Origin of the sequence: Pseudomonas entomophila, from assembly GCF_023277925.1 — a bacterium.
GTDB classification, from domain to species: Bacteria; Pseudomonadota; Gammaproteobacteria; order Pseudomonadales; family Pseudomonadaceae; genus Aquipseudomonas; species Aquipseudomonas entomophila_D.
Genome location: NZ_CP063832.1, coordinates 1,081,363 through 1,137,580 on the forward strand (window position 1 = coordinate 1,081,363; position 56,218 = coordinate 1,137,580).

Consider the following 56,218-nt stretch of genomic DNA (forward strand, 5'->3'; position numbering starts at 1 on the left):
TCGGGTGAGTGGGAGTTGCTGGCGCCGGTGCAGTTGCAGACCCTGTGCATTCGTCATCGCCCAGCCGGGCTGGACGGTGAGGCGCTGGATGCCCATACCCGTGGCTGGGCGGATCGCTTGAATGCCTCGGGTGACGCCTATGTGACGCCCGCTACCCTGGAAGGGCGCTGGATGGTGCGGGTCTCTGTCGGTGCGCTGCCGACCGAGCGCGAGCATGTGCAACGCCTGTGGCAGTGCCTGCAAGCCGTTGTGGCCTGACCCTGTAGGCGCCAGCAAGCTGGCGCCTACACCGATCCTTGCATCAGCAATTTGAGCGAGGCGTCGAACTGTTTCAGCGCATCGGCCTGCACGGCTTGCTCTTCATCCAGCTGGCGCGCCAGGTCGACCCTCTTGGCCTGCTTGCTCGCCACTCCTTCGGCGCGGCCGATGTAGGTCAGTTGCTCATCGAAGAACCGCGCCACCACGCTGGCCAGAATAGCTTCGCTGCCGGGGCTGGCGAGCTGGCTGCGGGCGTCGAGCAGCACGATCACATCCGGACGGTCGGCGAGCAGGGTGTCCAGGTCGTCGTAGAACGTGACTTCGGCGAAGGTCTGGGCGAGCGATTGCGCCAGCCATGCGTAGGCCTGGCTACCCCCCAGGGTGGCGACCGGTGTGCCTTTGGCCGTGCCCGGCACGGCCTGGTCACGGTGACGTTGCAGGTAGTCCAGGGTCGCGGCGGCGTTACGCCCCAGCAACACCGCCACATGCTGGCCGTGGTTCAGGGTGACGCTGGAGCGCTCGGTGGCCGAGTAGAAGTGCCCGTAGGGTGGTGTTTGTTGCTGGCTGGCAGGCGTCGCACAGCCAGCGATCGTGGCGAACAGGGCCAGCAGGGCGGCGAGCATGCCGGTTTTCATGGGAGTTCCCTCGTCGAAGTGCCAATGCCGTCATCTTCCTCGCGCAGGGCGGCGGGCGGAACTCGATGGCAGGCATGGTGGCTATCGACGGCATCGATGGTTCAGGGGGCACATGACGCGTTGACAGACCCACACTATCACCCCTCAATACTGCCTCTATTAGACCTCTGCCCAAGCTCGACTAGTCTTTCCCCTGGCCCCGCGAAAAGCCGTCGCGGGATGCGTGGCGGTGCTCACCGGCCACACCTGATGAGGGGTAGGCCTGGGCCTTGCGCCCGGCCGATCGAAAACCTGGCGCCGCGTTCACAACAATGCCCGCAAACCTGGACAGATCCGACCCAAAAGGTAGAAGCAGATGTCGAACGAATCGAAATGCCCGTTCCATCAAACCGCTGGTGGTGGCACCAGCAACCGTGACTGGTGGCCTGACCAGCTCAACCTGAAGATCCTCCACCAGCACTCGCGCAAGTCCGATCCGATGGACCCGGACTTCGACTACGCCAAGGCGTTCAAGAGCCTCGACTTCCAGGCCCTGAAAAAAGACCTGACCGCCTTGATGACCGATTCCCAGGACTGGTGGCCGGCCGACTTCGGCCACTACGGCCCGCTGTTCATCCGCATGGCCTGGCACAGCGCCGGCACCTATCGCATCGGTGATGGCCGGGGCGGCGCCGGCTCCGGCCAGCAACGCTTCGCCCCGCTCAACAGCTGGCCGGACAACGTCAGCCTGGACAAGGCTCGGCGCCTGCTGTGGCCGATCAAGCAGAAGTACGGCAACAAGATTTCCTGGGCCGACCTGATCGTGCTCACCGGTAACGTCGCCCTGGAGTCCATGGGCTTCAAGACTTTCGGCTTCTCCGGTGGCCGCGCCGATGTCTGGGAGCCGGACGAGGATGTGTACTGGGGTTCGGAGAAGGTCTGGCTGGGTGGCGACACCCGCTATGGCAAGGCCGAGGCACCCGGCAAGGGCGACCTGGTGGCCGAGCCGGCCAAGCGCCCGGAAGAACAGGGCCGCAATCTGGCCGGCGAGCGCAACCTGGAAAACCCCCTCGCCGCCGTGCAGATGGGCCTGATCTACGTCAACCCGGAAGGCCCGGAAGGCAACCCCGACCCGGTCGCCTCGGGCAAGGATATCCGCGACACCTTCGGCCGCATGGCCATGAACGATGAAGAAACCGTGGCCCTGATCGCCGGTGGCCACGCCTTCGGCAAGACCCACGGCGCCGGCCCCGCCGACAACGTCGGCCCCGAACCGGAAGCGGCGGGCCTGGAGCAGCAGGGCTTTGGCTGGCACAACAGGTTCGGCACCGGCAAGGGCGGCGACACCATCACCAGTGGCTTGGAAGTGACCTGGACCTCGACGCCGACGAAATGGAGCAACAAGTACCTGAACAACCTGTTCAACTTCGAGTGGGAACTGACCAAGAGCCCAGCCGGCGCGCATCAATGGCGACCCAAAGACGGCAAGGGCGCCAACACCGTGCCCGACGCCCACGACGCCTCGAAACGCCATGCACCCTCGATGCTCACCTCCGACCTGGCGCTGCGTTTCGACCCGATCTACGCACCTATCGCCCGGCGCTTCAAGGATAACCCCGACCAGCTCGCCGACGCGTTCGCCCGCGCCTGGTACAAGCTGATTCACCGCGACATGGGGCCGCTGGCGCGTTACCTGGGCCCGGAAATGCCCAATGAGGAACTGCTGTGGCAGGACCCGCTGCCCAAGGCCGGCCCTCAACCAAGCGAAGCCGACATCGCCGCGTTCAAGGCCAAGGTGCTGGCTTCGGGGCTGAGTGTCGCCGAGCTGGTTTCCACCGCCTGGGCCTCGGCCTCGACCTTCCGCGGCTCGGACAAGCGCGGTGGCGCCAACGGCGCTCGCTTGCGCCTTGCCCCGCAGAAGGAGTGGGCGGCGAACCAGGGCGTCGACAAGGTACTGGCGGCACTGGAGAAGATCCGGGGCGAGGGGGGGAACAAGATCTCCCTGGCCGACCTGATCGTGCTGGCTGGCAGTGCGGCGGTGGAGAAGGCCGCCAAGGATGCTGGGCACACGATCAGCGTGCCCTTCCACCCGGGACGCGTGGATGCCTCGCAGGAGCAGACCGATGTCGAGTCGTTCGCCGTGCTGGAGCCGCTGGCCGACGGCTTCCGTAACTTCAGCAAGGCGCGCTACAGCGTCAAGGCCGAGAAGCTGCTGCTGGACAAGGCCCAGTTGCTGACCCTCACCGCACCGGAACTGACCGTGCTGGTCGGTGGCCTGCGTGTGCTCGGCGCCAACCATGGCGGCAGCAAGGAAGGGGTGTTCACCGACAAGCCCGGCGTACTGACCAACGACTTCTTCCGCAACTTGCTGGACATGGGCGTGGAGTGGAAGCCGACCGCGGCGGACAACGAGCACTTCGAAGGTCGTGACCGCAAGACCGGCGCGGTGAAGTGGACCGGTAGCCGAGTCGACCTGGTGTTCGGCTCCCATGCGCAGTTGCGTGCCCTGAGCGAGGTATATGGCAGTAGCGATGCCGCGGCGAAGTTCGTCAAGGACTTCGTCGCGGCCTGGGTGAAGGTCATGGAGCTGGACCGCTTCGACCTCAAGTAGCCCACCTGCCGCAAAAGCCCGCCCCACAGGTTTGCCGCCTGTGGGGCGGGTGCGTTTTCAGGCCATGCTGGGCGCTTCAGGGCGCCGGTTGGCACGGTGCCCGCAGCAGCTCGGCCAGTTGCCTGCCGGCATGACGCACTTGTGCAAGGGTCAGGGAGGCGTAGCCGAGCACAATGGCCGACGGCGGTCGCGCATCGATGCAGAACCGCTGCAGTGGTTGCAGGTGCAAGCCGACTTCGGCCGCCCGCTGGCACAGGTGCTCCGCGTCGCTGCCAGCGGGCAGTCGCAGCAGGCAATGCAGGCCGGCATGGTCGCCGTGAAGAGTGAATTGCCCGGGGGCGTGCTGTTGCAGCACGGCGGCCAGGGCATCGCGGCGTTGCTGGTAGGTGTGCCGGGCGGTGCGCAGGTGGCGCAGCAGGCCGCCACTGTCGAGCAGCCGGGCCAGGGCCAGCTGTTCGACCACACCGACGGCGCGGCCGGTCAGCTCGACACGGGCCAGCAAGGCGGCGCGCCAGGCCTTGGGGACCAGCAGGTAACCCACCCGCAGGCCGGCGAACAGGGTCTTGTTGAAGCAACCGCAGAAGATCACCCGGTCACCTGGGTCCAGCGCCTTGAGGGCGGGCAATGGGGCGCTGTTGTAGTTGAACTCACTGTCGTAGTCGTCCTCGAAGATCCAGGCCTGCTCGCGCTGCGCCCAGTCCAGCAACGCCAGGCGCCGCGATACCGGCAGGGTGGCGCCGGTCGGTGCCTGGTGCGCAGGCGTGAGGTAGAGCAGGCGGGCGCCACTGCCGGGCAGGGCATCACTGCGCAGCCCGTCGTCATCCACCGGCAATGCCCGCACCTGGGCGCCGGCCTGGCGCAGCAGGGCGGCGGCAGCGGGGTAGCCGGGGTCTTCGATGGCGGCAATATCGCCTGGGCGCAGGAGCGTGGCGATGACCAGATCAAGGCTGTCGCGAATGCCATGGGTGATGATCAGGTCGTCGGCCGAGCAGGCGATGCCACGGTGCTGGGCCAGGTAGCCGGCCAACTGTTCACGCAACGCAGGCGCACCTTGCGCCGTGGCGTGGGCGAGTTGATCGGGTGAGGCGCGGTTCAAGGCCTGGGTCAGCAGTTGCGCCCATTGCCGAGGTGGAAACAGCGCGGGATCGGGCAGGCGGGCCACGAAAGGCACGCCGGCACGGACCCGGGTTTCCAGCGGGGACGGTACGCCACTGGCCGCGAGTGCCGGCGTGGCGTTGTCTATGCCGAGCAGATGCTCGGGCACCACGGCGCAGACACGGCTGCCGGAACCGCTGCGCCGTTCGATGTAACCCTCACTGCGCAGACGGTCGAACACCACTTCCAGCGTGCCGCGCGACAACCCCCAGCGTGCCGCCAGGGTGCGGCTGGAGGGCAGCGCCGCCCCCGCGAGCAGGCGTCGTTCGAGGATGGCGTCGCGCAACGCCTGGTAGGCGCCTTGCTGCTTGCCGAGGCCGGGTGTGGAAGGCAGCGGCAGGTCGAGGGGCAGGGCGGTCTTGCCGCGAGACATAGTGGTCTACTCTCTGGTGCGCCAAATGGCTCTGAATACTAGACCGCTTTCACTCTACCCTGCGAGCGTCTTGTACCTGTGGAGCTGTACCGATGTTCACCCTTCGTCCCCTGAGCCCGTGGGGCTGGTCGTGCCTGCTGCTGGCGCTGGTGTGCCTGCCCCGTGTCGCCCTGGACCTGTACCTGCCGGCCTGGCCGCAGATGGCCCGGGCATTGGAGGTGCCGCCCGCCCAGGTGCAGTTCAGCCTGACCGCCTACATGCTCGGCTACGCCTTGTGCATGCTGCTGGCCGGGCCTTTGTGCGACTTTTGGGGGCGGCGCCCCCTGCTGCTGGCGGGGCTCGGCCTGTATGGCGTGGCCACCCTGGGCTGCCTGCTGGCGGTGGACCTGCCGAGCCTGTGCGTGGCGCGTTTCTTCCAGGCCCTGGGCGGCTGTTGCGGGCCACTGGTGGCCAGGGTGATGGTGCGTGATCGGTTCGCCTCGGACGAACAGGCGCGCCTGCTGGGGCTGCTGTCCAGCGGCATGGCCATCGCGCCGCTGCTGGCACCGGTGTTCGGCAGCCTGCTGCTGGAGGTGCTGGGGTGGCGCGGGTTGTTTGGCGGGTTGTTGGTGATCGGCTTGCTGAGCCAGGTGCAGGCGATGCGCTACTTGCCGGAGACGCGCCCTGCAGACATGCCACCGCCACGGCTGCGCCAAGCCTGGCGCCAGGTGCTGGGCAGCCGGGTGTTCTGGCGCAGCTCGTTGGTGATCGGTTGCGCCTATTGCAGTTACTTTCCCTTCATCAGCGAATCCTCGTTGCTGCTGCAACACGGCCTGGGCTTGTCGCCGCAGGGCTATGCACTGGTGCTGGGCGGGACAGTGGCCGCTTATGCGGCGGGGTCACGCGGCTATGGCCCGTTGGTCCGACGCCTGGGCAACGAGCGGGTGATCGCCCTGGGCTGCGCCATCAACCTGGCCGGCAGCGCAGGGCTGCTGGCCCTGCAACTGGCGGGCGCGGGCTTGTGGGCACTGCCCGTGGCGCTGTTGCCGGTGATGCTATCGGTGGGGCTGATCATCCCGGCGTGCCAGTGGGCCGTGCTGCAGCCCTTCGCCACAATTGCCGGCACCGCCTCGGGCGGGTTCTTCTTCGTGCAGATGCTGCTGACGGTACTGAGCAGCGCGCTGACCGGCGCATGGTCCGACGGTAGCGCGTGGCCGATGGTGGGCATGACGGTGGCGGCGAGCGCCTTGTTGCCGGGGGTGTTGTGGCTGACCGCGGACAGGCGACAGGCACGGACGAAACAAGTGCTGTTGGCGGGGGAATGAGCCCAGATCTTCAAGGTGCTCGACGACACTGTTGCAGTGCTCTCGCCCAATATCCTGCCGCCAACACAGCCCTTTAGCCTAGAGACCTTGAAAGAGATGGGCCTTGGTGCCAGTCCCCATCATTCCCGGTCGCAACCGGTCGGTACCGGCCATGAGCGCGCCGGGCGCTGGTCCTTCACTGCCTCGGGCACATCGATCGGCGCTTCGCCGGGCCCCAGCAGCGCCTCGATCTCCTGCACGCTACGCAGGTAGGGGGTCAGGTCGGTGCCCAGCCCGGCCTGGTGGGGGATCCACCAGGCGATGACCTGCGGCTGCCCGGCGTCATCCTCGGTCAGCAGCACCTTCCAGAACACTTCCGGGGTGGCGATGCCGTGGCTTTGCGCAAAGTAGTCGTTCTTCAGCGCGTCGCCCTCGTGGCTGAACACCACGCCGCCGATCACCTTGAGCGGATGCCGGTCGCGATAGCATTCGGTAAGCAGTTCGGTCTGGTACCAGGTCTGGCTGTTGTGCGATGCCAGCTGCGGGACGATGTTGCTCATCAGGTTGGAGGCATCCATCGCCGTGCGGTCGTCATCGAAATGGTTGTTGGCCGCCAGGTGCCCACGGTGAAAACCCTTGGGCAGCGAGTAGGCCTTCGCCGAGTGCTGGCCCACGCAGCCCGCGGGCAGGTCGCGGTCGATGCGGAAGTTGTCCTTGCGCTCCAAGTGGCCCTCGTCCTTGTCGAGGGTGAAGGCGAAGCGATGGGGTTCGCCGCGTTGGCAGTCGTACCAGAGCTGGAAGCGGCCGCGTTCGAGCAGGGTGAGCTCGGCGGGTGGCGTGGGCAGCCTCTCGGGTGGGGTGGGGGACGGAAGCCGAGGGGCGCAGGAAGTCAGGGTGAGGACGAACAGCAGGAACAGCAAACGGCGCATGGCGCGTCATCCTTGGGCGAACAACGAAGGCGAGCTTGCTCCGCAAGGAAATACCTTGCGGAACAAACAGTTGGGCGCATTCTAACGACCTGCGCCCACTGCTTCACTCATCCAGGAGCGTGAGCCTGGCACCCGCTGGGCGGGTGATCGCGGCTGAAGCCGCTCCTACGGGGTTGCATGGGTTCAGAAGCGCACGTCCATCGCTACCTCGAAGGTGCGTGGCGCGCCCATGTAGTACTGGGTGCCGTAGGCCTGCTTGGCATACACCTCGTCGGTGAGGTTGCGTACCCGCCCGGTCAGGGTGGTGTGCTCATCCAGGCGGTAGCGGGCGAAGGCGCCGAACAGGGTGTAGGCCGGGGCCTTGAGGGTATTGGCGTTGTCGGCGTACACCGAGTCGACGTAGCGTGCGTCCACGCCGGCCGACCAGGCCGGGGTGAAGCTGTAGGTCAGCCACAGGTTGCCGACATTGGCCGGTACGTTGACCGGCGCGTTGCCCTTGCGCGATACCGACACGCCATTGACCGCTTCGTTGAACTCATCGTATTGCGCATCGACGTAGGCGTAGTTGGCTTCGGCGAGCAGCTTCGGGGTGACCTGCAGGCGCCCGGACAGCTCGATGCCGCGGGAGGTCTGCTGGCCTGCCTGGACAGTGAGGTTGGGGTTGCTGGAGTCGCGCACGGCGAAGTCCTTGCGCACGATCTGGTACACCGCCACGGTCGCTGCGCCGCGCCCATCGAGGAAGTCGAACTTGCTGCCGGCTTCCCACTGTTCGCCCTTGGACAGGTCGAACAACCCCACGTTGGAATAGGTGGCCGCAGCCAGCGAGCCGGCCGGCAGGTCTGCAGCGGTGCTGTATTGCACATAGACGCTGGCCGATGGGGTCAGCGCGTAGGTCAGGCCGACCCGCCCGGACAGCGGCTCCCAGCGCCGCTCGAAGTAGGCGGGCGATGTGGGGCTGATGGCACCGTAGTTGTTCACCTCCATGTCCAGATAGTCGTAGCGCAAGGCCGTGAGCAGGGCCAGGCGATCGGTCAGTTCCAAACGGTTCTCGGCAAACAGGGCACGGTTGATGACTTCGTGGTGACGCTGGCGGGTGAGGCCACGGTTCACGCCGGGAATGTTGTCGAAGCTGCCGGGGTCGAAATGGTCCGGGTCGACCATATCGCTCCAACTGCTGGAGGTGGGGTAGAGGTCCTGACGCATGCGTGACCAGTCCAGGCCCATGGCCCACTGGGTCGGCAGGCCGAACAGGCTGTTGTCGTGGCGCCACTCGACACGGTCACCGAGCACGCTCTGGGCGTGGCGTTGCAGGTAGGGGCTGGCGCGCACCACGTTGCCTGCACCGTTGTAGCGATAGTTCTCGACGTTGCGGTAATCACGCTCGGCTTTGTAGTGGTACAGGGTGTTGTGCACGCTGGTGCTGTCGCTGACCTGGTAATCGAGCATCGAGCGCAGCCAGCGCACGCGCTGTTCGTAACGGCCGTCGGCGACGTTGTAGTTCTCGAAACGGCGGCTGTTGTCGATCTTCATGGTGCTGCGCCCGGGGAGGATCGGCGAGCCCCAGTATGGGCTGTCTTCCTTGTCCTCCTGGTACTCCACGGCGAAGGTGTGGGTGAGATCGGGGGTGAGGTCGCTGAGCACGGAGAAGGCCAGGCTGTCGGTCTTGCGCTGGTTGCGGTCGATATAGCCGTTGCCCTGGCTGCGACTGAAGTCCAGGCGGGCGAAATGGCGGGCGTCGGCGGGGTTGCTGGCCAGGGCCTGGTTGATGCCGAAGGCGTACTCGGCGTCGTCGTAGCTGCCGTAGCGGATGCGCCCGTCGATGGTCTGCTGGTCGCGGCTGGCCAGCTTGGTGATGTAGTTGATCGAGCCGCCCACGGAGCCTGCGCCATGCAGGAACGACGACGGGCCGCCCAGCAGCTCGACACGGTCGATCACCCAGGCGTCGACCGGGCGGGTGGCGCTGCTGTAGCCCAGGTTGATGCCGTTGTAGAGCTGGGTTACCTGGTTCTGGGTGAAGCCCCGATAGGTGACGAAACCACCGTAGCCCGGGTTGGCCGAGGCGTTGACGCCGGTCATGGCGTTGATCACGTCCTGGGTATCCTTGGCGTCGCGCTGCTCGATCACCCGGCGGTCGGATACGCTCACCGAGGCGGGGGTTTCCCGGGCGGTCAAACCAAGGCGTGAGCCGGTGCGGATCGGCTCGTCCAGCTGCACGCCCGAGGGGGCTTCGCGCTCGCCGTCGACGGTGGTGGCAGACAGCTCGACAGGCGCGTTTTGCGCCCAGGCACAGGTGCAGGTGGCGCCCATCAGGAGCACCAGGGAGGTGTTGCGGATCATGTTGTGTTTTCCACGCAAGGGTCATGGCAGGGCCTGACCGCCCTGGCGAACAGGCACGCACGGGCGCGCCGGCCAAGGGTCAGGCGAACGGTTCGGTTGCGGGGAAAAGACGAGGGGAGGCGCGGGGATTGATGGCGTGACGCAGAAAACGTGGTGGTGGCTGCGCCCAGCTGCGCACGACGATCGGGGAGGGGGCGTGGCCCTGGACCTCGGTGAACGACCAACCATGGCTGGCCAGCGGCACCGCGAGGGCAAAGGATGAGCATACCGGGCAGTCGAGCTGCGCCATGTGCTGGTCGCCCCCGGCACCGTCCAGGTCGATGGCTGAACCGTGCTCGCTGTCCAGCGAGCAGAAGCCACCTTCGAGGCCGGACAGGCGCAAGCCACTCATCTGGCCATGGTGCATGCCGCACAGCAATAGGCTGAACAGGACGCTGGCATACAGCGCCCAGGCGGTCAGCGAACGTGTCCGACGGGTGGTTTTCATGGCGGCGAATCTACCATCCGGATGGATGGCGTGGTTCGCGCCGTGGTGTGGCGGATTGTCGCAGCGAGGCTTGGGCAAGGCCCAGGCCTCGGCCGCTCACGGTGTCATTGACTCGCCGCGGCGCCATCCTGCGACAGCAGCGCCTTCGCCAGTTCCTCGTCGCTGGTCTGCAACCCTGGGTTGTCATGGCGCGCCTGCGCCAGCGCCGACTCCAGGTAGGCGCCACGGATCGCGCCGCCACTGGCGACGAAGGCCGACAGCTCGTCGCGGGCCGGAATGATGCGTTTATCATCCTTGAAAGTGGAGTACAGCGAAGCGGAGATCCCCGCCGAAGTGGCGACGTCACCGGCATCGACGCGGGCCAGGGCGGTGCCGGCGGGCAGCAGGAGCAGCAGCGATGAAGCGAGCAGTAAGGGGCGCATGGCGAGTCCTCCGGAAGGTGAGGCCAATGGGAGTTACTGCATGATGTTAAGAGCGGTGGGGTGGGGCCGGAGTTCCGCAGGAAACCCAACCCACCGCATGACCCGGTAGGAGCCAGCCTCGCTGGCGAACACCGGCAAGGCCGGTGCCGTGCCCCAGCGCCGGTTTCGTGGATGTTGGCTAGGTCAACGCGTGATCTTCAACCCATCAAGCAGCGTCAGCAACTTCGTTCTACCCGCATCATCCAACCCGAACACCGGCCGCCGAGGCTCGCCGACCGGCAGCCCGGTCAAGGCCAGGCCAGCCTTGATGGTGGCCGGCAAGCCGCCCTTGAGGATGAAGTCCAGCAGTGGCAGCTGACGGTAGAACAACGTCCTGGCCTGCTCCAGTTCACCCGCCAGCACCGCCTGGTACAGCCGCTGGTTGAGATCGGGAATCAAGTTGGCCGCCGCCGTGCACCACCCCGTGGCACCCGCGACGAAGGCCTCCAGCGCCAGCGGGTTGCAGCCGTTGTAGAACGGCACCTGCCCTTCGCCAAGCACCTGCAGTTTGTGCATGCGCTGGATGTCGCCGGTGCTCTCCTTGACCATGGTCACGTTGTCCACCTCGCGCACGATGCGCAGGATCAGTTCCACGGGCATGTCGGTACCGCTGGTGGCGGGGTTGTTGTAGAGCATGATCGGCAGGTCGATGGCCGCGCCGATGGCCCGGTAATGCTGGAGGATTTCGGCTTCGCTGAGCTTCCAGTACGCCGACGGCAGCACCATCACCGCATCGGCGCCGTGCTGCTGGGCGAAGCGCGCGCGGCGGATAGCGCCAGCAGTAGTCAGGTCGGAGACGCTGACGATGCTGGGCACACGCTTGGCGATGCGTTCGAGGCTGTACTGGGCAACTTGCTGCCATTCGTTGTCGCTCAGGTAGGCACCTTCGCCGGTGCTGCCCAAGGGCGCGATGGCCTGCACGCCGCCTGCGACCAGGCGGTCGATGGACTGGCCCAGCGCGGGCAGGTCGAGCTGCTCGCCGTCCTGGCTGAACGGGGTGATGGTGTAGCCGATGATGCCGTGGAATCGAGTGGTCATGCTGGAAGTCTCCGCAAGCAAGGCAAGGTAGGGTCAGGCAAGGCAGTCGGCGTGCTGGCGCAGGCACTGCCGGGCGAAGTAGTTGAAGGCCGCGCCGTGGCGCTTGGGGCGGTCGATCCAGTCATGGGCGTCGCGGCCCAGCGCCGGGTCGATCGGCTTGACGGTTCCGGCGGCCATGGCCAGCAATTGCAGGCGCGCGGCGCGCTCGATCAGTTGGGCATAGACACAGGCCTGCTCGATGCTGGTGCCGGTGGACAGCTGGCCGTGGTGCGACAGCAGGATGGCGCGCTTGTCGCCCAGGGCGTTGCTGATGATCTCGCCTTCCTCGTTGCCCACCGGCACACCAGGCCAGGCTTCGAGGAACGCGCAGTCTTCGTACAGCGGGCACAGGTCCATGTGCGAGACCACCAGCGGCACTTCCAGCATCGACAACGCGGCGACGTGGGTGGGGTGGGTGTGGATGATGCAGTTCACATCCGGACGGGCGCGGTACACCCAGCTGTGGAAGCGATTGGCCGGGTTGGGCATGCCTTCGCCTTCGAGCACCTCGAGGTCTTCGTTGACCAACAGCAGGTTGCTGGCGCTGATCTCGTCGAAACCCAGGCCCAGCTGTTGGGTGTAGAACGTACCCGGTTGCGGGCCACGGGCGCTGATCTGCCCGGCCAGGCCCGAGTCGTGGCCATGGTCGAAGAGAATTCGGCAGGTCAGGGCCAGCTTTTCGCGCACGGTCCACGTATTATCCGCGAGCGAGCCTTGCATCTGTTGCAGTGCTTTTTGCACCAGCTGGTCTTTGCTGTGTGTCAGGGTATTGGCCATGGGGGTCTATCCTCTGTGGCGTGACGGTGGATGTCATGGCTGGCTCGCCCCTTTGCTTTCGACGGTGGAGGGGCGATCAACTTATGACACAAATAATCCTATATGACACAAAGTGTCATAGGCAAGTGCGTTTGTTTGGGAAACCCGCGTCACATGTCCATTCGACTGAAACTGTTGCGAAAGAAACTGGGGATCACCCTCGAGGTGCTGGCCGAGAAGTCCGGCATGACCAAGAGCTACCTGTCCAAGGTCGAACGTGGCCTGAACACCCCTTCGATAGCCGCCGCGCTAAAGCTGGCGCGGGCGCTGAACGTCAATGTCGAGGAGTTGTTCGACGGCGAGCAAACGGGCCCGGCGCGCTACAGCCTGGTGCGCCGCGGTGAGCGCCAGGCCCTGGTGGGCAGCGGTGAAGGGCCGGGGTATGCGGTGCTGACCTCGCAGGTGGGGCAGCGCAGCCTGTTGCCGTTCCTGATCCAGCCGCCGAGCGCTTTCAGCGACCCAACGTTCAAGGCGCACGCGGGCGAGGAGTTCTTGTTCGTCCACGAGGGGCAGGTGGAGGTGGACTTCATGAGCGAGCGGGTGCTGCTGGAGGCGGGGGATGCTTTGCACTTCAACGCCCAGACGCCGCACCGGTTGCGTTCGGTCGGTGAGCGCCAGGCTCAGCTGCTGGTGGTGGTGCAGGGCGGCGAAGGCTGAGGGCGGGGGCGGTTCGCCGGCCTGCCAGCGAACCTTCGGTCGGTCAGCCCTTGGCCGCCATCGCCGTCACTTCCACACGCATGCCGTCAAAGGCCAGCGAGGCGACGCCGACCGCCGCACGCACTGGCCACGGCTTGCTGAAGAAGCGCTGGTACACCTCGTTGAAAGCCGCGCGGTCGGCCATGTCGGTCAGGTAGATGGTCAGGTGCAGCACCCGGTCCATCGAGCTGCCGGCGCGCTCCAGGGCGACCTTCAGCGCCTGCAAGGTGCATTCGCATTGCGTGGTGATGTCGCCCAGCTCCAGGCTGCCGTCGGCGTGTACAGGGATCTGGGTGCTGACCAGCACGCCGTTGTACTCGGCGACGTCGGAAGAAATGGAGTCGGCGTCCGGGTCCGGGGTGAAGATGATGTCTGCGTTTGCCATGGGGTGTTTGCCTTGCGACGGAAGGAAAACGGCAAGCCTACGCGAGCTGCTGGGGCGGGTCGAGTCGGGGTGCCGGTCGCATGGATTTGAAAAGTCCGGCCGGGCTCGGCAGAATCGCGGGCCGCTCCGGCCATCGATGCCGGATTCCGGTTCTGATATGAGGCTGCCGTTGAACGAACACACCTTGTCCATGCGCCTGGAGCGCGTGGCCGCGCATGTGCCCCCAGGGGCGCGACTGGCCGATATCGGCTCCGACCATGGCTACCTGCCGGTGGCGTTGATGCGCCGTGGCGCGATTGCCGCAGCGGTGGCCGGCGAAGTGGCGCCGACCCCGTTTCTCTCGGCGCAACGCACCGTGCGCGAGAATGGGCTCGACGACCGCATCACCGTGCGCCAGGCCAACGGCCTGGCCGCCATCGAGCCGGGTGACGGCATCACCGCCGTCAGCATCTGCGGCATGGGTGGCGAGACCATTCGCGACATGCTCGAAGCCGGCAAGCAGCACCTGCATGGCCAGGAGCGGCTGGTGCTGCAGCCCAACGGTGGTGAGCAGCTGCTGCGCCAGTGGCTGGCGGACAACGGCTATCGCATCCTTGGCGAGGAAGTGCTGCGGGAGAATCGCTTCGACTACGAGATCATCGTCGCCCAACGCGGTGATGCGCCGCCCTACAGCGCCGAGCAGCTGTACTTCGGGCCGTTGTTGATGGAGGAGCGCAGCCCGGCGTTCCTGTTCAAGTGGCAGCGCATGCTGCGCCAGAAGCAGCAGACCCTGGCCAATTTCGCCCATGCCCGCCAGGCGGTGCCGCAGGAAAAACTCGACGACATCAGCCGCCAGGCCCGCTGGATCAGCGCGCTGCTGGCCTGACACTTTGAGCGGCTTTAGCCGCGATGAGGGCATCGCGCTGTCTGGCACCCGCTGCGCGGGTGATCGCGGCTAAAGCCCCCCTACCTAGGCCAAGCCAGCTGGGCAGGGGGCCCGTTCATTCAGTTCAGCGCGGGTTGACCACACCCGCCGGCACCTTCAGCACCAGCAACCCACCCAGCACGATGGCCACCGCCAGCACCTGCAGGGCGAGCCCAGGGCTCTGCGTGGCATCGCGCATCCAGCCGATCAGGTAAGGCGCCAGGAACGAGGCGACACTGCCGAACGAGCTGATCATCGCGATGCCCGCCGCCTGGGTAGTGCCAGACAGGAACGCCGGGGGCAACTGCCAGAACATCGGCAGCGCGGCACTGGCGCCCATGCCCGCCAGCACCAGCCCTCCCATCACCAGCAAGGCATTGCCCGGTGCCAGGCCCGCCAGGGCGATACCGGCGGCTGCCATCAGCAGTGGCATGCACAGGTGCCAGCGCCGCTCGCGGCGTCGGTCCGACGAGCGTCCGCAGGCGAGCATGAACAGGCAACCCGCTAGGTAAGGCACGGCGCTAAGCAGGCCGACCTGGCCATCGCTGCCGATCCCGGCCCCATGGATCAGGCTCGGCATCCAGAACGCCAAGGTGTTCACCGCCAGCATCACGTCGAAGTAGACCGCTACCAGCAACGTCCGGCAAGTGCGCGGACGGGACGGCGCAGGTTTTTATCGTGTTCATGGTCCAGGACGTTCTTGTTGTTGTCCTGAACGATCATGCGGCGGCGGGCGAGGGGGGCAAATGCACTTTCAGCAAGATGGCTGGTATTTTTCCCTCGCCGTCCGGGCGTGCCTTACAGTTGCGAGCAGTTGCCCATCTGGCGGTAGTCGATTTCGCGGGTCTGGCCTTGGTGGTCGACGTAGACCATGTGCGCGGTACTCACCTGGCAATCCTCGGCATTGCTGGCCGGCGTGATGGAGATGACCTTGGCGATGTCCAGCGGCATGCCGTATTCGTATGGGGTGGCTTTGGCCTGGCTGTCGGAAGCGGCGGCGAAGGCGCCGAATGAGGCGAGGGTGGCGGTCAGGGCGACCAGTGCGATCGAGCGTTTCATGACAGGTTCCTCTGTTTCGGGATGTGCCTATGATTCATTCATTTACGTTTCACAATAAATGGCCTATCCCGTGATAGATTCCTGCCTTTCATGTATGAATGAGAGCGACGCCCCATGGATATGCTGCACGCGATGCGCACCTTCGCCCGGGTAGTGGAGTGCGGCAGTTTTGCCGCGGCGGCCAATGCGCTGGATATATCGGCGGCGCAAGTGTCACGGATCGTCGCGGAGCTCGAGAACCAGTTGCAGACCCGCCTGCTGCACCGCACCACCCGCAGGCTGCGCATGAGCGAGGCGGGGGAGCGCTTTCTCGAGCGTTCGCGGCAGATCATGCTGCTGACCGAGGAAGCCATGGACGAGGCACGCGGTGCCCACCTCACGCCGCGTGGTCATTTGCGCTTCCATTGCACCCATGGTCTGGGCCTGTTGATGATGCCGCTGGTGGCCCGCTACAACGCCGCCAACCCCGAAGTGGTGATGGAGTTGACGCTCTCCCAGCGCAACCCCGACCCGTTGGCCGAAGGCCACGACGTGGTGATCACTATCGGCCAGGGGTTACCGGACTCGCAACTGATCGCCATCCCCTTGGGCAGCATCCACAGCATTCTCTGTGCCTCGCCCGACTACCTGGCGCGCCACGGTGTGCCCAAGCGTCCAGAGGACCTGCACAAACACGTTTGCCTGCGCACGGTCGACCCCTTGTTCGAGGAGGACTGGTCGTTCGAGCAGGCACAGGACAACTGTGTGATCGTGCCGCAGGACACCTTCCTCACCAATGTCGCGGATGCGATGCTCAAGGCCACCGAGCTGGGCATGGGGGTGGGGCTGCTGCCGTACTATTCGGCCAGCCAGGCGATGGAAGAGGGACGCCTGTGCCGTTTGCTGGCGCCTCACCGGCTGCGCCAGCGCGAAATCTATGCGATCTACCCGTCGCGGCACTACCTGGACGCCAAGGTGCGTACCTGGCTGGACTTTCTCAAGGAGCAGTTGCCGGTGTTGTTCCAGGCGCACCAGCAAGTGGCGGATGAGCCACGCTATTGGCGGTAGGGCAGCCTGTAGGCGCAGGCTTTACCAGATGCCGGTCAGCGGATATTCCACCGCCAACCTGATCTGGTCCGCATCCAGCTCCGCCTGGGCCACATTCCCGCGGTGCACGTTGTGCCTCAGTGAAATCGCCAGGCCCTTGGCTGTGCCACCCTGCACCACGTAGCGTGCCTCCAGGTCCCGCTCCCAATGCTTGCCACCCTCGCCATAGCCCAGGTACGCATATCCACCGGTACGGTCGACATGGCTGCCATCGATGTCGAACCCGCGCACATACAGCGCCGTCAGGCTCAGCCCGGGCACGCCATAGGCGCTCAGGTTCAGGTCGTAGCGCGCCTGCCATGACTTCTCGTTGGGGGCATTGAAGTCGGACAGCTGTACCGCGTTGCCAAGGAAGATCGCCCCGCGGGTGACGTAGTCGAATGGCGTGTTGCCATCCACCTGCTGCCAGCCCAGGCTGAAGGTTTGCGGGCCTTGAACATAGCGGGACACCAAGCTCCAGGTGGTGTTGTCAATGCTTCCTGATAACGCCTTGCCGGTGTTGGTGGTGCGATACAGGTTCAGGTCGAGGCTGACGCTGCGCTGGTCATCGATGGCATGGCTGAGCGTGCTGCCCAGGTAATGCTGGCGCCAGGTGTCCTCGTAGCGCGAGGTGAAGAGGCTGGCGCTGACGGTGTTGATCGGACTCCACACCGCCCCGGCCAGGTCGAACGCACTGCCCTGGCGGCCATTGGAGTAATTGACCACGAAGCCCTGGTCGTGGCTCGAGGCATTGCGGTCGGTACTTTCGTTGAAGTGCCCGGCGACCAGCTTGAGCCGGTCGACCTCGTTGCTGGTGAGCAACCAGCCGGTGGCGGTCTCCGGCAACAGGCGGCTGTCGGAGGAACTGAACACCGGCGTTTTCACGCGCTGTTCGCCATACGCCAGCACTGTGTTCGACATCCTCAACTTGACCGCGCCGCCTCCACGGCTATACGTGCTTTTGGGGTGGCCCTGATTGTCGACCCCTAGCAGGCGCGCCTTGCCCGCGCGGCCACCGCCGCTGTCGAGCTGCACGCCCTGGTGGGCATGGGCGTCGAACCCGACACCGACCAGGCCCTGGGTGAAGCCGGAGCTGAACGAGCCCATCAAGCCGTAGGCCCATTCCTCGGCCTTGCGGTTGCGTTCGGCACGTGGCTTGTAGGCGTTGCGCGCGCCGCTGTTACGGCCACCGTGGCGGTAGTCGCGTTGGTCGAAGACGCTGCGGTTGAGCAGGCTCCAGGTGCTGTCTTCGAGCAGGCCCTTGGTTTGCGACTGGGTGGAGTCGGCCAGGGCCAGGGGGCTGAGCCCGAGCATGGGCAGGGCGATGGCGAAGCGGCGTAGCGGCATGGTCAAGCCTCCAGGGTCAAAGGTACTTGAGCCAGGCGATATCGCGACGGCGTGCCTTGAGACGAGCGAACCCCCGCACCGGCAGATAAAGCGCCACCGCCAGCAGCACGGCACCCAGCCACACCGCGCCAATGCCGTCGAAGCCGAAGTAGGCCCCCTGGTTCAGGCCAAACAGGGCGACACCGGCCAGGTACAGCAGCTTCAGCACGTACAGGTGCAGCAGGTAGAAAAACATCGGGGCGGCGCCGAACACGGCCAGCACGCCGATCCAGCGCGCGCTGCCGGCGCGCTCGAAGCCGCGCAGCAACAGCAGGCCGACACCCAGGGTCAGGGCCAGGAACAGCAGCGACGGCGGGTACTTGGTGATGTTGAAAAAACTCATCAGGGTCTGGGTGGCGTCCGGGAAATCGCGCCAAGGTGTTTCGCCGTAGCCATTGAGCAGGCGCAGCGCGACGAAGCCGAGCAGGGCTCCGGCGGCGGCCACCAGCAAATGCCGCTGACGGTCGGCGGCGTTGCTGGCCCGGGCAAACCAAGGCCCCAGGCCGTAGCCCAGGGCGATCACCCCGATCCACGGCAGCACTGGGTAGGACGTGCGCAGGCGCAAGTGTTCGCCGACTTCCAGCCAACCCCGGTCATGCAGGATCGCCCACGGTACATGCAGCGGTGATGCGACATCGAAGTGCAGGCCATCGAGCAGGTTGTGCCCGCCGATGATCGCCACGCCAACCAGTACCAGCGCTGGCCGTGGCAGCCACACCAGCAGCGACAGTGCGATCATGCTCAGGCCGATGGCCCAGATCACCTGCAGGTAGATCACGCTCGGTGGCAGCTGGAAGGTCCAGGCGAAGTTGACCAGGGTGAACTCCAGCACCACCAGGAACAACCCACGCTTGAACAGGAAGGTGGCGACATCGCCACGCCCCTGGTGCTTTTCGCCGTAGAGCCAGGCGGACAAGCCGGTGAGCAGCACGAACACTGGCGCGCACAGGTGCGCCAGCGTACGGCTGGCGAACAAACCGGGCTCGGTGGCGTCGATGCTCATCGGGTCGCTGACCTGGCGGTGCAGGTAGAAGGTTTCCCGCACGTGGTCCAGCAGCATAAACAGGATCACCAGACCGCGCAGGGCATCGATGCTCTGCAGGCGCTGGGAGAGGAGGGTGGGTGGGGCGCTAGTCATCGAGGAGGGTTCGCTGAAGGATGAGAATGAATGCCAAATGAAATGTTATTTTATATCTTTTTTGGCATCTGGATAGAGGTAGGAGCCGGCTTTGCCGGCGAAAGGGCCGTCTCCGGCGACCACTATTCCAACTTCTGGCGCAATGCCTCGATAAACGCCCCTTCCGCCCGGCTCATGCGCTGGTTCCGTTCCACATCAGGTGAATTGCTTGGTGATCACCACGGGCTGATGCACAGCACGTTGGTTGGTATCAGGGGTGGCAATAGCGTGATTGAAGGACAGCACCGTTATTTCGTCCTGGTGCACGAGCTGGCATTTGTTGCCAATGGATGGCTGGGTATTGCACCCCGCCGAAATCAACCCCTGTCGATTGCCTTTGATACTCATGTAGCCATTGAACGCCATGGTCTGCTCTCCCTGTAGACAAGGGATGCAGCCTAGGAAAACGAGAACAGGTTGTATGCCAGACGCTTCCCAAATATCCGCCGGGCGCGGAACGCTCTGTTTATTGCACCTAAGTGCTACTGGCGGTTAGCCATCGCACCAGCGTGCTAGGTGTACTTGATGTATGGGGTTTTCCTTGATTGTCAGAGCAAGGGGGCGCTATGCGCCCCACAGCGACGAGCGCTACTTGGCCCACCACTGGGCACCGCCCTTCGGCCAACTGATGCCATCGTACTTCAGACGCACGAAGGGGTCGTTTGCCCAATTCATGCCAATGTCATAGAAGGCATCGCCACCCGAGACGTGTTCCAGATCGGCTTCGCTCAGCACCTGAGGGGTGCTGTTGGCAGTGGTCTTTTCCGTTTGCGCAGTGTTGAACCGGAACATGGAGTTTCTCCTTGATTGTCAGCGCGCCATGCTCCTGCACAGCGCAGTGACAATCTAGGCGGGCACCTGCCCTGGCCTCAATAGCACGGGTGGGCTAGGTCAGAACGGCTAGTGTCACAGCGCCCCGCGGCGCACGTGCTTGACCAACACCTTCTCCAGCAACTCCCACATCGCAGGGTCGGTGCTGAACGCCACATTGAAGCGCATCCACCCGGTGGCCTTGGCATCGACCATGAACAGCTGCCCGGGCCCGAGCATGATGCCTTTCTCCAGCGCGTCATCCAGCAACGCCGCGCTGTCTGGAATCGCTGGGTGGCGGGTCCAGATATACATCCCCTCGTCCGACTCGATGAACAGCTCGAAGCCCAGCCGGTGCAGGTGCCGGCCCACCTCCTGGTGCGCCTCGGCCAGGCGCTGGCGCAGGCGCTTGAGGTGCTTGCGCCAGCGGCCATCGATGATCGCGGCGTACACCACCCGCTCCATCACCTGCGAGGTGGTCAGGCCCGAGCGCATCTTCAGGTGCAGCAGTTGCTGCGTAAGTTCAGGGTTGGCCAGCAGGTAGCCGACCCGCACGTTGGGCGAGATGCTTTTCGAATAGCTGCCGACGTAGACCACCTGCTGCAAGTGGTCCAGGCTCGCCAGGCATGGCAGCGGGTCGGCGATCATATCGGCGTAGAGGTTGTTCTCCACCAGGCGCAAACCGTGCTGGCTGGCCAGTTGCAGCAAGCGGTGCAACTGCGCCAGCGGGGTGCGCGAGCAGGTCGGGCTGTGCAGGTGCGGCTGGGTGAAGAACGCGGTGGGGCGGTGGTGCGCCAGCAGGCGTTCGAGGTGGTCCAGATCGTAGCCGGCCGGGGTGCGTGGCACGCCGATCAGGGTGGCGCCCTGGGTGCGCAGGATGCTCATCAGGTTGGGGTAGCCGGGGTCGTCCACCAGCACCACATCGCCCGGTCGCACCAGGGTGCGCACGGCCAGGTCCAGGGCCTGGCTGGCGCCGTGAGTGAGCATCAGCTGCGCCGGGTTGGCGACGATCGACAGTTCCTGCTGCAGGTTCTGCGCGGTCAGCGCGCGCAACTCCGGCAGGCCCATGGGGTCGCCGTAGCCGGAAAGTTCCAGCGGGCTGCCGGCCACCTGGCGCAGGCCGCGACGCAGGCCTTCCTCGTACATCCAGTCGTTGGGCAGCCAGCCGCAACCCGGCTTGAACGGCAATTGGCGGATCTCGAAGATCTGTTGCAGGTACCACTCGGAATTGAAGGTGGGACGGGTGGTGTCGGCCTCGACGTTGTGCTTGTCCAGCAGCTCGTTCGCCGCACGATTGACGAAGAAGCCTGCATTGCCCTTGCTTACCAGCAACCCCTGGGCCACCAGCCGGTCGTAGGCCTCGACCACGGTGAAGGTGCTCACCGAGTAAGTGGAGGCGAAGGCCCGGATCGAGGGTACCTTCGCGCCAGGCTTGAGGGTCTGGTCGTCGATCAGCGCGCGCAACCCATCGATGATCTGGTTGACCAGCGGGGTGGAGGAGTCCGGATGGAGCTGGAGCATTCGGGTGCCTTCAGGTGTGCGGGACGCCAGGCGCCGGCAGGGGTATCGCGGGTGTATTGGATCGGCGGCCTGTACAGTGCAGTGCGTTTTTCATGCCGCTGTGCATGGCTCAATGTGTTCGACATTTTTACATTACGTGTCAGATATAGCCAACACAGCACGTATCAGCGCCATGAATAATCACAACATCGCTGCTTTGCCGTCGGGGTCCGCCCCACACCTTCTTCCCGCGTGGCCGGACACCCAGCGTCCGTCCCCCGCATGGTTCAGTTCGTCCAGAGGGTTGCCTCTGGCCGCGTAAGCAGGCCGCCACGGATGGCCTGCGTGTGCACCGCACACCTCCCTGCCCGCACTGATGTACAGGTGAGACCGATAGCCATCGGGGTTTCACAGTTTTTCCTTGGATAAAAAGAAGCACGGGGTATTTAACTGATGGAAGCTACATCCACATCCACCACCGCGAAGGACGGGCACGAGAGCAAGCTCAGTGCCTCGCTGAAGTCGCGCCACCTGACGATGATGTCCATCGCCGGGGTGATCGGCGGCGCCTTGTTCGTCGGTTCCGGCAGCGTGATCCACAGCGCCGGCCCGGCCGCCGTCCTGGCGTATCTGGCCGGCGGCATCCTGGTGGTGCTGATCATGCGCATGCTGGGCGAGATGGCGACGTCCTCGCCGGATACCGGTTCGTTCTCCACCTACGCCGACCGCGCCATCGGCCGCTGGGCCGGCTTCACCATTGGCTGGCTGTACTGGTGGTACTGGGTGATCCTGATGGCCTGGGAGGCCTATGTCGCCGGCAAGATCCTGCATGGCTTCTTCCCTGATGTCAGCGTCAATGTGTTCGTGCTGGCCACCACGCTGCTGCTGATCACGGTGAACTTCTTCAACGTCAAGCACTATGGCGAGTTCGAATTCTGGTTCGCGCTGATCAAGGTGGTGGCGATCGTCTGCTTCCTGGTGGTGTGCACCGCCGCGGTGATGAACGTCTGGCAGTTCGGTGAAGTGCGCGGCATCAGCCACCTGACCGCCGAAGGCTTCATGCCCAACGGCATCACCACGGTGATCGGCGCGCTGCTGGGGGTGATGTTCGCCTTCCTGGGCGCCGAGATCGTCACCATCGCCGCCTCCGAGGCCAAGGACCCGGCCACCCAGATCGTCAAGGCCACCAACTCGGTGGTGTGGCGTGTGTGCCTGTTCTACGTGGGCTCGATCTTCCTGATCGTCTGCCTGGTACCGTGGAACGACCCGCAACTGGGCGTCTCCGGTTATGGCGCTTACCGCCGCACTCTTGAGCTGCTGGGGGTGCCGTATGCTGAGCTGCTGATGAATTTCGTGGTACTGACCTCGGTGAGCAGTTGCCTGATTTCCGGCCACTACACCGCTTCGCGCATGCTGTTCTCCCTAGCCCAGCGTGGCGACGCGCCACGTCTGTTCAAGTTCACCCGCACCGGCACCGGTGTACCGGTGAACGCGATCATTGGTTCATGCCTGGTGGCGGTGTTCTGCGCGCTGATCAACTTCAGCGACACCCTGCGCCCGAAGGATGTGCTGGAAACCCTGATGAACACCACTGGCATGATCGCCCTGCTGGTGTACCTGGTGATCGCCTTCTCGCAGCTGCGCATGCGCCGCAAGCTGATCGCCGAGGGCAAGGAAGTGCGCCTGAAGATGTGGTTGTTCCCGTGGCTGACCTACCTGGTGATCGTGTTCATCGTGGCCGCCCTGGTGACCATGGCGTTCATGCCTGACTACCAGATTCTGGTGATTTCCACGGGTATTGCCGCAGCCATCGTGGTGGCCATGGGCGTGGTGCACCAGATCCGTAGCGCCAAGCGTCACTAAGTATCAGGCGTTGCTTGCAACGGCCGGCGCTCTTCGGGGACCGGCCGTTTTCGTTCGTTGCCGGGCGACTTGGCTTATGCTGCACGCATCTGCCATCGAAGGAGCCCGACCATGGCCTGGTCCGCCACCCAATACTCACGCTTCGAAGATGAGCGCACCCGCGCCGTGCGTGACCTGCTCGCCGCGGTGCCGCCACGCCCGGTGCGCCATGCCACCGACCTGGGCTGCGGCCCGGGCAACTCCACCGAAGTGCTGCTGCAGCGCCACCCGGACGCCCAGGTGACCGCGCTGGACAGCGACCCGGACATGATCGACAAAGCCCGGCAACGCCCGCGCCTGGGTGTGCCGAGGGTGCGCTGTGAGGTTGCCGATATCGCCAATTGGGTCGCCCAGGAGCCGCAGGACCTGATCCTCGCCAACGCTTCGCTGCAGTGGGTGCCGGAGCATGGCAGCCTCTACCCGCACCTGGTGCGGCAGTTGAGCGAAGGGGCCAGCCTGGCCGTGCAGACGCCCGACAACCTCGACGAACCCGCCCACCGCCAGTTGCGCGAGATTGCCAGCCGTGGACCATGGGCCGACAAGTTCGCCGACTTCAGCCTGCCGCCCCGGCATGGCGCGGCTTTCTATTACGATCTGCTCAGCCCGTTGTGCGCGCGGGTGGACGTGTGGCGCACCACCTATCACCACCCATTGATGGGCGGCGCCGAGGCAGTCGTCGAGTGGTTCAAGGGTTCGGCGCTGCGGCCGTACCTGGCGAGGTTGGATGAGCAGGAGCAGGCGGACTTCCTGCAGCTGTATCTGCAGGCCATGCAGCATGACTATCCGCCGGCCACCGATGGCAAGGTGCTGTTGCCGTTCCCGCGGTTATTCGTGGTGGCGACGCGCTAGGCGCCAGAGCACATAACCGTAGATGCCAAGGTTGAGTAGCAGGACGAGGGTGCCGAGCCATAGTTGGATCTGCGGGGTCAGGCCGACTGGGTAGATGACTGGCCAGATGTAGTGTTCGACGAATCCCCCGGGGTAACCGCTGTCGCCGGCAGCGGCACGCAGGCGGTTCTCCCAGGCGGTGAGCGGGCACTCCAGGTGCAGGCCTTCCACCGCCAGGCCCCAGGCGAGGGCGGGCAGGTGGATGAGCAGGGCACGGCGGTGCTTGAGCGCCAGCAGACCGCCGAACAGGACCAGCAGGATGAAAGACAGGTGGAACAGGACCAGGGTGTCGGCGGCTAGGCGGTAGAGCATGGGTGGGGCCTTGGGGTAATCGGGTATGTGTGGGGTGGATTGTGTTTAAGATCCTGCGATCCTGCGATCCTGCGATCCTGAGTCGTTAGTTGTTGGTTGGTTTTTGTGTTTGTGGGCATATCCATTTGCTTTGTAGACGCTGATTCACCTTTCCGCCCTTACGGCGGCCTACTTTGGTCTTGGCCAAAGTAGGCAAAGCCGCTCGCTCCATCATACGGCCCCTACGCTGCGCTCCGGGGTCCCTTCGCTCCGGCGCCTTCCGGGCCCGCGCGGCCTACGACTTGCTGCGCAAGTCTACATCTCGCGCCTTCGGCTAACGCCGAAGGGTGCTGCGCACCTGGCCCTCCAGACGCCTGCGCTCAGCCTCCTGAAGTCGCGAAGTTACGGGCGGCGCCTGGGCAGGCGCAGCTGTCGCTAGTTGACTGTTCTTGGCCTTGAGTGCGTATTCGCCGGCAAAGCCGGCTCCTACAGGACGGTGCACATTCCATTGTAGGAGCCGGCTTTGCCGGCGAACCAAGGGTACAAACAATACATCCATCACAGCATTACAACGCCATTATTGTTTCTGCTCTTTGCTCTTTGCTCTTTGCTCTTTGCTCTTTGCTCTTTGCTCTTTGCTCTTTGCTCTTTGCTCTTTGCTCTTTGCTCTTTGCTCTTTGCTTCTGCGAGCGCGTAGCGCCTCGCCCGGCTTTTGATCTTGATGCGCGATAGTCCAGACGCCGCCTATTGCGACTTCAGGAGGCCGAGTGGAGTTCTTGCGTAGTGGGGCGACGGCCATGGATGGCCGTCGAGCGCTGCGGCCCAGGATGGGCCGTTCAGCGCGGTACCCACGGGAGCAAGAACGGAGCGAGGGGACCCCGGAGCGAAGCGCAGGGGCCGGATGATGGAGCAAGCGGCTTTGCCTACTTTGGCCAAGACCAAAGTAGGCCGCCGTAAGGGCGGAAAGGTGAATCAGCGTCACTATCGCCAATGGATATGCTCACAAACCTCCAAACCCATACTCTGAAATCCGAATCCGAATCCGAATCCGAATCCGAATCCGAATCCGAATCCGAATCCGAATCCGAATCCGAATCCGAAGCCGAAGCCGAAGCCAAAATCAAAGCCCCTCCCGCACCATCTCCAGAAACGTAGCCACCACCCGCCGCGTCCGTTGCTCGCTCAGGCACACCAGCGTCTCAGTCAGATGCCGCTGGCAATCGACAATCGGCAAGGCACAGACCCGGGCATCGGCCCCGAACTCCGCCGCCGACACTACCCCCACGCCAATCCCCACCACCACGGCCTCGCGCGCCGCTTCCCGGCCTTCCACCTGGATCGCCGGGCGAATGCGCAACCCGGCCCGCTGCATTTCCTCTTCCAGCGTCTGCCGCGTCACCGACCCCGGCTCGCGCAGCACCAGCGGCGTGTCGTCCAGATCCGCCAGGCTGATCTCGCCACGGCTGGCCCACGGATGCTGATGCGAAACGAACGCCACCATCGGGTCCCGCCGCATCGGCACGCAGTACAGGCGCTCGTCATCGACATCACGCCCCAACAGGGCAAGGTCGGCCTGGTAGCTGAACAGCCGGGCCAGCGACGCGTCGGTGTTGCCGGTCTCGATCTTCACCTGGATGCCCGGGTAACGCTGGCAGAAGCGCGCAATCTGCGGCAGCACGTGCACCGGGGCATCCACTGCCAGCACCAGGCTGCCGGTGTGCAGGGCGCGGGAGTCCTGCAGCAGTTCAACGGCCTCCGCCTCGCAGGCGAACAGGCGCTGGGTCACCCCCAGCAGGCGCTCGCCCAGGTCGGTCAGTTGCACCGAGCGCTTGTTGCGATGGAACAGCAGCACCCCAAAGCGCTCCTCCAGTTTGCGCACCTGGTCGGACACCGCCGGCTGGGTGAGGAACAGCCGTTCGGCCGCACGGGTGAAGCTGCCCTGTTCGGCGACGGCGTGAAAAGCCTTGAGTTGAGCGTGGGAGACCGACATCGAGCACTCCTGTTAAAAGCTGGACTTATAAGTGAAATACGATAAATCGATTTTATTTATCAGTCTGCACCTGTTTCCATATCTTTCAACCCCGGACAGACCGCCACAAGCGGCCTTCAAGGGCCATGGCCTCGCCCAGGTCGCGCCAGACCGCCGAGCCATCTGACCAGGTGACGTCCCTCCGTCACGCAGTGCGCAACACAACAACAAGACAGGCGTTTCTTCACATTCTGCCGGCACACTCAAGCAAGAGGTCAGATCCACATGAATCATTCACTTGGCGCCATCAAGCGGTGGCGCATGCAGATCTTCGCGATCACCTGGCTGGCTTACGCCGCCTTCTACTTCACCCGCAAGGCCTTCTCGGTGGCCAAGCTCGGCATCGCTGAAGACCCGACGTTCATGCTCGACAAGGCCGCCATGGCCAACCTCGATGCGATCTACCTGGCTGCCTATGCCGTGGGCCAGTTCACTTGGGGCATGCTCGCCGATCGCTTCGGGCCACGGGTGGTGGTGCTGGGTGGCTTGTTGATCTCGGCCATCGCCGCCGTGGTGATGGGCAGCTACGCGACCTTCCCAATCTTCGCCACCTGCATGCTGATACAAGGCCTGGCGCAGTCCACCGGTTGGGCGGGGTTGTGCAAGAACATCGGCAGTTTTTTCCCCGCCTTGCAGCGCGGGCGGGTACTTGGGCTGTGGAGCTCGTGCTACGCCTTCGGTGGCTTGGTCGCCTCGCCGTTCGCCGGCTGGTGGGCCTACACCCTGGTCGGCACCTGGCACGCGGCGTTCTTCTCCAGCGCCGCGGTGGTGGCCGGCGTGGCCGTGCTGTTCTTTATCTTCCAGCGCAACAAGCCTGAAGATGTCGGCTTGCCGGCGGTGGAGCCGGAGCCCCAGAGCATGGCCCCGGGCACGCACCTGTGCAGCGTCTGGGCGCCCTTGCGCGAGATCCTGCGCAACCGCACGGTGCTCACCCTGGGGCTTGCCTACTTCATGTTGAAGCCCGCGCGCTACGCCATCCTGCTCTGGGGGCCGGTGATCGTCTTCGAGCAGATGCCGTCGGTGGGCAAGGTGGGCGCGGCGATCATCCCCACCGCCTTCGAGCTGGCCGGGCTGCTCGGGCCGATCATCATCGGCCTGGCATCGGACAAGTTGTTCGGTGCCAGGCGCATGCCAGCCTGTGTGATCAGCCTGGTGCTGCTGACCGTGACCCTGGCGGGCTTCATGGCGGCGATGCACAGCGGCAGCGTGGCGCTGGTGGTGGCCTTGCTGTTCGTGATGGGCCTGACCCTGTACGGCCCGGACTCGATGATCAGCGGTGCCGCGGCCATCGACTTCGGCACTGCCAAGGCCGGCGCTACGGCGGCAGGTTTCGTCAACGGTTGCGGCTCGGTGGGCGCGGTGCTTGGCGGCTTGCTGCCGGGGTACTTCGACAGCGTCACGGTGTTCATGATCTTCGCCGGCACCGCGCTGTTCTCCGCCCTGGTGCTGCTGCCGCACTGGAACAGCCGCCCGGCGACCGCCCCACAAGCCAGCGATGTGGCACCCAACACCGGCATGGCGATCAAGCCACTGCGTACCTAGAGGAAAGCGAGTAGATGAGACCCTTCTGGCTGCAACAGGCCCTGGATCAGGAAGACGAAGCGTTGTGCCCGCCGCTGCAAGGCGATGCCCGCTGCGACGTGTGCATCGTCGGGGGGGGCTACACCGGGCTGTGGACGGCCCTGATGCTCAAGGAACAGGCGCCGCAGCTCGATGTGCTGCTGGTCGAGGCGGACATCTGCGGCGCCGGGGCCAGTGGCCGCAACGGTGGCTGCGCGCTGTCCTGGTCGGCCAAGTACTTCACCTTGGAGCGCCTGTTCGGGGTGGCGGAGGCGATACGCCTGGTGCGTGAGTCGGAACGCAGCATCGAAGCCATCGGCGCGTTTTGCCGCGCCAATGGCATCCACTGCGACTACCGCATGGACGGTACCTTGTACACCGCCACCAATCAGGCCCAGGTTGGCGGCACCGATGCGGTGATCGCCGCGTTGGAGCAGAAGGGGATCAATTCCTTCCAGCGCTTGCCGTTGGAGCAGGTGCAACGGTTGGCCGGCTCCGGCCGCCACCTCGAAGGCTGGTACTCACCGGCCGCGGCCACGGTGCAACCCGGGCGGCTGGTGCGTGGTCTGCGCCGGGTCGCCCTGCAGCGTGGCGTGCGCATTCATGAGGGCACCGCGATGACCGGGCTGGAACATGGCGCCCCGGTACAGGTTCGCACCCGGGCTGGGACCATTCGTGCCGACCGCGTGGTGCTTGGCCTCAATGCCTGGATGGCACGGGCCTTCCCGCAGTTCGAGCGCAGCGTGGCGATTGTCTCCAGCGACATGGTGGTCACCGAGCCATGCCCGGAGCTGCTGCGTCAGATCGGCCTTGACAGCGGGGTCAGCGTGCTCGACTCGCGGATCTTCGTGCATTACTACCACAACACCTCCGATGGCCGGCTGATGCTTGGCAAAGGGGGCAACACCTTCGCCTATGGCGGGCGCATGTTGCCGGTGTTCGACCAGCCATCACCGTATCGGCCATTGCTGCACGAAAGCCTGGCGGATTTCTTCCCGGCGTTGGCCGACGTGCCCTTGGCAGCCAGCTGGAACGGCCCTTCGGATCGCTCGGTGACCGGCCTGCCGTTCTTCGGTCGGCTCGACGGGCAGGGCAACGTGTTCTATGGCTTTGGTTACTCCGGTAGCGGTGTCGGGCCGTGCCACATGGGGGGGCAGATCCTGGCGTCGCTGACGCTGGGCCAGGACAATGACTGGACCCGCTCGCCGCTGGTCAAGGGGCCGCTGGGGCAGTTCCCGCCGGAACCGATCCGCTACCTGGGGTCATTGATGGTGCGCAACGCCATCCGGCGCAAGGAGCGGGCCGAGGACCACGGCGTGCGACCGCGCCGGCTGGATGTGCGGCTGGCGCGGTTCGCGGCGGCGGCGGGCAAGGCGGACAAGGGCTGAGCGGCGCTTCAGCGCAGCTCGATCTGCGCGCACAGCCCGCCCCCCAGGCGATTGCTCAGGGTCAGGTTGCCGCCCATGGACTGGATCAATTGGTGGGCAATCGCCAGCCCCAGCCCGGTGCCGCCGGTGCTGCGGTTACGCGAGGCCTCGACGCGGTAGAACGGCTTGAGCACTTCGTCCAGCTCGTCCGCCGGGATGCCCGGGCCGTCATCGAGCACGCGGATCAGCATCACCCCCTGTTCGTGGTTCACTTCCAGGTGTGCGGCGCCGGCGAATTTCAGGGCGTTGTCCACCAGGTTCACCAGTACGCGACGCAGGGCGTGGGGGCGGGTTTGCAGGGTGGCCTGGGCGCTGCCGTGGAGGTCCACCTTGGCGCCGCTGTCCTGGTAGTCGAAGACCAGGCTGTTGAGGAAGGCGTCGAGGTTGACCCGGCAGGGCGCCTCGGTACTGCTGTCCATGCTGCGGGCGTAGGCCACGCCCTCGCGCACCAGGTGCTCCATGGCATCCAGGTCGTGCCACAGTTTTTCCTTCTCCAACCCTTCGTCCATCTGTTCCACCCGCAGCTTCATGCGCGTGATCGGGGTCTGCAGGTCGTGGGAAATGGCGGCCAGCAGTTGCATGCGCTCCTTGAGATAGGCGGCGATACGCGCCTGCAGGGCATTGAAGGCGACCGCGGCGTAACGCACCTCGTTCGGGCCGCTCTCGTCGAGCAGTGGCCCGGGGCTGTTCGGGTCGAGGTTGTCGACGGCCTGCACCAGGCGGGTCAGTGGCCCGATGGCCAGGCGTACCGCCAGCCAGGTGCACGACAGCAGTACCAGCAACTGGATCAACAGGACACCCGGTAGCCAGGTGGCCACCGGCACTGACGTCGGGGTGACATCAATGGTCAGAGGGGCGCCATCGGCCAGGCGCAGGTGGGTCTGGAAATGCGCATTGGGGCCGAGAATCTCCCGGAACGTCAGGTGGTATCGGCCGCCGATGGCCTTGACGATCGACTCCGCGGCCAGGGGCGGGTCGGCAGTCGGCATCGCGGTGCCTCGCAAGCCATCATCCAGGCGGTAGCGGTAGGTACGTCGTTCCAGCCGCGCAAGCCAGGCTGGTCGTTCAGCCGCTGGCAGGCGGTCGAGGATGGCCACCGAGGTGGCGACGTCCATTTCCAGGTTGCTGAGCATCATCGAGCGGCTGCTGATATAGCGCTCGTAGGCTTGCAAGCTGAACGACAGGCCGTAGGCCAGCACCAGGCCTGTGAAGAAGATCAGCGCCAGGCGCGAGGCCAGGCTGCGCGGCCACTTCATGTCGACGCCCCCAGCAGTTGCACCGCCAGCGAGAACACATAGCCTTCGCTGCGCACGGTCTTGATGCAGGTGGGCTCGCGGGCGTCATCGCCCAGGCGCTGGCGCAGGCGGCTGACCAGCAGGTCGATGGAGCGGTCGAAGATGTCCGCTTCGCGGCCCTGGGTGAGGTTGAGCAACTGTTCGCGGCTGAGCACCCGCTGCGGGTGGTCGAGGAACACCCGCAGCAGGCGATATTCGGCGCCCGACAACGCCACCAGGGTACCCTCGCTGTCCAGCAGGTGCCGCGCGGTGGTGTCCAGGCGCCAGGGGCCGAAGGCGATCAGCTGGCTGCTTTCACTGATGGTGAGGTTGGGCGGCAGCATGCGGGTGCGGCGCAGCACCGCGTTGATTCGCGCCAGCAGCTCGCGGGCGGAGAAGGGCTTGGTGAGGTAGTCGTCGGCGCCCATTTCCAGGCCGATGATGCGGTCGGTCTCGTCGTTGCGCGCTGTGAGCATCAGCACCGGCGTGTTGCGGTGCTTGCTGGCGCGCAGTTCGCGACACAGCAGCAGGCCATCGTCGCCCGGCATCATGATGTCAAGGACGACCAGGTCGACCGTGTTGTTCTCCAGGAAGGCGCGCATCTGCCGCCCGTCGGCAACGATGCTGGTGCGCAGGCCGTTCTTCTTCAGGTAGTTGCTGACCAGTTCGCGGATCTCGCGGTCGTCGTCGACGATCAGGATGTGATCGACGTGTTCCATTGGGCGGTGTCCTTGTGCAGGGGGCGTGAGCGCAGTCTACCGAGGCGATGCCGGCTTGCCTGCCTCGGTTTGTATTGCAGTGTATCCGCTGTAGCTGTTGTTACAGCATGAGGCATGGCGGCCGGTGGGCCGACACAAGCGGGATACCTGGCGGGCATCCAATGGCGCTACGGGGAAGCACACGCCTTCCCATTTCAAGCCGCACGAGGAGATACACCATGAACGCCAAGGCCTTTGCCCGTGTCAGCCTTTTCGCCCTGCTCAGCCTGGGGGCTATCGCCGCGCAAGCCGCCACCCAGCAAGCCCCGAAGGCCATGCCGTACCACTACGGGGAGCGCTTGGATGTGAAGAAAGTGTTGTCGATCCAGACTGACCCCAACGTCAGTTGCGGGGTGGCCAACTCGCGCATGAACTACCTCGACTCCCAGGGCCGTCAGCATGACCTGCAGTACCTGACCTACGCCACCGATGGCTGCCACGAACACTGATCGGGAGCCTGGCCGATGACTTCGATACCTGGCGGCGCCAGGCGCCGCCCAGGGCGCGTGTCGCTGGTCGCCGTGGCGGCCACCTGCGCCTTGGCTGGCCTGGCCCTGGCGGCCCGGTCGCCTGCGCCTGACCTGGGGGCCATGCCCGCGTTGACCGGTGCGCAGCAGTGGCTCAATTCACCACCGCTGGATGCCGCTTCGCTCAAGGGCAGGGTAGTGCTGGTCGACTTCTGGACCTATGACTGCATCAACTGCCGGCGCAGCCTGCCGCATGTCAACGACTGGGCTCGGCGCTACGCCGACCAGGGGTTGGTGGTGATCGGGGTGCACACACCGGAGTACGACTACGAGCACGATGTCGGCAACCTGCGCACGCAGGTCCGGCAGTTGGGGATCGACTACCCCGTGGCGGTGGACAATGACTACCGCATCTGGAACGCCTGGGGCAACCAGTTCTGGCCCGCGCACTATTTCGTCGACCGCCGGGGCCAGGTCCGTCATGTGCATTTTGGCGAGGGGGACTATGCCGGCCAGGAACAGGTGATCCAGCAATTGCTGAGCGAGCGGGAGTGACCCTGCCCTGGGGAAAGTGGTCGATCAGCGAACGGAATGTACCAGTTGGAACATAAAGCTTTGTTCATCCCAGGGGTTCTCTTCTAGAATCCGCGCATGCCCAGGCGCCATGCCGGGCCATCGCCCGAGAGCCCCATGAGTTCCAGTACGCCGCTGTCCGGAGTCAACCAGCCGCTGCGCGGCATCGCCCTGGTGGTGGTGGCCACCTTCCTGTTTGCCAGCCATGATGGGCTTTCGAAGTTTCTCGGTGGCGTGTACCCGATCATCATGGTCGTGTGGGCGCGCTATGTGGTGCACACGTTGCTGATGGCCGGAATCTTCCTGCCCAAGGCCGGCCTTGCCGTGTTGCGCACCCGCCGGCCGCTGCTGCAAACCCTGCGCGCACTCAGCCTGCTCAGCACCAGCCTGTTGTTTACCGCTGGCCTGCAGTATTTGCCGCTGGCGGAGGCGACCTCGGTCAACTTCCTCGCGCCGGTGCTGGTCACCGCGTTGTCGGTGCCCTTGCTCAAGGAGCGGGTCACGCTGGGGCAATGGCTGGCGGTGGTGATGGGGTTCATCGGTGTGTTGGTGGTGGTTCACCCGGGGGGCGCCCTGTTCACGCCGGCCATCCTGTTCCCGTTCGGTTCGGCGCTGGGGTTCTGCTTCTATCAATTGCTCACGCGCAAGTTGGCGGCCCATGACAGCCCGACCACCAGCAACTTCTACGCGGGGTTGTGCAATACCGTGATCATGACGGCGCTGGTGCCGTTCTTCTGGCAGGTGCCGGCGTGGCCGCATGTGTTGTTGATGTTGGCGCTGGGCGGCTGCGGGATGACGGCGCACCTGCTGTTGACCCAGGCGTTCCGCCATGCGGCGCCGGCGTTGCTGGCGCCGTTCAGTTACTGCCAGATCGTTTTTGCCGGGTTGCTGGGGGCGGTGGTGTTCGGTCAGGTGCCGGATGGGATGAGCCTGGTGGGGATTTCGGTCATTTGCCTGAGCGGGTTGGCGGCGGCCTGGATGCAGCGGCGTGGTTAGGGTTTCGGGGGGCTGCCGATATTGTATCGCCGGCAAGCCGGCCCTTGCAGGGTGAGCACAGCGGTACCCTCCCAGGCATGACTGGCCCGAAACAACGCAGGAACCGGCTTTGCTGGCGAAGCGCCGCGCGGGCGGCGCTCGATCTACAGAGCACTGCAAGGCTACAGCCCAGCACCTGCCTGCCATTAGGCGACCATGAAACCCTTGTCATGCTGTCTGTCATATTTGGCAACTTCTCAATGGTGTATTTTCGGACGCGTCCGACATACAGCACGGTTTTACGTTTTTTACAGTGCGAACTTTTTACAGGGAGTTCGCAGCATGGCGTATCACGGCTACATGACGATCACGGGCGCGCTTCAGGGCCTGATTTCGGCGGGGTGTTCCACCCAGGACTCCATCGGCAACAAATGCCAGGCGGGCCATCGGGACCAGATCATGGTCCTGGCCTTCGATCACAGCCTTTCCAACCTCGACAACGTCAGCCGGGCGCTGCACCGGCCGGTCTATCTCACCAAGTTCGTCGACAAGTCCACCCCGTTGCTGGCGCAGGCGCTCGATTCGCGGGAGCGGGTGGAGTGTGATCTCACCTTTTTCCGCACCAGTGCTGCGGGCCTGCAGGAAAGGTACTACTCGGTAAGGCTCGGCGGCGGGCTGATCGTCCAACAGAACGTGGCCATGCCCCATGCCGTCCTGCTCAATGAGCAGGAACCGCAGGAGCACCTGGCGATCCGTTATCGGGAGATTTCCTGGGTGCACCATGCGGCGGGGACCACCGGCTATGCGACCTGGGGTGAGGAATGACGGCGCGCAGCGAGCACGAGGTCCCGTGGGATGACGACTTCTGGGAAGTGAGCCATGCGGCGGCCCGGCTGACCCAATATGCCTGCGAGGTGGCCGCGCGGTGTTTGGATGACGGGATGCTGCGGCTGCAGTTCACGCAGGAGATGGCGTATGTCGGGAAGGGCATTGTGGAGGAGGTTCGGACCGGCAGGAAAACTGCGGAGGAGGGACTGAAGAAAATCAGGGAAGAACACCGCTCCCTCTATTTTGATGTTGTTGAATATCTAAGAATTGTCGCTGGGCTAGGGTCGGGGCTTTTACAGATCGCTGGTGGTGTTGCCGTTTGTAAGTACTCCGCAGGCCTCATGTGCGGCACGGCGGGCCTTGCGCTTGTTCAACATGGATTGAATAACGTTTATGAGAATGGGCGTAATATTATTCAAGGGGGAAATGATGTCGTAGGGCCGCTTCGCAGAGGCTATCAAGAGATCGCCAAGTCGCTTGGCGGTAAAGCATCGCATGGAAATATTGCATACGGACTTGGTGATCTGCTGCTATCGGGTTATTCGCTTGGTCGATTTGTCGTGTTACCTACCGCCAGACGTCTATTTAGATATATCGATTCAGATAAGACTCGGGCTCATGTAGCGATGGGGGCAGGGCCATTGACGTTTGAACTAGGGGTCAATGTGCTGACGGGTGACCTGATTTGGGTCGAGTGGAATAAGGAATGATTGTTCCGTTTTTCGGGCTTTGTGTGGCGATAGGAATCGTGGTGGCCTACGTTATGAAGTTAAAGCTCTCTGGCCGACGGCTGAGTTCGTGGATGTTCTGGGGGTGCGTTGGATATAATGTATTCTTTGTTAGCTATTATCTGAGAATTGTTCAGTCCTCCTATTTTCTTTTCATAGGTTATCGACCTGACTGGTTGGAAGGTAATGCTGTGGTTGGTTGGTTATGTGTTTTGGGTATGGTTTTGCATAGTTATGCTGTGCCTGTGCAAAGACAGAGCTCTAGACGCTAAGGGTGAGGTCCAGTCAAGGGGTGGGGTATCTGATCAAGTGAAGGCAGTGCTTTTTTGTCTGCTCGGCGCTTACGCAGCAGTGCCACTGGCCGACGAAGGGCGCTGGCCAGCATCTCGCAAAAAGAGTACAAATGTGCTCCATGGACAATCTGACCCCCAAACGCCGCGCCATCCTCGCTTTCATCCGTGAGCGCATCACCGACCAGGCCCAGCCCCCCTCGCTGGCCGACATCGCCGAGCGCTTCGGTTTCGCCTCGCGCAGCGTGGCGCGCAAGCACATCACCGCCCTGTGCCAGGCCGGCTACATCGATGTCACGCCCAACCAGGCGCGGGGCATTCGCCTGGCCGAACCGCTGCGCCGGCCCGAAATACTCGAACTGCCGGTGCTGGGCCAGGTGGCCGCCGGTGCCCCCATCGGCCCCGACCTCGACATTCACGAGCAACTGCTGCTCGACCCCAGCCTGTTCCGGCGTACTCCCGACTATCTACTCAAGGTGCGTGGCGACTCGATGGTCGACGACGGCATCTTCGACGGCGACCTGGTCGGCATCCGCCAACAGGGCGATGCCCGTGACGGGCAGATCGTCGTCGCCCGGCTCGACGGCGAGGTCACCATCAAGCGCCTGCAGCGCACCTGCGAGGGCTACCGCCTGTTGCCGCGTAACCCGCACTACCAGCCCATCGACGTGGGCCCGGAACGCGACTTCTTCATCGAAGGCGTGTTCTGCGGCCTGCTGAGGCGCGACTGATGGGCGCGGTGGTCGAGCTCGACCGCCTGCTCGACCAGCGCAAGGTCTGGCGTGGTCGGCAAGCGCAGGCCCGCCCGCTTGGCCTGCAACCCACCGGGCACCCCGTGCTGGACGCTCGGCTGCCCGAAGGCGGCTGGCCCTCGGCGGCGCTGAGCGAACTGTTGCTGGCCAGCCCGGGGTGTGGCGAGCTGCAACTGCTCTGGCCGACGCTGGCACGCCTGACCGGCGTCGGCGAGCGGGTGGTGCTGGTGGCGCCACCGTTCATCCCCTTCGCGCCGGCCTGGCAGGCGGCGGGGGTGGACCTGCGCTGGCTGGCCCAGGTCGACGCCACGGCGGTCGACGCCTTGTGGGCGGCCGAGCAGTGCCTGCGCTCGGGCAGTTGCGCGGCCGTGCTGTGCTGGCCGGCGCGCGCCGACGACCGCGCGCTGCGGCGCCTGCAGGTGGCGGCGGAAACCGGCGAGGCCCTGGCTTTTGCCTGCCGCACGCAACAGGCCGCGCTCAACCCGTCGCCCGCCGCCCTGCGCATCGCCATCGACACCCGCCCGGCGCAGTGGCGGGTGCTCAAGTGCCGTGGCGGCCTGCCGCCCGCCGCACCCATCGCCTGCCCAGGGCGGGGCTGATGCATCATGCTCTGGGCCTGCATCCTGCTGCCGCAGCTGGCGCTGGACACTGTCCTGCGCGAGCGTGACGACCCCGACACACCGCTGGTCTTGATCGACGGGCCGGCCCAGCGCCGCGTGCTGCGTGCGGTCAACCCGGCCGCCAGCCAGCTGGGCCTGCGTGCCGGGCAGACCCTGACCGCCGCCCGCGCCCTGGCCGATGGTTTCACTTGCGTCGAGGTCGAACCGGCACGTATCGAGCAGCTGCAGCAGTTGCTGGCCGCCTGGGCCTATCGCTTCAGCGCCCAGGTCAGCCTGCATTACCCTCGCGCACTGTTGCTGGAAGTAGGCTCGAGCTTGCAGTTGTTCGGGCCCTGGCCGCTGTTCGAGGCGCAGTTGCGCCAGGAGCTGGCCGCCTTGGGGCTGCGTCAGCGCATCGTGCTGGCCAGCAATCCAGTGGCCGCGCGCATGCTCGCCAACGTTCATGACGGTCTAGCCGTGGCCAGCCCTGATGAAACCCGCGCCGCTGTGTCGAACCTGCCCATCGATCGTGCCGGCCTGCCGTCCGAGGCCAGCACCGCCCTGGCGCGCATGGGCCTGCGGCGGCTGGGGGAGGTGCTCGCGCTGCCGCGCGAAGCGCTGGCCAGGCGCTTCAGCGGCCAAGTGCAGGTGCACCTGGACCAGTTGCTCGGCCTGCGCACACTGGGGCTGGGCTTCTACCAGCCGCCCGACCGTTTCGAGGCGCGGCTGGAGCTGAACTTCGATGTCGAATCACACCAGGCGCTGCTGTTCCCCCTGCGCCGCCTGGTCACCGACCTGGCCGCCTTCCTGGCCGGGCGGGATTGCGGCGTGCAGCGTTTCGAGCTGCACCTGGAGCACGCCGAAGGCCCGGACACGCGGCTCATGGTCGGCCTGCTGGCCGCCGAGCGCGACGCGGCGATGCTCTTCGAACTGGTCCGGGGGCGGCTGGAGCCGCTGCGCATCCCGGCCCCTGTGCGCAACCTGCGCCTGGTCGCCGCGGACCTGCCGGCTTTCGTGCCCCAGCATCGGGCCTTGTTCGACCAACGTGCCCAACAGGCCCAGCCCTGGGAGCAGTTGCGCGAACGGTTACGGGCGCGGCTGGGCGACGAAGCGGTCAAGGGCCTGCGCGCCGAGGCCGATCATCGCCCCGAATGCGCCTGGCGAGGAACCTGGCAGGAGGGCGCGGGCCGACTGGTCGTCGCCCCGGGCAGCCGCCCTGGTTGGTTACTACCGGAGCCACGGGCCTTGCCCGATATGGGTTTGCGCCTGTTAAGCCAGGCCGAGCGCATCGAGTCTGGCTGGTGGGATGGCGGCGACGTGCGCCGTGACTACTATCGCATCGAGACCCGCGACGGCCTGCGCGGCTGGGCCTACCGCGACCTGGCCCAGCCCGGGCCACTGTGGTTGCAGGGCTGGTTCGCATGAACACGCCAGGCTATGCCGAGCTGCACTGCCTATCGAATTTCAGTTTCCAGCGCGGCGCCTCCAGCGCCGATGAACTGTTCCGACGGGCCCGTGAGCAGGGCTACCAAGCCCTGGCGATCACCGACGAGTGCACCCTGGCCGGCATCGTCCGGGCCTGGCAGGCCGCCAAGACGCATGGGGTGCGGCTGATCATCGGCAGTGAGGTGCAGCTGCATCAGGGCCCCAAGCTGGTGCTGCTGGTGCAGGACCTGCGCGGCTACCAGAACCTGTGCGCCCTGATCACCCGCGCCCGGCGCCGGGCACGCAAGGGCAGTTACCAGTTGCTCGGCGAGGATCTCGCCGCCCATCACCAGGGCCTGCTGGCGTTGTGGGTCGCCGCCCCTGGTGACGCAGGGGAAACCGGGGCATGGTTGCGCACGCTGTTTGGCGAGCGCCTGTGGTTGGCCGCGCACCTGCACCGTGGTGCCGACGACCCGGCCCGGCTGGCGGGGCTGCAGGCGCAGGGCCTGCGTTTCGACGTGCCGCTGGTGGCCTGCGGCGACGTGCACATGCATGCCCGTGGCCGCCGCGCCCTGCAGGATTGCATGACCGCCATCCGTGCCCATTGCACCGTGGCCGAGGCGGGTGGCTTGCTGTTCGCCAACGGTGAGCGCCACCTGCGCCCGCTCGCCCAGTTACGGGAGTTGTACCCCGCGCCATTGCTGGATGAGACGCTGAATGTCGCTCGACTGTGCACCTTCGATCTCTCACAACTGAAGTACCAGTACCCCCGCGAGCTGGTGCCAGAAGGGCACAGCCCCGCCAGCTGGCTGAGGACGCTGTGCGAGCAAGGCCTGCCCGGGCGCTGGCCCGACGGCCCGAGCGACAAGGTGCGCGCGGTGCTGGACAAGGAGCTGACGCTGATCGAGGAACTGGGCTACGAAAGCTACTTCCTCACCGTCCACGACATCGTCGCGTTCGCCCGCCGCCAGCGCATCCTGTGCCAGGGGCGGGGGTCGGCGGCCAACTCGGTGGTGTGCTTCGTACTGGGCATCACCGAGCTCGACCCCATGGTGCACCGCCTGCTGTTCGAACGCTTCCTGTCCCGCGAACGCAACGAACCGCCGGACATCGACGTGGACTTCGAGCACGAGCGCCGCGAAGAAGTGATCCAGTACGTGTTCAGCCGCTATGGCCGGCACCGGGCCGCGCTCACCGCCGTGGTCAGCAGCTACCACGCCGCCGGCGCGGTGCGCGACGTGGCACGGGCGCTGGGGCTGCCAGCCGACCAGGTGGACGCCCTGGCCAAGTGCTGTGGGCGCTGGAGCGACCGTATCCCCGACCATGAACGCCTGGCCGAGGCCGGCTTCGATGGGCAGAGCCCATCGTTGCGGCGCATCCTGGTGCTGGCCGGCGAGCTGATCGGTTTCCCCCGGCACCTGTCGCAGCACCCCGGTGGCTTCGTCATCAGCGAGCAGCCCCTCGACCAGTTGGTACCGGTGGAGAACGCAACGATGGAGGCGCGCACGGTGATCCAGTGGGACAAGGACGACCTGGACATGGTCGGCCTGCTCAAGGTCGACGTGCTTGCCCTTGGTATGCTCAGTGCCCTGCGTCGCTGTTTCGACCTGCTGTACCGGCATCGGGGGCTTGAGCTCACGCTCGCCACGATCCCATCGGCCGATCCGGCCACCTACGCGATGATTGGCCGCGCCGAGACCATGGGGGTGTTCCAGATCGAGTCGCGGGCGCAGATGGCCATGCTGCCCAGGTTGCGCCCGGAGAACTTCTACGACCTGGTGATCGAGGTGGCGATCGTACGCCCGGGGCCGATCCAGGGCGACATGGTCCACCCGTATTTACGTCGTCGCCTCAAGCAGGAACCGGTAACCTACCCGTCGGAAAAGCTCCGCGAGGTGTTCCAGCGCACCTTGGGTGTGCCGCTGTTCCAGGAGCAGGTGATGGAACTGGCCATGGTAGCCGCCGACTACACCCCCGGTGAGGCCGACCAACTGCGCCGCAGCATGGCCGCCTGGAAACGCCATGGTGGTCTTGAACCGCATCGGCAACGGCTGGTTTCGGGCATGCTGCGCAACGGTTATGAGCTGGCGTTTGCCGAGCGCATCTTCGAGCAGATCAAAGGCTTCGGCAGCTACGGTTTTCCCGAGTCCCACGCCGCCAGCTTCGCCCTGCTGTGCTATGCCAGCAGTTGGCTGAAATGCCATCAGCCGGCGATCTTCACCTGCGCGCTGGTCAACAGCTGGCCCATGGGCTTCTACAGCCCCGACCAGCTGTTGCAGGAAGCGCGTCGGCAGGGCATCGAGGTGCGCCCGGTGGATGTGTTGCACAGTGCCTGGGACTGCACCCTGGAGCCGGTGGGCGAGGGCGACCTGGCCATCCGCCTGGGGTTGCGCCAGGTACGGGGCTTCAGCGAGACGGATGGCCAGCGCCTGGAGCAGGCGCGGGCGCAGCGGCCCTGGCGCGATGTCGAGGACCTGTGCCTGCGCGCCGGGCTCGACAGCCGCGCCCGTGGCCGCCTGGCCGATGCCGGGGCGCTGCGGGCGCTGGCCGGCAACCGTCACCAGGCGCGCTGGCAGGTGGCGGCGGTGCAAGCGCAGCTGCCGTTGTTCGCCCAGGCCGAGCCGGCCCCGGAGCCGGCGGTGACGTTGCCGGCACCTAGCGCGGCGCAGGACCTGCATGCCGACTACGACACCCTGGGCACCACCCTCGGCCCCCACCCGTTGACCCTGCTGCGTTCGCGCCTGCGGGCACTGGGCTGTCGCAGCTCAGGGGAACTGGCGGTTGTCGAGGACGGCGACAACATCGCCGTGGCCGGGCTGGTGGTCGGGCGCCAGCGGCCGCAGACGGCCAGTGGCGTGACCTTCGTCACCCTCGAGGATGAGCACGGCATGGTGAACGTGGTGGTCTGGCGCGACCTGGCCGAGCGCCAGCGGCGGGCGTTGGTGGGGGCACGCTTGCTCAAGGTCAGCGGGCGGCTGGAGCAGGAAAGTGGCGTGCGCCACCTGATTGCCCGACGGCTGGAGGATATCAGCCCGTTGCTGCAGGGGCTGGAGGTGCGCAGCCGCGATTTTCACTGAGCCCGACGGGGCGAGGCGACAGGCTTCCCCCAGTTTTCCCCAACTCTGGGCTATAACCTGTAGATGGTGCCCAGCCGCGGAGCCCGCCATGGACCTCGCCCCTCGTCCCGACACACTGATTCCCGCCACCGAGGCCAGCGCGGCGCGGCGGCCGTTCGACCTGTTGCGCTGGTACGCCTGGGTCAGCCTGGCGTTCATCGTTTCAGTGGCCGTTGGGCTGGGGCTGATCTCCAGCCGCTACATCATCGACGAGAGCGTCGAGCGTGACGCGCTGCTCACTGCCCAGTTCATCACCTCCATCGCCGATGCCGAAGTGCGCCACGTGTCGATCCCCAATGTGCGCACCATGGGCGAGCTGCTCGACCCACGCCTCGACCCGACATTGCCGGACGTCGACCCCGAGGCCCGGCGCAAAGCCAGGGGTGAGTTCCTCGACCATATCGCCCACCTGCCGGACATGCTCCTGGCCAATATCTACTCGCCTGACCGCACGGTGATCTGGTCGAGCAATCCAGCGCTGATCGGCAAGCTGATAAACGCCGACGACGACCTCGACCAGGCCTTCGAATACAAGATGCGCGTGTCGGCCAGCTATCACGACTTCGACCAGGTGCGTAGCGAGCAGAAGTTCATCACGCCGCCGGAGAAGCTGTTCATCGAGAACTACATCCCGCTGTTCGATGCCGACGGCGAGCAGGTCACGGCCATGGTGGAAATCTACAAGGAGCCCCACGATCTGATCGTGCGTATCGAGCATGGCCTGATACTGATCTGGCTGGCCATCAGCGTGGGGGCTGGCATGGTCTACATCGGGCTGTACGGCATCATGCGCCGGGCCGCGCGGATCATGGCGGTGCAACAGAAGCGGCTGATCGGTAATGAAACCTTCGTGGCGCTGGGCGAGGTATCGTCGGCGGTGGCCCATAGCCTGCGCAACCCGTTGGCGAGCATCCGCTCAAGCGCTGAACTGGCCCAGGCCTTCGACGAGGGGCCGGCGCAGCGGCACGTCAACGACATCATCAACCAGGTCGACCGCATGTCGCAGTGGGTGCGGGAGCTGCTGCAGTCGCTACGCCCACTCAATGACGAAGCGGTACCGGTGGACCTGGGGCAGGTGTTGCAGGAAAGCGTCCAGGCCTTCGCCGCGCCCCTGAGCAGGGGGCGGGTACAGGTGCACTTGCCTGAACTGCCTGGCGTGCGCGTATTGGGACAGCCAGCGCTGCTTGTGCAGATCTTCAACAGCCTCATCGCCAATGCCCTGGAGTCGATGGGCCAGGGGGGCGACCTGCGTGTCGAAGTGATTCGGCGGGATCGACGCAGCCTGACCTTGCGCCTTTCCGATACCGGCAAGGGGATGAGCGAACGGCAGCAGCGCATGGCCTTCCGACCGTTCTTTTCCACCAAGCAAGGTGGCCTGGGCGTGGGGCTGATGCTGGTGAAGCGGATCATGGAGCGTTTCGGGGGATCGGTACGCTTGAGCAGTTACCCCGGTTCCGGCACGAGGGTGTCGCTGAGTTTCAGGTTGGCTTCCGAGTGATGTAAAACATGAATTATGTTTGTTAAATTCATGATTTTTAGTGATTTTATATTTTTCATTTATTTCCCGTATGTGGGGAATTTTTCTATAAATGAAATTAATAAATTAATGCAACTCTATGTTTTTTATACGAAAAGTATTTTTGGCTGATTTTTTGCTGCGACCTATCAGTGACCCCACGCGGCAGTGCCGCCAGGGGCACCATCGCCACCTCGTTGGAACGGGTGGCCCCAAACAGGCGTCCAGGCGGGAACGAAGCTATGCAGACGCTGGAGAACGAAACCCCTGACAGCACCCTTGGCCCCTTGGTTGAGAGGGCCGTGCCGTTGCACGAATTCAACCTGCTGCGCTGGTTCTCCCTGGTCAGCCTGCTGATCATCGCATCGGTGGCCGGTGGCCTGGGCTATGTGTCGACCCGCTTCGTGGTGCGCGATAGCGTCGAGCGCGACGCCATGCTGACTGCCCAGTTCATCCAGGCCATGGCCCAGGCCGAGGTCCGTCACTCTCAGCTGCCGCCAGGCACCACCATGGGCGAGCTGATCGACCCTCGGCTGGACCAGCAACACCTGCAGTTCGGCGCCCCGTTGGCGGAGTCGACCCGGGTGGAGTTCCTCGACCATGTGGAGCACTTGCCCGACACGCTGCTGGCCAATGTCTACGCCCGTGATCGCATCGTGGTCTGGTCGACCAACCCGCAGTTGATTGGCAAGCACATCGACGAGGACGACGACCTCGATCAGGCCTTCAGCTCGCGCAAGGCCGTTTCGGCCAGCTATCACAAGGCCGATGAAGACCGCGAGGAGCAGAAGTTCCAGCGCGAGCCCAGGCACCTGTTCATCGAGAACTACATCCCGCTGTTCGATAGCCAGGGTGAGCGGGTACTGGCGATGGTCGAGATCTACAAGGAGCCCCAGGACCTGGTGCGGCGAATCCAGCGTGGCTACGTGCTGATCTGGGCGTCCACCCTGGTGGGCGGCGCACTGATCTACCTGGGCCTGTTCTGGATTGTGCGCCGCGCCGCCAGCATGCTGCACCACCAGCAGGACCGCCTGGTGGCCAGCGAAACCTATGCCGCCCTGGGCGAGATGTCCTCGGCGGTGGCCCACAGCCTGCGCAACCCGTTGGCCAACATCCGTTCCAGCGCCGAACTCGCACAGGATATCGCCAGCCCGCAGGCGCTGCGCAACATCACCGACATCATCACCCAGGTCGACCGCATGTCGCGTTGGGTGCGCGACCTGCTGGTGTCGCTGCGCCCGGTCAGCGATGAGCCGGAGGCGGTGGACCTGATGGCCGCCCTTGAAGACACACGCCAGGCCTTCGCCCCGCAGATCGAGCGCAATGCCGTGCGGTTCAGGCTACAGGGGCCTTCCGAACAGTGGGTCGCCAGCCAGCCGCTGCAACTGACCCAGATTCTCAACAGCCTGTTCGCCAATGCCCTGGAAGCCATGCCCAGCGGCGGGCAGCTGTGCGCCGAGGTCCAGGTGCTGGAAAGCGGGCAGGCGCAACTGGTGCTCAGCGACACCGGCCAAGGCATGACCGAGCAGCAGCGGCGCATGGTGTTCAAGCCGTTCTTCACCACCAAGCAGGGCGGTCTGGGGGTGGGCCTGGCCCTGGTCAAACGCATCATGGAACGCTTTGGCGGCTCGGTCGAACTGAGCAGCCGCATCGAGGAAGGAACCCGCGTCAGCCTGACTTTCAATATTGCAGCGGGAGGGGACCATGGAACACAGCATCCTGGTGGTCGAGGATGACGACATCCTTGCCGACAACATTCGCACCTACCTGAGCCTGAAGGGCTTCGAAGTCACGGTGTGTTGCAGTGCCGAGCTTGCCCTGGAGCAGATCCAGCGCGCCCGGCCCGACGCCGTGCTCACCGACAACTCGTTGCCCGGCATGAGCGGGCACGACCTGCTGCGCACCCTGGTTGCCCAGGCTCCGGAGCTCAAGGTGATCATGATGACCGGCTACGGCAACGTCGAGGACGCGGTGCAGGCCATGAAGGAGGGGGCTTTCCACTACCTCACCAAACCGGTGGTGCTGGCCGAGCTCAAGCTGATGCTGGACAAGGCCCTGGCCACCGAGCGCCTGGAGCGCACGCTGTCGTTCTACCAGGAGCGCGAGGCGCAGAAGTCTGGCTTGCAGGCGCTGATCGGCGAGTCGCCGGCGATGCTCGACCTCAAGCACACCCTGCGCCAGTTGCTCGATGCCGAGCGGCGCATGGCCAGCGACGACCTGCCACCGGTGCTGGTGGAGGGCGAGACCGGTACTGGCAAGGAGCTGGTGGCGCGGGCCCTGCATTTCGACGGCTGCCGCGCCAAGGGGCCGTTCATCGAGTTCAACTGCGCGTCGATCCCGGCCAACCTGCTCGAGGCGGAGCTGTTCGGGCATGAGAAGGGGGCGTTCACCGATGCCAAGGAGCGCCGCGTAGGGCTGGTGGAGGCGGCGGACGGCGGCACTTTGTTCCTCGACGAGATCGGCGAGATGGACCTGGTGCTCCAGGCCAAGCTGCTCAAGCTGCTGGAAGATCGCAGCATCCGCCGTATCGGCGCGGTGAAGGAGCGCAAGGTCGACCTGCGGGTGATCAGCGCGACCAACTGCAACCTGGAGCAGATGGTGCAGCAGGGCAAGTTCCGCCGCGACCTGTTCTTCCGCCTGCGCATCATCGCTCTGAAAGTGCCGCGGCTGTATGCCCGGGGCCAGGACATCCTGCGCCTGGCTCGGCATTTCCTCGCCCATCATGGCCGGCGCTATGGCAAGCCGGGCCTGCGCTTCTCCGCCGAAGCCGAGGCCTTGATGCTGGGCTACAGCTGGCCGGGCAATGTGCGCGAATTGCGCAACATGCTCGAGCAGACCGTGCTGCTGGCACCGAACGAGGTGATCGGCGCGCATCAGTTGAACCTGTGCATGGCCTTGGTGGATGAGCCGCTGGCCCCGCCTGCGCCGATACCTGTATACGACATCCCGCGCCATGAGCCGGAGGCGACCGGCAGCCTGCCGGACATGGAGCGCGACATGGTCTGCCGTACCCTCGACCGCACCGACTGGAACGTCACCAAGTCGGCCCGCTTGCTGGGGTTGTCGCGGGACATGCTGCGCTACAAGATCGAGAAGCTCGGGCTGACGCGACCGGACAAGCGCCAGTGGTGAGGCCTTGCGGCCCGCTTTGCCGGCTTGCCGGCGAAGCGGGTTTTCAAGGCTTGCCGCTGGCACCCTCGCGCCCCATCCCCTCCGAGCCGCTGTCACCCATCCCCGGCAAGTCACGCTCATCGTTCTGCCGCGCCGCGGGGCTTTCCGGGTCGCTGCCCTGGATCCGTGGGTCGGTATCCCGTGGCATGGGCTTTTCGATGGGGTTGAGGGTGCTGTCGACGCCGGGCTGCGGCGCTGGGCTGTGGGGGTCGTCCGGGTAGGTGGTACCGGTACCGACCGCCAGGGCCAGGGGGGAGACGAGCAGGGCGGCCAGCAGGAAATAAGGTTTCATCGGGGCAGGCTCCTGTGCAACAGCAAGAAAAAGGCCCTGCCAGCGCAGGGCCTCGTTTTCACTTGGGCCACATCCATGTCGACAAGGTGCGATCACCCCGATGGACGGTCAGACCACCATCGACAGCAACATGATGAAGATGATGCCGACCACCGAGAGAATGGTCTCCATCATGCTCCAGGTCTTGAAGGTTTCGGCCACGGTCATGTTGAAGTACTGCTTGACCAACCAGAAACCGGCGTCGTTGACGTGGGACAGGATCAGCGAGCCGGCGCCGGTGGCCAGCACCAGCAGTTCGCGGTTCACGCCGGGGACCAGGTCGATCACCGGGGCGACGATGCCGGCGCCGGTGATGGTGGCCACGGTGGCGGAGCCGGTGGCGATACGGATCACCGCCGCCACCAGCCAGGCCAGCAGGATCGGCGAGATCTGCGCCTGCACGGCCATCTGCCCGATCACGTTGCCCACGCCAGTATCCACCAGCATCTGCTTGAAGCCGCCACCGGCACCGACGATCAACACGATCGCAGCGGTGGGGGCCAGGCTCTGGTCAAGCATCTTCATGATCTGCTGGCGGTTGAAGCCACGGGCCGAGCCGAAGGTGTAGAAGGCCAGCAGCAGGGCAGCCAGCAGCGCGGTGATCGGGTGGCCGATCAGGTCCATCCACTGGCGCACGATATGCTCGGCCGGCAGCACCACGTCGGCGAAGGTCTTGAGCAGCATCAGCGCCACCGGCAGCAGCACGGTGAGCAGGGTCACGCTGAAGCTGGGCAGGTTGTTCTGGTTCGACTCGCGGGCGATCTGGTCCATCAGCTCCTGCGAGGGGTTGCCGGGGATGTAGCGCGAGATGAAGTTACCGAACAGGGGGCCAGCGATCACCGCGGTGGGCAGCGCCACCAGCAGGCCGTAGAAGATGGTCTTGCCAATGTCGGCGTGGAAGATGCCGATGGCCAGCAGCGGGCCCGGGTGCGGTGGCACCAGGCCGTGGACCACGGACAGCCCGGCCAGCAGCGGGATGCCGATCTTCACCAGCGACACGCCGGATCGGCGGGCGACGATGAACACCAGCGGGATCAGCAACACGAAGCCGATCTCGAAGAACAGCGGGATGCCCACCAGGAAGGCGGCGAACATCATGGCCCAGTGCACTTTCTGTTTGCCGAAGGCGCGGATCAGCGTCTGGGCGATCTGGTCGGCGCCGCCGGAGTCGGCCATCAGCTTACCCAGCATGGTGCCCAGGGCCAGGACGATGCCGACGAAGCCGAGCACGCCGCCGAAGCCATCCTGGAACGACTTCATCACCTTGGCCACCGGCATGCCGGAGGTCAGGCCGAGAAAGCCCGCAGCCAGGGTGAGGGCAACGAAAGGGTGGACCTTGAAATGGGTGATCAGCAGGATCAGCGCGACGATGGTGACCATCGCGTCGAGCAGCAGGTAGGTATCAGTAGCCAGTCCGAACATGGTTCGTAAGCCTCGGTCTTGTCGTTGTTGTTTTGGTGGTACGTAGGTGCAGCGTCAGCTGAGATCAGTCGTCGAGACAGCGCTGTCTTTGGTGAGCCGGAAAACCACCGGGTCAGGCGGTTCGCGCCAGGGCCCGCTCACCGCAAGGCTTTAGCCAGGCATCCACGGATTCGGCGAGGGCCGCAACCGGGCGGGTGGCGTCCAGGGCCAGGGTCAGGGGCTCGCCGTGCGGGGGTTCTAGGGCGGCGAACTGGCTTTCGATCAGGCTGGCCGGCATGAAGTGGCCGGGGCGGGCGAGCACGCGTTTTTCCGCTTCCTGGGGGGTGAGCTCGAGGAACACGAAGCCCAGCGCAGGTACGGCAGTGCGTAGCGTGTCGCGGTAACGGCGCTTGAGCGCGGAGCAGGTCAGGATGGGCCGTTCGCCTGCGGCGATGGTGGCTTGCAGCTCCTCGCCCAGGCGTACCAGCCAGCCGGCGCGGTCGTTGTCGTCCAGGGGGATGCCGGCACTCATCTTGCGGATGTTCTCGGCGGGGTGGAAGGCGTCGCCTTCGATCAGGCGGCCGCCGCTGTGGGCGGCAATGGCGGCACCGATCGAGCTTTTGCCGCAACCAGCCACGCCCATGACCACAAGTGCGGACAGGGAAGGGTTCATCTGTACCTCCTGCTGGGTGAGGTAGCGCTGTCTTGGTGAAGGCGGGCCAAACCCGCTAGCGCCACCCTCCCGGGTGTTATTGATCTTGTCCTAGGCAGTATGGACGCATCGCACACGGCTGCTACCAAGATTGCATTGCCTGCGTCCTGAGACAGCGCTACCTTAGTGACCGTTCCCCATTCCTGCAAGTAGTAAAATTACAACACTCATGTCTCGCATCGGCTCGCGCACCACTGGTCGTCCCACCCTGGCGGAAGTCGCCAGGCTTTCCGGGGTTTCCCCCATCACCGCCTCCCGTGCCCTGCGTGGCGTCAGCACGGTCGCGCCTGAGCTGGTGGAGAAGGTCAAGGCCGCCGCGGCCAGCCTGGGCTATGTCGCCAACCCCGCGGCACGGGCGCTGGCCTCGGCGCGCAGCCAGTCGGTGGTGGTGCTGATTCCGTCGCTGTCCAACCAGCTGTTCATCGATACCCTCGAGGCCATTCACGAAGTGATGCGCCCGCGCGGGCTGGAAGTGCTGATCGGCAACTATCACTACGATATCGCCGAGGAAGAGAACCTGATCCGCAACTACCTTGCCTACCAACCCTGCGGCATGTTGCTCACCGGTTTTGACCGCAGCGAGGCGTCGCGGCAGATGCTGGCCGCCAGTGGCGTGCCGTGCGTGCACATGATGGAGTTGGGGGGGGAGCAGGGGGCGCTGTCGGTGGGGTTTTCCCAGCATGAGGCCGGACGGGCCGCCGCGCGGCACCTGATAGAACGTGGGCGGCGGCGCCTGGCGTTCATTGCCGCCCAGCTCGACCCTCGGGTGATGCAGCGGGCCGAGGGCTTCCGTCAGGCGTTGGGCGATGCTGGCTTGCAGGCGCCGGAGCTTGAAGTGCTGGATCCGCTGCCGTCGTCGATCGGACTGGGGGGCGCCTTGTTCAGCAAGCTGCTGGCGCGGGCGCCCGATGTGGACGGTATCTTCTTCTGCAACGACGACCTGGCGCAGGGGGCCGTGCTGCAGGCCTTGCGCGAAGGTATCGAGGTGCCTCGACAGGTGGCGATGGTCGGTTTCAATGACCTGCCGGCCTCGGCCTACATGGTACCGCCACTCACCTCGATCCGTACGCCGCGGGCTGCTGTCGGGCGAGGGGCAGCGCAGGCGTTGCTGGCGTTGCTCGACGGCAAGCGGGTAGGGGTCGAGCAGCAGGACATGGGGTTCGAGCTGGTGGTGCGGGAAAGTTCTTGAGGCAGATCGGTGAAGGCAAAGTCGGGTCTTATGGAACAAAACACAATTCATTGATTTGGCACGATCTCGGTAGGAGCGGCTTCAGCCGCGATCATTCGCGAAGCGGGTACCAGAACTGCGTTGTCTGCATCGCGGCCAAAGCCCCTACACCAGCCCCTTCGGATAAACGGCCACACATGCTTAATTCCAAAGTGATAGCAGATCGCTTGCACGCCTAAAACGCCGATCTATGCTCAGGAACATCCCGTCGACACAAGGAGTCCTGGCCCATGTTCGAGTACCATCGTAAGTCCGATCTGGTCGAGATCCAACGCGCCCGCCAGGCCCTGGCCGGCATGGAAGCGAAGCTTGCCGCAATCAGCCGTTCCATGGCCATGATCGAGTTCGCGCCCGACGGCACCATCCTCGATGCCAACGACCATTTCTGCCAGACGATGGGCTACAGCGCCGACGAGATCCGCGGCAAGCACCACCGGTTGTTCTGCGACCCCACCTACGCCAAGAGCGCCGAGTACCAGCAGCTGTGGCACGAGCTCGGTCAGGGCAAGGCCATCAGCGGCACCTTCGAACGCCTGGACAAGGCCGGGCGCGAGGTGTGGCTGGAAGCCAGCTACATGCCGGTGCTCGACGCGCGCCAGCAGGTCACCAGCGTGATCAAGGTTGCCTCCGACATTACCCGCCACGTGATCGAGGAGCACGAGAGCGAAAGCCTGCTCAAGGCCATCGGCCGCTCCATGGCGGTGGTCGAGTTCACCCCGGCCGGGCGGGTGATCAAGGCCAACCAGAATTTCCTCGACACCATGGGCTATCGCCTGGAAGAGGTGGTGGGGCGCCATCACGGGCTGTTCTGCTTGCCCCACGAGCGCGAGTCGGCCCAATACCGTGACTTCTGGGCCTCGCTCAACCGTGGCGAGTACCACTCGCACCGCTTCGAGCGGGTCAACAAGCAGGGCCAGACGGTGTACCTGGAAGCCTCCTACAACCCGATCTTCGACAACAAGGGCCGGCTGTACAAAGTGGTGAAGTTCGCCAGCGACATCACCCACCAGGTCAGCACCCAGCAGACCGCCGCCGACGCCGCCCACGCCAGCTCCGTGCAGACCGACGCCTGTGCGCGCAAAGGTACACAGGTGGTGCAGCAGACGGTGGCGGTCATCGAGCAGATTTCCGCCGAGCTCAACGAGGCCGCACGCAGCATCGACGCGGTGAGCAAGCAGTCCGAGGTGATCGGGCAGATTGTCCTGACCATCCGTGGCATCGCCGACCAGACCAACCTGCTGGCGCTCAATGCGGCGATCGAAGCGGCGCGCGCAGGCGACCATGGGCGTGGCTTCGCCGTGGTGGCGGACGAGGTGCGCAGCCTGGCCGCGCGCACCAGCAAGGCGACCCTGGAAATCGTCGACGTGGTGCGGCAGAACCACGACCTGTCATTGACGGCGGTCGCCAGCATGCAGTCGAGCCTGACCCGTACGGGGCTCGGCGTGGAGTTGGCCAACGAAGCGGGCACGGTGATCATGGAGATCCAGCAGGGCTCGCGCCACGTAGTGGAGGCCATCAGCCAGATCAGCTCGACTCTGCAATTGCACTGAGGCCATCGTGCAGCTCGCGCTCCAGGTTCTGCAGGCTGTCTCGCAGACGTTCGAGCGCCGGGGCCAGCGGCTGATGCTGGGCAATGGCCTGCTCGAGTGTTTCACAATCCTGGACCACGGCCCTGACCTTGAGCATCCTGGCGCCACCCTTGATTCGATGCACCAATAGCGTCAGGGCTGCTGGCCTGGGTTCCGCGCCCAAGGCATGCAGGGCCTGCAGGTCTTCGCCGTTGCTTTGCGCCAATTGTTGGAGCAGGCGGCGGGTCAGTTGCGTATCGTCCTGGGTGAGGTGGCGCAATAGTTCCAGGTCGAATCCGCTGGCGCGCGGCGGGGCTTGCTCCAGCGCCGGTGTAATGGCGCCGATAGGCGCCAGGGCAGCCTTGAGCGTCTGTAGCCCGATGGGTTTGAACAGGCACTCGTCCATGCCGCTTTCCAGGCAGCGCTGGCGTTCCTCGGCCTGGGCATTGGCGGTGACGCCGATGATGTAGCAGGCAGGCAACTTGCCTTGATGTTCCAAGCCACGAATCCGGTGGGTCAGCTCATGGCCATCCATCATGGGCATGCTGCAGTCGGTGATCACCACATCGAAGCGGTTCGCCTGCCACAACGCCAGAGCCGCCTCGCCCTGGTCGGCCAGCGCCACACGGTGGCCGAGCGAACGCAACTGTTTGTCGAGCAGCAGCAGGTTGGCGGGATAGTCATCCACCACCAGTATGTGCAGCGGGCCGTTCATGGACGAGGACACGATTTTCGCGGGGGATTCGGTTACCGGAGCACTGGCGCTTGCCAGCCTGAGGTGGACATCGACTTGGGTGCCCAGGCCTTCGATGCTCTGCAGGGTAAGTTCGCCCCCCATGAGTTCGCACAGGTTGCGGCTGATCACCAGGCCCAGACCGGCGCCCTGGCGGGCCTGTTGGCTTCCGACCTGGGAGAAGGCGCTGAACAGCCTGGCCTGGTCGCTGGCGCTGATGCCCTTGCCGGTATCCTTCACCTGCAACGCCACTTGAAGGCCAGGCTTGCCGAGGGTGTTCGTCGTCAGCGTGACATCGATCTGCCCTTGATCGGTGAACTTGGTGGCATTGCTCAACAGGTTCGACAGCACTTGCTTGAAGCGCAGGGGGTCGACGCATACCCAGCACGGCGCGTCGGGCAATGTCGCGTGCAGTTGCAGGCCCTTGAGCCTGGCATTGCCCTCGAAGACCCGAATGGTGGCCTTGACCAGGCCGGTCAAGTCGGTGGCCACCGGTTGCAAGGTCATGTGCCCGGACTCGATGCGCGAGATATCGAGTACATCGCCGATCAGGTCGAGCAGGCCGATTGCCGACCCGTGGGCGGTTTCCAGCGCCTGGGTGTCGCTGTGGCCACGACGACTGTCCTCCAGGGCCAGTTCCAGCAAGCCGATCACCGCGTTCATCGGGGTGCGGATTTCGTGGCTCATGACCGCCAGGAAGGTACTTTTCGCCTGGCTGGCCTGTTCGGCGTCGTTTTTCGCCTGGCGCAACTGTTCGAGCAGCCCGCGGCTGAGCGCAAGCTGTTGCTGCAGGGCGCGTTCGGCGTCGGTGCGCTGGTGGATCAGTTTGCGCAGGTAAGTGTTCCAGAACACCACGCCCGCCAGCAGCACACCGGCCAGCACCAGCACCTGAAGCGCCAGTGTGCGGTAGTTGCGCCAGGGGCTGTCGCTGACCACGGCGTTGGTGCGCCAGCGGTTGACCAGTTGCTCCTGCTCGTCAGGCGGGATGCTTAACAGGGCCTTGTCGAGGATGCCCTGCAGTTGGGGCAGTGCGGGGTTCACGGCAAAGGCGGCGAGTGCCGGTTCATCGCCCTGCAGCCCGGCGACCCGCAGGCGGCCCTTGAACACCTGGTTGATGAAGTAGACGGCGTTGACCTGCGAGCTCACGGCCACGTCGGCGTCGCCATTGGCCACGGCCTCCATGAGTTGCAGGGGGTTCTCCGCTTCATATACACGCATGCTGGGGGATTCGCGCAGCAGCTCCTTGGTCAGCGGCGAGCCACGCAGCAGCGCTACGCGCTGGCTGCTCAGGGGCTGGTTCGCAGGTAACGGCGCGGCGTCCTGGCGCATCACCAGGACGCGCGGGCTGATCATGTACGGGCGGGTGTAGCGCAGACGCTGGGCGCGGTCGTTGCCATAGCCGATGGCGCCGATCATGTCGACCTTGCCCTGGGCGGTGGCCTCGACCATGTCCTCGAACGACTCGGACTCGACGATCTGGAAGTTCAGGCCGGTGCGCAGGCTGATACGCTGCAGCAGGTCCAGGGCGATGCCGCGTGGTTGCTGCTGGCTGTCGGTGAAGCTCAAGGGCGCCAGGGTCGTGTTGATCATCACCCGAATGGTCGGGTGGCTGGCGATCCAGCTGCGCTCCTCGGCGGTGAGCGCGTCCAGCCGGCGGTCGAGCAACAGGCTGGTGCTGCCGCTGGTCCAGCGCCGCAGGATGTTCAGCCGCTCGCTGTCGGCGACACGGCTGAGGGCCGTGTCCACCAGGCGTAGCAGGCGCGCGTTGTCGCGAGCCAGGGCAAAGGCGAAGGTGCTGACTGGTACTTTGACGAAGTGGTCGACCTTGACCATGCCCTGGAAACCCTTGGCAATCATGTAGTCGCTGCTGATCGCATCGCCCAGGTAGGCGTCGGCCTGGCCCAGTGCCACCGCGGCGATACCGGCCAGCGTTGAGCGATAGAGCGTGACGTGGGCGCGGGGATAGAGCTTTTTCACGGCCTGCAGGGGCAGGTAATGGTCGACCATGGCCAGCTTGCGCCCGGCCAGGGCATCGTCCTCGCCCAGGGCGGCGCGCTGGCGCGACACGATCACCGCCAGGTCGTCGGCGTAGGGCTGGCTGAGGGCGAGCTCGGCATCGTTGGCCTCGAAGGCATTGGAGGTGCCCAGCAAGTCGATCTCGCTGCTGCGCAATGCGGCGATGGCCTGCGCGCGATTGCTATAACGACGGATCTCGATGGGGACGCCCAACTGCTCGGCGATCAGGCCGGCGTAGTCGGCGCTCAGTCCTTCGTAGTCGGCTTGGCTGGTGTTGATGTCGAACGGTGGGTAGTCGGGGCGCGAACTGCCGAGCACCAGCGTCTTGCGCGCGGCGAGCCACTGGCGATCGTGCGCATCGAGCGCCAGTGGTTGTGCTGCGCTCAGGGCGCGTGCCAGCAAATGGCGGCTTTCGCTGGGGGATTGCGCCGCAGCGGACAACGACAGCAGTGCGGCCAGCAGCACGCACGGCAGGGTGCGCCCGATCATCGGTCAGGCCACGTTGTTGCGTTTGGCCAGGTCGACCATTTCCACCAGCGACTCGGCCTTGAGCTTTTCCAGAATCCGGCCGCGGTAGGTGCTGATGGTCTTGGCGCTGAGGTTCATCTGCTGGCCGATCAGCTTGTTGCTCTGCCCGGCGCAGAGGCGGCGCAGCACTTCCATTTCGCGGTTGGACAGACTGCCCAGGCGCTCTTTCTCGCTGTCCAGGGTGTTGCTGTTGACCGCCATCTGCGGGAAGGTCGAGTAGCCCTTGACCAGTGCCTTGAGGGCGAAGAGCAGGGCGTCGAGATCCTCGTCCTTGTTGACGAATGCACTGATGCCGGCATCCATGCAGCGGCGCACGTAGAGGTCGGCGGGTTGGCCGGTGAGGGCCATGATCCGGGGCGCGGGCACGAGCAGCTTAAGGCGCTTGATCACTTCCATGCCGTCGAGGTCGGGCAGGCCGATGTCGAGAATTACCACCTCGGCCTTCGTTTCCGCGGCCAGGCGCGCGGCTTCTTTGCCTTTGCCGGTTTCACCGACGATGGTGAATCGCTCTTTTTCAAGCAGCATGCGCACGGCCAGCCGGACAATGTGGTGGTCATCGACCAACAGCACGGATGTCATGGGGAACTCCTGTTGATGTGGACCCGCTTCCTGTTTCCGTTCGAAAGTCGTTTCGCGGGTCAGCTGTAGGCAGCGCGCACCTTACGGGGATTCAGGATCCTTGGTAATAGGCGAGTATAGGTGTGTTGATTATGCGCAGCTATTTTGTTGAAAAGTCCTACAAAAGGAGGCTGGGCACACCTCCGTTGAAGCTGTCTGGGAAGGGGGTCAGGCGCAGGCTGAGTGCTTTTTGATCACTCGCTGGGTGGAGGCAGGGTTGTTGTCCAGCGCCTTGCCGGTACGGGTCGGCCGCGAGACGAGCTGGCCACCGCAGTTGGGGCACTGGTGGTGGAAATGCCGATCATTGCACGCGCGGCAGAACGTGCATTCGAAGGAGCAGATCAGCGCGTCCGGGCTTTCGGCTGGCAGGTCACGGTCACAGCACTCACAGTTGGGGCGTAGTTCGAGCATGTTGGGGTTTCCAGTAGGCGTGAAAGCCCCAGTGTGCTACGACGTGAGGGGTGGCGGCAAATGGCTCATGGGCCGGGCCGGTAGAGGTGGGCGTGCCCGGCGCGGTAAAGGGCCGAATCGGCGAAGGGGGCATCCCCCAGTACATGGCCGACGAGGATCAGCGCTGTGCGCCGGAAGCCTTTGGCCGCTACGCGCTCGACGATATCCGCCAGAGTGCCCTTGGCCCAGTCCTGGTCCGGCCATGTGGCGCGGTGCACCACCGCGACAGGGCAGTCGGCGCCGTAGTGGGGCAACAGTTCGGTGACGATTCGGGCGAGGTGCTTGACCCCCAGATGGATGGCCAAGGTGCTGCGGTGCCGGGCCAGGTCGGCCAACTGCTCCCCGGGTGGCATCGGCGAGCTGTCGCCGTAGCGGGTGAGAATCACGGTTTGCGCCACGTCGGGCAGGGTCAGTTCGCACCCCAGCAGGGCGGCGCTGGCAGCGGTCGCGGTGACGCCCGGCACGATCTGGTAATCGATGGCCAGCTCGCGCAGGTGGCGAATCTGCTCGCCGATGGCGCCGTACAGGCTGGGGTCGCCGCTGTGCACCCGAGCCACATCGTGGCCAGCGGCGTGGGCCTGGCGCATGGCCTCGACGATCTGCTCCAGATGCAGTTCGGCGCTGTTGATCACGGTCTGGGCGGTGTGCCCTTCGAGCACGGCGGGAGGCACCAGGGAGCCG

The 56,218-nt window shown here is 65.1% G+C and carries 49 protein-coding genes and 3 pseudogenes (2 of these 52 running past the window's edge); 25 read left to right on the plus strand and 27 right to left on the minus strand.

Annotation, left to right across the window (positions count from 1 at the left end; genetic code table 11):
- On the plus strand, nt 1-258 hold the 3' portion of the coding sequence (locus IM733_RS04925) for a DOPA decarboxylase (protein WP_248919801.1). Its footprint begins 1,152 nt before the window's first position; 258 of the gene's 1,410 nt are visible here — the last part of the coding sequence; its start codon lies beyond the left edge, outside the window; it ends in the stop codon at nt 256-258.
- Between the two features lie 26 nt (nt 259-284).
- Here IM733_RS04925 and IM733_RS04930 read toward each other — a convergent pair whose 3' ends face one another.
- Nucleotides 285-893: an ATPase gene (locus IM733_RS04930; protein ID WP_248919802.1), complete on the minus strand. Its 609-nt coding sequence runs from the start codon at nt 891-893 to the stop codon at nt 285-287.
- A gap of 355 nt (nt 894-1,248) precedes the next feature.
- Here IM733_RS04930 and katG point away from each other — a divergent pair, with 355 nt between their 5' ends.
- The gene (katG, locus tag IM733_RS04935; protein WP_248919803.1) at nt 1,249-3,483 is read left to right on the plus strand and encodes a catalase/peroxidase HPI; all 2,235 of its coding nucleotides are present in this window, start codon (nt 1,249-1,251) and stop codon (nt 3,481-3,483) included.
- Nucleotides 3,484-3,559: 76 nt separating this feature from the next.
- On the opposite strand, the gene IM733_RS04940 is transcribed toward katG, so the two are convergent.
- A complete protein-coding gene (locus IM733_RS04940; protein WP_248919804.1) occupies nt 3,560-5,011 on the minus strand; it encodes a PLP-dependent aminotransferase family protein in 1,452 nt (483 codons plus the stop codon).
- A gap of 92 nt (nt 5,012-5,103) precedes the next feature.
- Here IM733_RS04940 and IM733_RS04945 point away from each other — a divergent pair, with 92 nt between their 5' ends.
- A complete protein-coding gene (locus IM733_RS04945) occupies nt 5,104-6,315 on the plus strand; it encodes a multidrug effflux MFS transporter (RefSeq protein WP_248919805.1) in 1,212 nt (403 codons plus the stop codon).
- A gap of 119 nt (nt 6,316-6,434) precedes the next feature.
- Here the strand turns inward: IM733_RS04945 and IM733_RS04950 are convergent, their stop codons facing one another.
- The 6 genes from IM733_RS04950 to IM733_RS04975 form a co-directional block, all read right to left on the minus strand.
- Complete coding sequence (locus IM733_RS04950; RefSeq protein ID WP_248919806.1) at nt 6,435-7,223, minus strand: DNA/RNA non-specific endonuclease; 789 nt, start codon at nt 7,221-7,223, stop codon at nt 6,435-6,437.
- A gap of 183 nt (nt 7,224-7,406) precedes the next feature.
- Nucleotides 7,407-9,560 (minus strand): TonB-dependent receptor, encoded by a 2,154-nt coding sequence (locus IM733_RS04955; RefSeq protein WP_248919807.1) that lies wholly within the window; start codon nt 9,558-9,560, stop codon nt 7,407-7,409.
- 79 nt (nt 9,561-9,639) lie between these two features.
- Nucleotides 9,640-10,047, minus strand: a complete 408-nt coding sequence (locus IM733_RS04960; protein WP_248919808.1) for a DUF2946 family protein — start codon at nt 10,045-10,047, stop codon at nt 9,640-9,642.
- Between the two features lie 104 nt (nt 10,048-10,151).
- Nucleotides 10,152-10,469 carry a DUF2388 domain-containing protein gene (locus tag IM733_RS04965; RefSeq protein ID WP_248919809.1) on the minus strand — a complete coding sequence of 106 codons (318 nt, stop codon included), beginning with the start codon at nt 10,467-10,469 and terminating at the stop codon, nt 10,152-10,154.
- 183 nt (nt 10,470-10,652) lie between these two features.
- Nucleotides 10,653-11,546 (minus strand): dihydrodipicolinate synthase family protein, encoded by an 894-nt coding sequence (locus IM733_RS04970; RefSeq protein ID WP_248919810.1) that lies wholly within the window; start codon nt 11,544-11,546, stop codon nt 10,653-10,655.
- 33 nt (nt 11,547-11,579) lie between these two features.
- Nucleotides 11,580-12,362 (minus strand): aldolase, encoded by a 783-nt coding sequence (locus IM733_RS04975; RefSeq protein ID WP_248919811.1) that lies wholly within the window; start codon nt 12,360-12,362, stop codon nt 11,580-11,582.
- 153 nt (nt 12,363-12,515) lie between these two features.
- Here IM733_RS04975 and IM733_RS04980 point away from each other — a divergent pair, with 153 nt between their 5' ends.
- Complete coding sequence (locus tag IM733_RS04980) at nt 12,516-13,058, plus strand: helix-turn-helix domain-containing protein (protein ID WP_248919812.1); 543 nt, start codon at nt 12,516-12,518, stop codon at nt 13,056-13,058.
- A gap of 43 nt (nt 13,059-13,101) precedes the next feature.
- Here IM733_RS04980 and IM733_RS04985 read toward each other — a convergent pair whose 3' ends face one another.
- Nucleotides 13,102-13,482 carry a RidA family protein gene (locus tag IM733_RS04985; protein ID WP_248919813.1) on the minus strand — a complete coding sequence of 127 codons (381 nt, stop codon included), beginning with the start codon at nt 13,480-13,482 and terminating at the stop codon, nt 13,102-13,104.
- Between the two features lie 169 nt (nt 13,483-13,651).
- On the opposite strand from IM733_RS04985, the gene IM733_RS04990 reads away from it, so the two are divergent.
- Nucleotides 13,652-14,347, plus strand: a complete 696-nt coding sequence (locus tag IM733_RS04990) for a tRNA (adenine(22)-N(1))-methyltransferase (protein ID WP_283107517.1) — start codon at nt 13,652-13,654, stop codon at nt 14,345-14,347.
- A gap of 124 nt (nt 14,348-14,471) precedes the next feature.
- Here the strand turns inward: IM733_RS04990 and IM733_RS04995 are convergent.
- Nucleotides 14,472-15,023 (minus strand): annotated as a pseudogene (locus tag IM733_RS04995) (MFS transporter); the annotation flags it as partial.
- Nucleotides 15,024-15,184: 161 nt separating this feature from the next.
- On the minus strand, nt 15,185-15,445 hold the full coding sequence (locus IM733_RS05000) for a DUF2790 domain-containing protein (RefSeq protein ID WP_248919815.1): 261 nt from the start codon (nt 15,443-15,445) through the stop codon (nt 15,185-15,187).
- A gap of 114 nt (nt 15,446-15,559) precedes the next feature.
- On the opposite strand from IM733_RS05000, the gene IM733_RS05005 reads away from it, so the two are divergent.
- Nucleotides 15,560-16,492 carry a LysR family transcriptional regulator gene (locus IM733_RS05005; protein ID WP_248919816.1) on the plus strand — a complete coding sequence of 311 codons (933 nt, stop codon included), beginning with the start codon at nt 15,560-15,562 and terminating at the stop codon, nt 16,490-16,492.
- 21 nt (nt 16,493-16,513) lie between these two features.
- Here the strand turns inward: IM733_RS05005 and IM733_RS05010 are convergent, their stop codons facing one another.
- From IM733_RS05010 to IM733_RS05030, 5 genes are all read right to left on the minus strand, one after another.
- The gene (locus IM733_RS05010) at nt 16,514-17,857 is read right to left on the minus strand and encodes an OprD family porin (RefSeq protein ID WP_248919817.1); all 1,344 of its coding nucleotides are present in this window, start codon (nt 17,855-17,857) and stop codon (nt 16,514-16,516) included.
- Between the two features lie 16 nt (nt 17,858-17,873).
- On the minus strand, nt 17,874-19,034 hold the full coding sequence (locus IM733_RS05015; RefSeq protein WP_248919818.1) for a DUF1624 domain-containing protein: 1,161 nt from the start codon (nt 19,032-19,034) through the stop codon (nt 17,874-17,876).
- Between the two features lie 195 nt (nt 19,035-19,229).
- The gene (gene tssD, locus IM733_RS05020) at nt 19,230-19,439 is read right to left on the minus strand and encodes a type VI secretion system tube protein TssD (protein WP_349292547.1); all 210 of its coding nucleotides are present in this window, start codon (nt 19,437-19,439) and stop codon (nt 19,230-19,232) included.
- A gap of 222 nt (nt 19,440-19,661) precedes the next feature.
- Nucleotides 19,662-19,865, minus strand: coding sequence for a hypothetical protein (locus tag IM733_RS05025; protein ID WP_248919819.1), 204 nt, complete (start codon nt 19,863-19,865; stop codon nt 19,662-19,664).
- A 114-nt stretch (nt 19,866-19,979) separates the two neighbouring features.
- Entirely contained in the window at nt 19,980-21,404 is a 1,425-nt protein-coding gene (locus tag IM733_RS05030; RefSeq protein WP_248919820.1) for a PLP-dependent aminotransferase family protein, read from the minus strand.
- A 432-nt stretch (nt 21,405-21,836) separates the two neighbouring features.
- Between IM733_RS05030 and IM733_RS05035 the strand changes: the two genes are divergently transcribed.
- Together IM733_RS05035 and tam are read left to right on the plus strand one after the other, a co-directional pair.
- Nucleotides 21,837-23,246, plus strand: coding sequence for an amino acid permease (locus IM733_RS05035; RefSeq protein WP_044488010.1), 1,410 nt, complete (start codon nt 21,837-21,839; stop codon nt 23,244-23,246).
- A 111-nt stretch (nt 23,247-23,357) separates the two neighbouring features.
- Nucleotides 23,358-24,134 carry a trans-aconitate 2-methyltransferase gene (gene tam, locus IM733_RS05040; RefSeq protein ID WP_248919821.1) on the plus strand — a complete coding sequence of 259 codons (777 nt, stop codon included), beginning with the start codon at nt 23,358-23,360 and terminating at the stop codon, nt 24,132-24,134.
- Here tam and IM733_RS05045 read toward each other — a convergent pair.
- Both IM733_RS05045 and IM733_RS05050 read right to left on the minus strand, forming a co-directional pair.
- Nucleotides 24,111-24,485, minus strand: a complete 375-nt coding sequence (locus tag IM733_RS05045) for a DUF2784 domain-containing protein (protein ID WP_248919822.1) — start codon at nt 24,483-24,485, stop codon at nt 24,111-24,113. The genes tam and IM733_RS05045 overlap by 24 nt on opposite strands.
- Before the next feature lie 1,099 nt (nt 24,486-25,584).
- Nucleotides 25,585-26,454, minus strand: coding sequence for a LysR substrate-binding domain-containing protein (locus IM733_RS05050; protein ID WP_248919823.1), 870 nt, complete (start codon nt 26,452-26,454; stop codon nt 25,585-25,587).
- A 264-nt stretch (nt 26,455-26,718) separates the two neighbouring features.
- On the opposite strand from IM733_RS05050, the gene IM733_RS05055 reads away from it, so the two are divergent.
- Nucleotides 26,719-28,035, plus strand: coding sequence for an MFS transporter (locus tag IM733_RS05055; RefSeq protein ID WP_248919824.1), 1,317 nt, complete (start codon nt 26,719-26,721; stop codon nt 28,033-28,035).
- 14 nt (nt 28,036-28,049) lie between these two features.
- Nucleotides 28,050-29,441: an FAD-dependent oxidoreductase gene (locus IM733_RS05060; RefSeq protein WP_248919825.1), complete on the plus strand. Its 1,392-nt coding sequence runs from the start codon at nt 28,050-28,052 to the stop codon at nt 29,439-29,441.
- A gap of 8 nt (nt 29,442-29,449) precedes the next feature.
- Here IM733_RS05060 and IM733_RS05065 read toward each other — a convergent pair whose 3' ends face one another.
- Together IM733_RS05065 and IM733_RS05070 are read right to left on the minus strand one after the other, a co-directional pair.
- Nucleotides 29,450-30,736 (minus strand): sensor histidine kinase, encoded by a 1,287-nt coding sequence (locus tag IM733_RS05065; protein WP_248919826.1) that lies wholly within the window; start codon nt 30,734-30,736, stop codon nt 29,450-29,452.
- On the minus strand, nt 30,733-31,473 hold the full coding sequence (locus tag IM733_RS05070; protein WP_248919827.1) for a response regulator: 741 nt from the start codon (nt 31,471-31,473) through the stop codon (nt 30,733-30,735). The genes IM733_RS05065 and IM733_RS05070 overlap by 4 nt, the downstream gene beginning before the upstream one ends.
- 218 nt (nt 31,474-31,691) lie before the next feature.
- Here IM733_RS05070 and IM733_RS05075 point away from each other — a divergent pair, with 218 nt between their 5' ends.
- From IM733_RS05075 to IM733_RS05130, 12 genes are all read left to right on the plus strand, one after another.
- Complete coding sequence (locus IM733_RS05075) at nt 31,692-31,961, plus strand: DUF2790 domain-containing protein (RefSeq protein ID WP_248919828.1); 270 nt, start codon at nt 31,692-31,694, stop codon at nt 31,959-31,961.
- Nucleotides 31,962-31,976: 15 nt separating this feature from the next.
- Complete coding sequence (locus IM733_RS05080; RefSeq protein ID WP_248919829.1) at nt 31,977-32,534, plus strand: thioredoxin family protein; 558 nt, start codon at nt 31,977-31,979, stop codon at nt 32,532-32,534.
- Between the two features lie 135 nt (nt 32,535-32,669).
- Nucleotides 32,670-33,548: a DMT family transporter gene (locus tag IM733_RS05085; protein ID WP_248919830.1), complete on the plus strand. Its 879-nt coding sequence runs from the start codon at nt 32,670-32,672 to the stop codon at nt 33,546-33,548.
- A gap of 321 nt (nt 33,549-33,869) precedes the next feature.
- Nucleotides 33,870-34,352 carry an Hcp family type VI secretion system effector gene (locus IM733_RS05090; protein ID WP_248919646.1) on the plus strand — a complete coding sequence of 161 codons (483 nt, stop codon included), beginning with the start codon at nt 33,870-33,872 and terminating at the stop codon, nt 34,350-34,352.
- A complete protein-coding gene (locus tag IM733_RS05095; RefSeq protein WP_248919831.1) occupies nt 34,349-35,065 on the plus strand; it encodes a DUF4225 domain-containing protein in 717 nt (238 codons plus the stop codon). Before IM733_RS05090 ends, IM733_RS05095 begins: the two co-directional genes overlap by 4 nt.
- A 421-nt stretch (nt 35,066-35,486) precedes the next feature.
- On the plus strand, nt 35,487-36,104 hold the full coding sequence (gene lexA / locus IM733_RS05100; RefSeq protein WP_248919832.1) for a transcriptional repressor LexA: 618 nt from the start codon (nt 35,487-35,489) through the stop codon (nt 36,102-36,104).
- Complete coding sequence (imuA, locus tag IM733_RS05105; RefSeq protein ID WP_248919833.1) at nt 36,104-36,724, plus strand: translesion DNA synthesis-associated protein ImuA; 621 nt, start codon at nt 36,104-36,106, stop codon at nt 36,722-36,724. The genes lexA and imuA overlap by 1 nt, the downstream gene beginning before the upstream one ends.
- 6 nt (nt 36,725-36,730) lie before the next feature.
- Nucleotides 36,731-38,149, plus strand: coding sequence for a Y-family DNA polymerase (locus IM733_RS05110; RefSeq protein WP_248919834.1), 1,419 nt, complete (start codon nt 36,731-36,733; stop codon nt 38,147-38,149).
- A complete protein-coding gene (locus tag IM733_RS05115) occupies nt 38,146-41,226 on the plus strand; it encodes an error-prone DNA polymerase (RefSeq protein ID WP_248919835.1) in 3,081 nt (1,026 codons plus the stop codon). The genes IM733_RS05110 and IM733_RS05115 overlap by 4 nt, the downstream gene beginning before the upstream one ends.
- An 88-nt stretch (nt 41,227-41,314) precedes the next feature.
- Complete coding sequence (locus IM733_RS05120; RefSeq protein ID WP_248919836.1) at nt 41,315-42,763, plus strand: sensor histidine kinase; 1,449 nt, start codon at nt 41,315-41,317, stop codon at nt 42,761-42,763.
- Between the two features lie 260 nt (nt 42,764-43,023).
- Complete coding sequence (locus IM733_RS05125) at nt 43,024-44,517, plus strand: sensor histidine kinase (protein WP_248919837.1); 1,494 nt, start codon at nt 43,024-43,026, stop codon at nt 44,515-44,517.
- Nucleotides 44,486-45,913 carry a sigma-54-dependent transcriptional regulator gene (locus IM733_RS05130; protein ID WP_248919838.1) on the plus strand — a complete coding sequence of 476 codons (1,428 nt, stop codon included), beginning with the start codon at nt 44,486-44,488 and terminating at the stop codon, nt 45,911-45,913. Before IM733_RS05125 ends, IM733_RS05130 begins: the two co-directional genes overlap by 32 nt.
- A 43-nt stretch (nt 45,914-45,956) precedes the next feature.
- On the opposite strand, the gene IM733_RS05135 is transcribed toward IM733_RS05130, so the two are convergent.
- From IM733_RS05135 to IM733_RS05145, 3 genes are all read right to left on the minus strand, one after another.
- A complete protein-coding gene (locus IM733_RS05135; protein WP_248919839.1) occupies nt 45,957-46,244 on the minus strand; it encodes a hypothetical protein in 288 nt (95 codons plus the stop codon).
- A gap of 108 nt (nt 46,245-46,352) precedes the next feature.
- The gene (locus IM733_RS05140) at nt 46,353-47,705 is read right to left on the minus strand and encodes a GntP family permease (RefSeq protein WP_248919840.1); all 1,353 of its coding nucleotides are present in this window, start codon (nt 47,703-47,705) and stop codon (nt 46,353-46,355) included.
- Nucleotides 47,706-47,817: 112 nt separating this feature from the next.
- Nucleotides 47,818-48,357, minus strand: a complete 540-nt coding sequence (locus tag IM733_RS05145) for a gluconokinase (protein ID WP_248919841.1) — start codon at nt 48,355-48,357, stop codon at nt 47,818-47,820.
- A gap of 208 nt (nt 48,358-48,565) precedes the next feature.
- On the opposite strand from IM733_RS05145, the gene IM733_RS05150 reads away from it, so the two are divergent.
- From IM733_RS05150 to IM733_RS25640, 3 genes and pseudogenes are all read left to right on the plus strand, one after another.
- Nucleotides 48,566-49,585 (plus strand): LacI family DNA-binding transcriptional regulator, encoded by a 1,020-nt coding sequence (locus IM733_RS05150; protein WP_248919842.1) that lies wholly within the window; start codon nt 48,566-48,568, stop codon nt 49,583-49,585.
- Between the two features lie 335 nt (nt 49,586-49,920).
- A pseudogene (locus tag IM733_RS25635) lies at nt 49,921-50,637 on the plus strand (PAS domain-containing protein); the annotation flags it as partial.
- Nucleotides 50,638-50,739: 102 nt separating this feature from the next.
- Nucleotides 50,740-51,174 (plus strand): annotated as a pseudogene (locus IM733_RS25640) (methyl-accepting chemotaxis protein); the annotation flags it as partial.
- Here IM733_RS25640 and IM733_RS05160 read toward each other — a convergent pair.
- The 4 genes from IM733_RS05160 to cobM form a co-directional block, all read right to left on the minus strand.
- Entirely contained in the window at nt 51,149-54,427 is a 3,279-nt protein-coding gene (locus IM733_RS05160; protein WP_432760412.1) for a transporter substrate-binding domain-containing protein, read from the minus strand. The pseudogene IM733_RS25640 and the gene IM733_RS05160 overlap by 26 nt on opposite strands.
- A 6-nt stretch (nt 54,428-54,433) precedes the next feature.
- Nucleotides 54,434-55,048: a response regulator transcription factor gene (locus IM733_RS05165; RefSeq protein WP_248919845.1), complete on the minus strand. Its 615-nt coding sequence runs from the start codon at nt 55,046-55,048 to the stop codon at nt 54,434-54,436.
- Nucleotides 55,049-55,255: 207 nt separating this feature from the next.
- Nucleotides 55,256-55,498: a DUF1272 domain-containing protein gene (locus IM733_RS05170; protein ID WP_248919846.1), complete on the minus strand. Its 243-nt coding sequence runs from the start codon at nt 55,496-55,498 to the stop codon at nt 55,256-55,258.
- A 65-nt stretch (nt 55,499-55,563) separates the two neighbouring features.
- Nucleotides 55,564-56,218, minus strand: partial view of a precorrin-4 C(11)-methyltransferase gene (gene cobM, locus IM733_RS05175; protein WP_248919847.1) — the 3' portion only. Its footprint extends 98 nt past the window's final position; only the last 655 of its 753 coding nucleotides appear in the window; the start codon falls outside the window, past its right edge; its stop codon occupies nt 55,564-55,566.

Excerpts from the sequence above, each read along its gene's own strand:
- IM733_RS05015 (WP_248919818.1), bottom strand. The coding sequence starts at position 19,034 with ATGACTAGCGCCCCACCCACCCTCCTCTCCCAGCGCCTGCAGAGCATC.
- IM733_RS05055 (WP_248919824.1), top strand. The coding sequence starts at position 26,719 with ATGAATCATTCACTTGGCGCCATCAAGCGGTGGCGCATGCAGATCTTC.
- IM733_RS04930 (WP_248919802.1), bottom strand. The coding sequence starts at position 893 with ATGAAAACCGGCATGCTCGCCGCCCTGCTGGCCCTGTTCGCCACGATC.
- IM733_RS04965 (WP_248919809.1), bottom strand. The coding sequence starts at position 10,469 with ATGCGCCCCTTACTGCTCGCTTCATCGCTGCTGCTCCTGCTGCCCGCC.
- IM733_RS05135 (WP_248919839.1), bottom strand. The coding sequence starts at position 46,244 with ATGAAACCTTATTTCCTGCTGGCCGCCCTGCTCGTCTCCCCCCTGGCC.
- IM733_RS05095 (WP_248919831.1), top strand. The coding sequence starts at position 34,349 with ATGACGGCGCGCAGCGAGCACGAGGTCCCGTGGGATGACGACTTCTGG.
- IM733_RS05035 (WP_044488010.1), top strand. The coding sequence starts at position 21,837 with ATGGAAGCTACATCCACATCCACCACCGCGAAGGACGGGCACGAGAGC.
- IM733_RS05060 (WP_248919825.1), top strand. The coding sequence starts at position 28,050 with ATGAGACCCTTCTGGCTGCAACAGGCCCTGGATCAGGAAGACGAAGCG.
- IM733_RS04980 (WP_248919812.1), top strand. The coding sequence starts at position 12,516 with ATGTCCATTCGACTGAAACTGTTGCGAAAGAAACTGGGGATCACCCTC.
- IM733_RS05145 (WP_248919841.1), bottom strand. The coding sequence starts at position 48,357 with ATGAACCCTTCCCTGTCCGCACTTGTGGTCATGGGCGTGGCTGGTTGC.
- IM733_RS05005 (WP_248919816.1), top strand. The coding sequence starts at position 15,560 with ATGGATATGCTGCACGCGATGCGCACCTTCGCCCGGGTAGTGGAGTGC.
- IM733_RS05085 (WP_248919830.1), top strand. The coding sequence starts at position 32,670 with ATGAGTTCCAGTACGCCGCTGTCCGGAGTCAACCAGCCGCTGCGCGGC.
- IM733_RS05010 (WP_248919817.1), bottom strand. The coding sequence starts at position 17,857 with ATGCCGCTACGCCGCTTCGCCATCGCCCTGCCCATGCTCGGGCTCAGC.
- IM733_RS05025 (WP_248919819.1), bottom strand. The coding sequence starts at position 19,865 with ATGTTCCGGTTCAACACTGCGCAAACGGAAAAGACCACTGCCAACAGC.
- IM733_RS05130 (WP_248919838.1), top strand. The coding sequence starts at position 44,486 with ATGGAACACAGCATCCTGGTGGTCGAGGATGACGACATCCTTGCCGAC.
- IM733_RS04970 (WP_248919810.1), bottom strand. The coding sequence starts at position 11,546 with ATGACCACTCGATTCCACGGCATCATCGGCTACACCATCACCCCGTTC.
- IM733_RS05075 (WP_248919828.1), top strand. The coding sequence starts at position 31,692 with ATGAACGCCAAGGCCTTTGCCCGTGTCAGCCTTTTCGCCCTGCTCAGC.
- IM733_RS05000 (WP_248919815.1), bottom strand. The coding sequence starts at position 15,445 with ATGAAACGCTCGATCGCACTGGTCGCCCTGACCGCCACCCTCGCCTCA.
- IM733_RS05120 (WP_248919836.1), top strand. The coding sequence starts at position 41,315 with ATGGACCTCGCCCCTCGTCCCGACACACTGATTCCCGCCACCGAGGCC.
- IM733_RS04940 (WP_248919804.1), bottom strand. The coding sequence starts at position 5,011 with ATGTCTCGCGGCAAGACCGCCCTGCCCCTCGACCTGCCGCTGCCTTCC.
- lexA (WP_248919832.1), top strand. The coding sequence starts at position 35,487 with ATGTGCTCCATGGACAATCTGACCCCCAAACGCCGCGCCATCCTCGCT.
- IM733_RS04950 (WP_248919806.1), bottom strand. The coding sequence starts at position 7,223 with ATGCGCCGTTTGCTGTTCCTGCTGTTCGTCCTCACCCTGACTTCCTGC.
- IM733_RS05090 (WP_248919646.1), top strand. The coding sequence starts at position 33,870 with ATGGCGTATCACGGCTACATGACGATCACGGGCGCGCTTCAGGGCCTG.
- IM733_RS05050 (WP_248919823.1), bottom strand. The coding sequence starts at position 26,454 with ATGTCGGTCTCCCACGCTCAACTCAAGGCTTTTCACGCCGTCGCCGAA.
- IM733_RS04975 (WP_248919811.1), bottom strand. The coding sequence starts at position 12,362 with ATGGCCAATACCCTGACACACAGCAAAGACCAGCTGGTGCAAAAAGCA.
- katG (WP_248919803.1), top strand. The coding sequence starts at position 1,249 with ATGTCGAACGAATCGAAATGCCCGTTCCATCAAACCGCTGGTGGTGGC.
- IM733_RS05110 (WP_248919834.1), top strand. The coding sequence starts at position 36,731 with ATGCTCTGGGCCTGCATCCTGCTGCCGCAGCTGGCGCTGGACACTGTC.
- tssD (WP_349292547.1), bottom strand. The coding sequence starts at position 19,439 with ATGGCGTTCAATGGCTACATGAGTATCAAAGGCAATCGACAGGGGTTG.
- IM733_RS05125 (WP_248919837.1), top strand. The coding sequence starts at position 43,024 with ATGCAGACGCTGGAGAACGAAACCCCTGACAGCACCCTTGGCCCCTTG.
- IM733_RS05115 (WP_248919835.1), top strand. The coding sequence starts at position 38,146 with ATGAACACGCCAGGCTATGCCGAGCTGCACTGCCTATCGAATTTCAGT.
- IM733_RS05045 (WP_248919822.1), bottom strand. The coding sequence starts at position 24,485 with ATGCTCTACCGCCTAGCCGCCGACACCCTGGTCCTGTTCCACCTGTCT.
- IM733_RS05150 (WP_248919842.1), top strand. The coding sequence starts at position 48,566 with ATGTCTCGCATCGGCTCGCGCACCACTGGTCGTCCCACCCTGGCGGAA.
- IM733_RS04960 (WP_248919808.1), bottom strand. The coding sequence starts at position 10,047 with ATGAAAACCACCCGTCGGACACGTTCGCTGACCGCCTGGGCGCTGTAT.
- IM733_RS05165 (WP_248919845.1), bottom strand. The coding sequence starts at position 55,048 with ATGACATCCGTGCTGTTGGTCGATGACCACCACATTGTCCGGCTGGCC.
- IM733_RS05140 (WP_248919840.1), bottom strand. The coding sequence starts at position 47,705 with ATGTTCGGACTGGCTACTGATACCTACCTGCTGCTCGACGCGATGGTC.
- IM733_RS05170 (WP_248919846.1), bottom strand. The coding sequence starts at position 55,498 with ATGCTCGAACTACGCCCCAACTGTGAGTGCTGTGACCGTGACCTGCCA.
- IM733_RS05080 (WP_248919829.1), top strand. The coding sequence starts at position 31,977 with ATGACTTCGATACCTGGCGGCGCCAGGCGCCGCCCAGGGCGCGTGTCG.
- IM733_RS05070 (WP_248919827.1), bottom strand. The coding sequence starts at position 31,473 with ATGGAACACGTCGATCACATCCTGATCGTCGACGACGACCGCGAGATC.
- tam (WP_248919821.1), top strand. The coding sequence starts at position 23,358 with ATGGCCTGGTCCGCCACCCAATACTCACGCTTCGAAGATGAGCGCACC.
- IM733_RS04955 (WP_248919807.1), bottom strand. The coding sequence starts at position 9,560 with ATGATCCGCAACACCTCCCTGGTGCTCCTGATGGGCGCCACCTGCACC.
- IM733_RS05065 (WP_248919826.1), bottom strand. The coding sequence starts at position 30,736 with ATGAAGTGGCCGCGCAGCCTGGCCTCGCGCCTGGCGCTGATCTTCTTC.
- IM733_RS04985 (WP_248919813.1), bottom strand. The coding sequence starts at position 13,482 with ATGGCAAACGCAGACATCATCTTCACCCCGGACCCGGACGCCGACTCC.
- imuA (WP_248919833.1), top strand. The coding sequence starts at position 36,104 with ATGGGCGCGGTGGTCGAGCTCGACCGCCTGCTCGACCAGCGCAAGGTC.
- IM733_RS04945 (WP_248919805.1), top strand. The coding sequence starts at position 5,104 with ATGTTCACCCTTCGTCCCCTGAGCCCGTGGGGCTGGTCGTGCCTGCTG.
- IM733_RS05030 (WP_248919820.1), bottom strand. The coding sequence starts at position 21,404 with ATGCTCCAGCTCCATCCGGACTCCTCCACCCCGCTGGTCAACCAGATC.